Below are 57,671 nucleotides of genomic sequence, written 5' to 3' on the forward strand. Positions count from 1 at the left end.
TAGAGCCCTCCTGCCACTTTGAGGACGACGAGCGCTTGCGCATATTGCGTTAGCACAGCTGAGACGCCGGTGGCTGCCAATATCCCCCAGAAGAACGAGCCACTGATAACACCTGCCGCGAGCGACAAAGCCGACCGTCGGCCTTGGTTCATGGCAACGCCCATGATCCGCATATTGCTAGGGCCAGGACTCGCGGCTCCGATGATGTATGCGGTGAAGACAATCAGTAGGTTGTGGATATCGATCACGCTCATTTTCTCCCTTGTGAATCTGCGCCAGGCTGCTAGCTCCGAGGAGCCACGCCACAGCTCAGGACGTGACCGAGGGCAACTGAAGTCCCGCAAGCCACTGAGTATTAGAGTTCTCGTGTGGGGCGGTGTAGCTCCGTTACCGACATGGTGAACACCACTTTGGACTTCCCATTATTCGAATAACTATGGGGTACATCTGTCTTGGCTACTGCTGCGCTGCCCTTAGTAATGATCAGTTCAGTTTCGCCTACCTCAAGATGAAGCGTCCCTGACTCGACATAGAACAGTTCAGTTGTGCCTTGAGGGTGTCCTGGGGAAGCGAACGTTTCACCGGGGTACAGCTCCCATCGCCACAGCTCTAGCATGTTTGGGCCCCTAGTTCCTGCGAGGAGGCGGGCGGATCCCCCGGATGGCCCTGTCCAGAGCGTAGGAATGTCGTGGCTCTTGATCAGGTGAGCCAATGGTGTGTCGGCCACATTCACCACGTCAGCCACTGACAGCCCAAGCGCAGCCGCGATTTTGCACAAGATAGCGATGCTCGGATTGGCGGTGCACTTCTCTATTTCAACCACCATCCCCTTGCTCACGCCGGAACGCCGAGATAACTCGTCCAACGTGATCTTTTGCTTCTGCCGTTCTTGTTTGAGCCTGCGCGAAACCGCCTCACTGACCGTCTGAACGTCAGCGCCTGGTTCGGTCGATATATTGACTTTATTGGTCATTGGTAGCTAGCATGATTTTCAATTTAAGGGCTTAGGGGATTCTCTGATGCTGTCCGTACTGCCGTCAATTAGCGAAGACGTAGCCAATCTGGCGCCCGGCTTCAGAGCGTTAAGCATTGTGGTTGAAGCTGCTCCAATAACCAATCGTGACGTCGCCTCAAAGGCCCTGACTCAGGCATGTAAATCAGTCCAATCGGGCGATGTAGGCTGGGCAGAAGCTCACCTCACAGCTTGGGCAGATGTCTTCCGTAAATTCGGCGCTAAGCCACAACGTACTCCGTGCTCTGCCGAGGCCCTGCGCAAGCGCGTATTGCGCGACGGTAGTCTAGCCAGCATTGATCCCGTAGTGGATCTCTACAACGCCATCAGTATCGAATATGCAATCCCTGTTGGAGGGGAGAATGCAGAGGCCTATGTGGGCTCTCCGCGTCTAGTAGCTGCTGACGGTACTGAAGTGTTCGACACCATGAAAGAAGGCGTACCGGCACAGGAATTTGCCGACCCTGGCGAAATCGTTTGGCGGGATGATCAGGGCATCACTTGTCGTCGGTGGAATTGGCGTCAGGGTGTTCGTACTAGGCTCAATGCTGACGCAAAGCACATGTGGTTCATCCTGGAAAGCCTGCCGGCGATGCCGCTAGAGGCCCTGACAGAAGCTGGAGATAAGCTGATTGAGGGACTGGAGCTAATGATGCCCGGCGCCCGAATTGAGAGCACTCTGATCGAGGCTAAGGCCTCTTAAATCCCGGACGGAGAGATGAATCATGTTCAACGGACTTAGCGCATTCCCTTTAACCCCGATGCATGAATCGGGGGTAGACGAGCAAGCCTTCGCCCATCTCGTGGAAAACCTTGTTGCTGCAGGGGTGTCTTCGATAGGCGCGTTAGGGTCAACAGGCAGTTACGCATACCTGTCCCGAACAGAACGTCAGCGTGTTGCTCAACTCGCAGTCGAGATTGCAGGTGATATTCCCGTCATGGTGAGTATCGGGGCCCTGCGTACGCGTGACGTGCTATTGCTGGCGGAGGATGCGCAGAAATCAGGCGTTAAAGCATTGTTGCTTCCGCCGGTTTCCTATCAAAAGCTGACGGACGACGACGTTTACTCGCTCTATGAGACCGTCAGCTCCAACATCTCTGTTCCTTTGTGCGTTTACGACAATCCAGGTACGACTCACTTTGAGTTCAACGATGAGCTTCATGGACGAATTGCCCATCTACCAAACGTCCGTTCTATAAAGATTCCAGGTGTCCCTCACGCTCCTGACGAGGCCAAGGCTCGGGTTGATCGTCTTCGAGCAGTCATTCCAGGTCACGTGACCATTGGTGTGAGTGGGGATGCATTCGCCGCCACTGGCCTGAATGCGGGATGTGAGGTCTGGTATTCCGTCATAGCTGGCCTTTTCCCCATCACTGCAAAAGCTATCACTGACGCTGCCCTTGCTGGGGATGCCGCAGAAGCAAGCCGTCTTTCTGAGCGGCTGCAACCTTTATGGTCGTTGTTCCGTGAATTCGGTGGTAGCTACCGGGTTATTGCAACGGCGGCTGAGCTCCGTCAGTTCACCACCATGCCGAGTCTGCCCCTACCTCTTAGAACTATCAGTGGCGAAGGACGGAAGAAAATTGCCAAGGTAATTGACGAACTTGGATTGACCTGAAAAATCTTGCCGGCGGGTTCGGGCACTGCCGCAACGATGGAACCCATATTAGAGCGAGCAAGCGCAACGAGGTGGATGAGGGAATGTAGAGGTCAACTAATCCCGGGGCTCGACGGTCGGTATTTATTCGGTTTTTTCGCTGAGAAACACTCGATCCATCGGCGCATTATCCCAACAGTTTCTGCGAGGGCTCACGCTTTGGCGCATCCGGTGACTCCAGAGCCATTGGCGATTGCCGATGGCCCAAAAAACGGCGGACAGAATCAGACGCGGGCAAAAAATGGTTGAGATTTCTTGCGTGTGTTATCGCTCTCGTCGAAAACGATTTGCTGCGACATGTGGGAATTCTATTGCACTGTTTTGCGGCTGCCGGCGTCGTCATCCCCATCTGGCCCCGAGCAACTTTATGCCCTCAGCTTCAACTTTGCTGTGAAAGCCCCAGTTCGTCTAGCAGCCATTTTTTAAAGGTCTCGACTGCTGGATGACGTGTGCGGCGCTTGGGGAAAATCAAATAATGGCCCACATATTGGATGTCGTGCGTGGATTCCCTCAATGGGGCGACTAACGTGCCTGAGCGTAATTCGTTCTGCGCCAAGAGCGTTGACTCGAGAACAACTCCCATCCCGTTCACGGCTGCCGCAATAGCCATATTGCTACGGTCAAAACGCAGTGCATAGTTGTGCGGGGCGACCAGCCGGTTGGCTTCAAACCAGCCCTTCCATTGAAGCATCTGGATATCGCACTGAATGAGGCGGTGCCCATATAAGTCCTGGGCGCTGGTCAGTCGTTCGGCTAGAGCAGGGCTGCAAAGCGGTGTCAGATGCTCTACGGCAAGAGGCACTTTCTCGTTCAGCGTAGAGCGCGGCTCGCCGTACACCACATCCAGATCGAAGTCATCGTTTTCAAACTGAGCGTAATCCGTACTGGCGGAGAATCTCAGGTCTACGTCCGGGTGCTGTTCCACAAATCGCGCAAGCCTGGGCATTAACCATTGTGTGCCAAAACTGGGTGCGGTGTGCAGGCGCAGCGGGCGAGGTTCCTCGCTCTTGATGAGTGCCAATCCTTGATGCATTTCCTCAAGACCGCGTTGGATGTATTCCATTAAGGCGCGTCCTTTTACGGTCAGATTCACCTCCCTCGTCGTGCGCTCGAACAATGGAATTTCGATGAGATCTTCCAGCTTCCTGATCGAGTGGCTAACGGCACTTGCCGACAACCCCAACTCTTTCGCCGCTTGAACAAAGGAGCCGCTCCTGCCGGCTGCTTCGAAGACGCGCAGCGATGCAAGTGGAATTCGTCTTAGCTGGACGATTAGTGAATTTGGCTCATTCATGACTGCAAAAATATCCTTTGTCCGGTCGGAGATCAGGGTGATAGCTTTTGGTCAAGTGGAACTGATGAATTTATGACACTAATCAGTGGCCAATTTCAACAAGCACGCAGGAACGATAATGACAATAATTCCTCAAGACGCCGAAGCGGTTTCCCCGCTCCAGCGCGTTGCATATCACGCATGGCGGATCCGCCGCTTTGCTCTGCGCATGGGTGAAGTCCAAGGGCAGGGCTATGTGGGCCAAGCATTAGGATGGGCCGATGTGCTGGCTGTTGCTTATTGCCATGCCATGAAGATTCGTCCGGCTGATCCGCATTGGGAAGGCCGCGACCGCTTCCTGCTCTCTCACGGCCATTACGCGATCGCTTTGTATGCCGCATTGCTCGAAGCCGAAATCATTCCCGAAAGTGAGCTGGAAACCTACGGTTCGGACGACAGCCGTCTCCCCATGTCCGGCATGGCCACCTATACCCCTGGCATGGAAATGTCCGGTGGTTCCTTGGGCCAGGGTTTGCCAATCGGGGTCGGCATGGCTTTGGGCCTGCGCCTGAAAAACAACCCAGCGTGGGTTTTCAATTCAATGTCCGATGGCGAGTTGGATGAGGGCTCCACCTGGGAAGCCGCGCTGTCGGCGTCTCACCACAAGCTCAGCAACTTGATCGCGTTGGTTGATCTCAACAAGCAGCAGGCAGACGGTAACTCTCACGAGATTCTTGAATTCGAACCACTGGTCGACAAGTGGCAGGCATTTGGCTGGCACGTCCAGCGTGTCGATGGCAATGACCTCGCTGCGGTCGTCACCGCGTTCGACAATGCCATGTCTCTGACAGAACTCAAGCCACGGGTGATCCTGTTCGACACACTAATGGGCAAGAGCGTTGATTTCCTCGAAACCCGCGAGAAGAACCACTTTATCCGCGTTGACCAAGACGAGTGGCAAGCCGCGCTGAGCGTGCTTGATGCCAACTATGAGAAGGGGGGCTTCTAAAATGGGCGCCGACGCTAACAAAAAACCACGCCTGACCACCTCTGCCATGATCGCCTCCATCGCCAGTGAGGGGCAGCGCACCGAAGCAGCTCCGTTTGGGCATGCCCTGGTCGCCGCTGCGCAGCAGGACTCCCGTATCGTTGGCATGACGGCTGACCTGTCCAAGTACACTGACCTGCATATCTTTGCTCGGGATTTCCCTGAGCGTCACTTCCAGATGGGTATGGCTGAACAGCTGCTCATGGCTGCGGCTGGCGGTATGGCCAAGGAAGGTCTTGTGCCTTTCGCGACGACCTACGCTGTGTTCGCCACTCGACGGGCTTATGACTTTATTCACCAAGTCATCGCAGAAGAAAACCTCAACGTGAAGATCTGCGCTGCACTGCCAGGCCTGACCACCGGTTACGGGCCAAGCCATCAGGCGACAGATGATCTTGCCCTGATGCGTGCCGTTCCGGGTCTAACTGTGATTGATCCCTGCGATGCGCTGGATACCGCTCAAGCGGTGGCTGAGATTGCAGCCTACAACGGGCCGGTTTATATGCGCCTGCTGCGGGGTAAGGTACCACTGGTGCTTGATCAGTATGACTATCGATTTGAGCTCGGCAAGGCGAAGCTGCTTAGGGGCGGGAAGGACGTCCTGATTATCTCCAGCGGCATCATGACGATGCGCGCCTTGGAGGTCGCTGAACTTCTGGGAGATGGCAGCGCCGACGTCGCAGTGCTTCATGTGCCGACTATCAAACCTTTGGACGAGGCGACGATCATTGAAGAGTGCCGTCGCAGCGGAAGGCTCGTCATCGTGGCCGAGAATCACAGCACTGTAGGTGGGCTAGGCGAGGCGGTTGCTTTGGCCTTGTTGAAGGCGCGAGTGCATCCGGAGTTCAGGCAGATCGCTCTGCCGGACGCTTTCCTAGATGCCGGAGCGCTGCCCACACTGCATGATCGATACGGTATTTCGACAGCAACCATGGCCGCGAATATTCGTGTCTGGCTCGGCTGAGGAGCATAACCATGAAAGTCGCATTTATAGGTTTGGGTGCCATCGGCTTGCCAATGGCCGGTCAAATCAAGAAGGCCGGGCATACCGTAGCGGGTGTGGAACTGAGTGAAGCCGGGCAAGTGGCTGCTGAGGCGCAAGGCATACAGGCTACGGCAGATTGGCGGGTAGCGGTCGATGCGGATGCGGTGGTGGTCATGGTCGCCACGCCATCGCAGCTGGCCGCGCTGGTACAGCAGTTTGATGAGGTCAGGCAAAGGCAACACTGGATCATCATGAGTACCGTGGGCCCTGCTGCAGTCCGGGAGCAAGCAAGGAAGCTCGAAGCGAAGGGCGCAGTGGTCGTGGATGCACCTGTCACGGGTGGAGTTGCTCGCGCGCAAACAGGCAGCCTGCTCATTTTTGCGTCCGGATCGGAGCGGGCGATTGCCTATGTTCAACCGGTTCTAAGTGCTATGGGTCAGGTGAAAGCTGCTGGCGTGAAAATCGGGGACGGGCAGGCCATTAAAGTGGTGAACCAACACCTTTGCTCAGTGCACCTGGTAGCTGCTGCCGAAGCGCTTAGTCTTGCGCGCTCGCTTCAGCTAGATCAAGCGCATGTACTGGATCTGGTTCAACACGGAGCTGGTGGTTCTTGGATGCTATCAGATCGTGGGCCGCGCATGCTCGAGGGCACCGACACCCGCGTGACCAGCATGGTAGACATCTTCGTCAAGGATAGCGGTTTGGTTGCCGAGGCGGCTAAAGCTTGCAGTGCGGAAGTCCCACTTCTCGACATCGCCCACACGCGTTTTTTGCAAGCTTCTGAGACAGGTCTGGGGCGGCGGGATGACAGCCGAGTGATCGAAACCTGGGAGCATCAAACTGCCTGAAAAGACGATTAACGAAGGGTAGTCCTAGCGGCTACCTACTTACAAAAACAATAAATGTTCGGAGTCTGCCATGAGCAATACTCATACGGCGTCATCTCAGCCTAAAAACAAGGCGGGTAAGGTCTCATTTGCCTCGATGATCGGATCGGCAGTTGAGAGTTATGACTTCTTTATCTACGGCACTGCTGCAGCGGGTTGGTTCGGCCAAGTTTTCTTCCATACCACCGAGCCTATTGTAGGCATTCTCGCCGCGTTCGCGACGATGGCGGTCGGATTTTTCATGCGCCCGCTTGGAGGCTATTTAGCCGGTCACTACGGAGACCGCCTGGGCCGCAAGACTGTTCTACTTTGGTCGCTGCTGGCGATGGGCGGGGCAACGGTACTCATTGGCGCCTTGCCGACTTACGAGCAGGTCGGTGTAATTGCTCCCATTCTTCTGATCCTTCTACGAATGATTCAAGGCATTGGATTTGGTGCCGAATGGGGCGGTGCCGTCCTTATGGCATGTGAACATGCCCCAGCGCACCATAGAGGGTTTTTCGGTGCGGTGCCGCAAATTGGCATCCCTTTGGGTCTGTTGATGGCAAACGGAGCTTTCCTTGTGTCCACAGCCCTGTTTGAGGGTGACTGGGTCTGGCGCGCTCCTTTCCTGGTCTCGGTGGTGATGGTTGGCGTGGGGATGTACATCCGTCTTGGCGTGAGTGAGTCCCCAGATTTCGAAAAGGCCAAAGCTGATAACACCTTGGTGAAACAACCGGCATTGCAGGTAATTCGCGAAGACTGGCGCAAAGTTCTGCAAATTGCCGGCGCTCGACTGGCGGAAACAGGTGGGTATTATATTGCTACGAGCTTTATGCTTTCTTACGTCCTTTTGGCGAACGTTGCCCCGAAAGAAAACGTACTGTGGGGCACTATGATCGGCTCTGCATTGGGATTGGTAAGTCATCTGCTTTATGGGGCGTGGAGTGACCGAATTGGGCGTAAACCCGTATTCCTCCTAGGTACTATCTTCACGATAGCGTTTGGAATACCGATGTTCATGATGATCAACAGTGGTGTTGTCGTCATGATTGTTGCTGCGGTGGCTATCGCACTGCTCCTCAGTCACGATCCGATTTTTGCAGTCGAAGCGAGTTGGTTCACCGAGCAATTCCCCCCAGAAGTGCGCTCCTCCGGTATCTCGCTGGGTTATAACTGCGCATCTCTCATCGCAGGCACGCTCCCTTTCATCGCCACTGCATTGTTCTCTCAGGTCGGTTGGATTGGCCCTGCGCTTCTTTTCAGTCTGCTTGGCGTAATCTCAACAATGTGTGCGCTCAAGATGCGTGAGACAGCCCCAGTTAAAGTGGAGGCCTTGGGCGAGTCGCCCCCTGTGGGCAAGGGTAATGTCCTCGCAACGGCAGCAGTGCGTCACTGATTGACATGCCGGTCAACGGAAGGCCGGCAGTCACTTTGGTTCTCTGGCCGCGCGACGGTTGAGCCCTGGGTTACCAAGTGATTATCGGTTTGAGTACAAAAAAGGGCCTTCCCAGGGCCCTTTTTTGTGCGCCCCTGTTTCTTCAAGCGATGCTTTCCAGTTGTTCTCGAATAGCGATTTGTACAACCGAAGGTAGCGTTCAGAAAATACAGATGCGAATACGTATCGAATGCTGATGACGTGGTATACCATGCGCCGCAATTTATTGGCACGTATGCCGTTCCATTTGGCTATTTTCTCAAGGTTTCCAAAATGCGTCGTACTCTGGTTTCTATCTGTATGCTTCAGGCGATTTCCGCATCCTCTTGGGCGGAGCAAGCCATAATCGATAAAGCCAGTCTGGAGTTACAAGCGACAGACATCGTTGGCACAGCTGACTTTGAAACGGCCTTGGGGCCGGTTGATGGATATCGTGCGACGCGCTCGGCCAGCGCAACGCGTACAGATACCTCAATCCACGAAACACCACAATCCATCACTGTGGTGCCCAAGGATGTTGTGGAGGACATCAGTGCCACCCGATTGCAGGACGCGCTCGATTACGCCGGCGGGGTGGGGCGGGCCAATAACTTTGGCGGCCAGGGCCTGACTACGTTCACGGTTCGTGGATTTACTACCGGCGAGTTTTACCGCAACGGATTTCCAATCAACCGTGGTTATCCGAACATGCCGGATGCAAACACTATCGAGCGGCTCGAAGTGCTGCGCGGGCCGGCGACCATGCTCTATGGCCGAGGCGATCCCGGCGGCACGTTCAACGTCATCTCCAAACAACCTCTGGCCGTTCCTACGGTAACGTTGGGTAGCCAACTCGATGACCAAGGGATGCAACGCGGCACCCTGGATGCTTCTGGCCCGCTCGACGAAGAGGGGCGCCTGGCCTATCGCCTGAACGTAGTGGGTGAGGGCGGTGATACCTTTCGCGATCATGTCGAAACCGAACGCTACGGCGTAACGCCGGTACTTGCCTGGCAGGCCACCCATGACACCAAGGTGATTTTCGAAGGCGATTTCATGCGCAATAACCACCCGCTTGATCGCGGCGTGACGCGCTATTCGAATCAGATTGGCACTGCGTCCCGCGATACCTTCTTCGGCGAAAAAGACGTTGGCAATCTGCACAACGACAACAACATGGCGCAGCTGCGATTCGAACACCTGCTGAGCGATAACTGGACATTGGGCGGCGGTTTCCAATGGCTCGATGGCACCCTTGCAGGCAATGCCGTCGAGGCCAATGGTGTCGCGGCTGACGGGCGCACCCTGGGTCGTAACTTCAACTACCGCAAGCTGGAGTGGACGGATAAGGACACCCAGCTCAACCTGACCGGACATTTCACCGCAGGCGGTTTTGATCACACCCTGTTGACCGGCGTCGAGTACGAGGATTACGACTACAAGTCGATCATTCAGCGCTCCAGCGGCGCGGTGAGTGCCTACCCGATCGATATCTTCGACCCGGTGTACGGTCAGCCGCGTCCAGCCTTGACCCGCACCCCGACCAACGACAACGAAAACCTACGCCGCTTTCGTCCAGGATCAAGTGGCCTTGACCGAGCGTTTGAAGCTCTTGGCCGGAGCACGTTTCGAACGCTTCAAGCATGACTACGAAACCTTTGTGCCAGGCGGTAGAAGCTGGGAGGCCAGCGACAATGCCGTGACCCCGCGTGTAGGGTTGACCTATGACCTGACTGACACCGTGGCGCTCTACGCCAATACGGCTCGCTCGTTCAAACCCAATACAGGTGCCAGTCGCCAAGGCGGAGGCTTTGACCCGGAAAAGGGTAAATCGTATGAACTCGGCGTCAAGTGGGATGCACTAGACAATCAGTTGAGTGTCGAGGCGGCGATCTACCAAATTGAAAAGCGCAATGTGCTCACCACCGATCCAGTGGACTCGTCCTTCAGCGTGGCTGCCGGCGAGGTGCGCAGCCGAGGTTTCGACCTGAACGTCGCCGGCAACCTGACCCCGCAATGGCGGGTGATTGGCGGCTACGCCTATGTCGACGCCGAGGTGACCAAGGACAACGTCATCCAGTCAGGCACACGACTGATGAACATTCCACAGAACAGTTTCAGCCTGCTCAACGTCTATGAGTTCCAGGATGGCGCATTCAAGGGGCTGGGGCTTGGCACAGGGCTCAAGTACGTCGATGAGCGTGCAGGGCAAACGGCCAACACGGCGTTTTCGATGGGCAGCTACACCGTTGTCGATCTACTGAGCTACTACAAGGTCAACGACAAAGTCAGGCTCAATCTAGATGTGAAAAATCTAACTGACGAAGACTATGAGGAAGGGGCATTTGGCAACGTTTACGCCTATCCAGGGGCGCCGAGAACCGTGCAGGTCGGTATTTCATATACGTTGTAATTCGCTTCGGTGGGGAGTATTTCATGTTGTGAAAGCTCGACACGGCTCCGCAACCATTGTGTCTTGGCTGACCAAGTGACTTTGGTTTGAGTACAAGAAAGGGCCCATCGAGTGCCCTTTTGTTACGCGCTATGAAGCTTTCCCACGTCTAGCCCATGCCCAAAGCCCGCAAAAGCGAGCCTTAGTTTCCAAGCCAGACTTACGATTGGCGTGCAGTCAACGCCGAGTAGCTGTTCATCAAGTTGCGATAGTTCGGAATGCGCTGGGATAAGAGGTTACCTAGACCTTCGATGTCGTTCCGCCAGTCACGCTGTAGCTCACAGGCCACCGAAAACCAGTTCATCATTAGAGCTCCGGCCTGTGTCAAGCGGTTTCAAGCTGCCTGCTGCACAGTGGTGTTAAACGTGCCGGAAGAGTCGGTCACCACGAACACTTCCCGCCAAGAGCACGTAAATCATTACCTAATCGTTAACATCGGTGGGTGCTGTCAGCTGCTGTGAACATAGATCCAAACTGGGAACGTTGCCAGCGACGCTTAAAAAGAGCGCTTGATGTTAAAGTGCGAGATTTCTAACGACGGGTGAAAAAATGAAGTGGGTATGGATCGCGTTTTTCGTTTTTGGATGCACCGTGTCTGGCTTTCTAGGGCTCACGGCAGGAATAAACCTAAACCCATCTTCAACTGTCAAATTCGTTCCAGATTGGGGAAGCGTTGGTGATTGGGTATCTGGTATCGGAGCTCTTTTCGCCGTTCTTGTGACGCTTTGGCTTGCAGATAAACAACGTAGAGAAGACGTCGAAAGCGTCAAAGTTGACGTACGCGCTGCGATTCTCGATAACGGTATGGGCGGTTGGTTTATGGCCGTTACTTTAATTTCGGACGGTAACCGCAATGCCAAAGTTACCTCTCTGTCAGTGCATTCACCTCATGCCAGTAAATATTTGGCGGTAACAAACTATGGATTCGGGTCGGACATGTTGCCTGCCTCATTGTCTTACGGCGATAGCATTTCATTACACCTTCCTCATGGCTTCGAGCGACAAATCAAAAGCTTCGTCCATGAGCATTGCGGCGGCAGGGTAGGAGGATTGAAGGTTGTCGCACGCACCTCTCTTCACGAATTCAGTGGTGTAGTCCATCCAAATTTGCTGTCGCTAAACGATTGATTTGCGTATTCGACCAGCTTTTTCACCATCTCCCCTGAATAGAATTGTTATTTTTAACCGTAAATATATGATTATTACGATTTTCTAACTCTCAGCATGCGAGATAATCTGCTATTGCTTCAGGCAAATCACTAAGCTTGGCTTGGTAAAGTATCAAACATTTGCTCGTAAAGCTGTTCGTAATCATCAAACCTATGCACAGTTTGGATCGTCATTGTTTTGTTTTGAAGTAATAAGCACTGTACCTCTCCACCAATACAGGCGCGCTCAGGCAAAGAGAGCGCACTGTCCTCCGTGCGTTGGAGCCCCATATGCGGTACTGTGTCACGTGCTCCCACCGGCTTCGGTTGTTCAACGTTCAATATCGAGCAAACCGCGTCTGCCTCCGTCCTAACCTTGAAGACACTATGCTTGCTAACTGAGCCTCCCTCTAAAGGATCGACGACCCTGTATCGCTTGCTACCATCCTCCAGTGTGGTGGTCTCAATCACTCTGAATCTTGTTTGCATGGTTACATTGGTGAGCGCTACAGCTATCACGATGACGGGAAGTTATTAAATATTATGGCGTCGACATGATTACTGCTAAAGCATGATTCAATGATTTCGGTAACTTTTTTGGTGTTCATTGCGAGTGAGAGTCTATAGCTGCGGACGAAGAAAAACATTTTTTCGCTGCCTCATCTAAGTGGTAATCAATCGCCGGGTTTTGATCTTGTTCGCCCAAGGAGTATGGCAAAACGACGATTTACATGGCCAAAATTTGAAAGTTCTGGAGCGCGGCCAGGCGATTGGGTAGAATGGAGTAACAGAAGAATAAACCTCCAAGAGGTTAAAATGAGAAGCTTTCCGTTACCTCCGTTGAATAGCCTTATCGCGTTTGAGTCTGCTGCGCGCAACCTCAGCTTTACCCAAGCGTCAATTGAGTTGAATGTTACTCAGGGGGCCGTGAGCAAACAGATTAAGTTGCTGGAAGAGTATCTTGGCAAAGAACTCTTACATAGAAGTACAAAAAAAATGGAGTTGACCCTAGCTGGTTTGGAGTACTACGACGTAGTTAGGAAGTCACTTTTAATTTTGGCGGAAGGCACAGAAAAAATTCGCGGGGTGCATGGGAGCCAAGAGCTTACGGTCGCAGCCACCACGGCGATGGCATCTCTATGGCTCATGCCGAAGGTCTCCACGTTTCAGGCCTTAAATGAAGACGTCGAGCTCAGAATCGTTGCCTCAGATAATTTAAGAGAGACGGCTCAATACGATATTGTTTTGAACTATCTGCGTGACCCACCGCGTGGTTGCAAGGCCACAGCATTGTTTGACGAAGAGATTTTTCCTGTATGCAGTCCTGAATATCTACGCAAAAACCCTAACCTTACTACCCCTGAAAGCTTATCTGAATGCACCTGGCTTTATCTTGAAGAGATGCAAAAGGATTGGCTCGGTTGGCCAGAGTGGTTTGATGGGTTGGGAATACCTGCCCCAGTGCCGAAGCGCAAACTAAAAATCAATAGCTACTCCATGCTGCTGCAATCCTGTCTGGACGGGCAGGGTGTTGCACTTGGATGGTCATATCTCGTCGATGATTATCTGCGGAATGGAATGCTGATAAAGCCAATGGAACGCGTGCTGAAAACTGGTTCAAAATTCTGGCTCATCGAGTCCGAAAGCTACACCCGCAACCAGAAAGGCGTTGATAAATTTCGCAATTGGTTGATCGACAAAATCCCGCACATGTAAATTCTAAAGGCGCCATCTAGGCGCCTCTTGATTAACTTAATAGATAATTGGCGGCCTAGATTCTATGACGAGCATGATACAACCATGCTTCGAATAAAGCTGGTGTTCGGAGTCTTTTTTGTAGATTACACAATCACCCTTCTCATAAATACTTCCCGTAGAATCCTTGACCTGCCCTTGCAGGATCATTATCAGCTCTACGTCAGTATGACGATGTAAAACTGATTGGCAATTAGTGCCCATTTTCATCCAGTAACTACACCAGGTATCGTTACTTTCCAACATGAAGTAAGTAATGCCAGATAGTAATTTACCATTAATGACTAAGTCAGCCCATACGACTTCATTTAGCTTGAATTTGTCTGAGCTCGCAGTTGGCATCATGAATTTGAGTCGCTCTTCTAGCTGGCCGGAAAATATGCGCAAGCCCCGATGGCTGATGATTCCCCCTGACGGTGGAGCGTGTAGCCAGGTTTTCGATATGAGGGCGGTGAGTGACATATCACCGCCCTCAGGAGCAGGTCAGTCCAGCGCGCCAGCTTGCTGCAGGCTCAGAGACCGCGTTTCTGGTGCCATAATCCAGCTGGCGACCAAGCCCACTATGGTTATAGCAGCTGCTGCGTACATGGTGTCCGCGATACCGTACTCAGCAAGGGCCACCGGCACAGCATACGTACCTGCTGCTGCACCGATGCGTGATATGGATGTCCCCAAGCCCATAGCTTGAGCCCTGATTTCGGTCGGGAACAGTTCATTGGGATAAACCATCGTGAGAACTTGGGCGCCGCCAATAAACACGGCATAAGCGCCAAACAGGCCCAGAATCACCATCGGCGAACCTTCGTGAAAAATCCCTAGTCCAAACAACGCAAGTCCGGAGAACAGGAAACTGCCGATCAGCAAATTACGGCGACCAAGGCTGTTGATTACGCGGGTAGCGACCATGCAACCGACGACAAAAAGTGCCGTGATTGTCACAGAGCCTATCGATGCCCAATCGTCTTTGATGTTGAGTGCTTGGAGCACCTTCGGAGCGAATGCATAGACTGCGAAGATGGGAACAATTGAGCACGTCCAGAAGATCGACACGAATAGCATGCGACGACCGTAGCCAGCACGAACCAAGCTCCAAAAGGAAACCTTGAGCGACTGAGGTTCTTCAGGCAGGTTTTTCAATGAAAACTCATTGCCGTACACCTTTTTGATTACCTGCTCGGCTTCGTAATGTCGGCCTTTGCTTATGAGCCACCGTGCAGATTCAGGGGTACCAATGCGTAGCAAAAGAAGCGCTATGCTGAAGACGGTCGTACTGGCAAGCACCAGGCGCCATGCATCCTGGCCCCCTGTTCGCAGGATCAGCTCACCAACAACATACGCCACCGCCGCGCCGATAAACCAGACGATAACGAACCATCCCAACTTTGGGCCTCGTTCTTTTTTGGGAAGGAACTCGACGAGCATCGAGGTTGAGACAGGGTATTCGATACCCACTGCTATCCCGATGATGAGTCTCAAGAGGAAAAGCGTTTGTGCGTCTTGTACCCAGTACTGGGCCAGCGAACCGACCGTGAACAACACAGGCCCGACATAGTAGATCGCACGTCGGCCATACCGATTGGTGAGCCAGCCGCCGAACAGGCCACCTACGAAAATACCAATGAGCGCAGAGGCCGCGATCATTCCTTCCCAGAAACTATCAAAACCTAGCGCGGCTGATGCGGGCATCAGGGCAATACCGATGAGGCTGAGAACGTATCCATCCACGAAAGAGCCACCAGCAGATCGCCAGGTAAGCAACCGGTGAAATCGGCTCCAGGGTAGGTCTTCGATATTGCGTAATTGATTCGTCATGTTATCTCCTAGTACGGCTGAATTTTTATTGTTGGTCACTAGAGTTTAAAAGTCTCGTAATGCGACCGTAATCAGTCCAAGGATTAGTGTTGTAAGCAACTATCCGAATGCTTTCGCGAATATTCCCTTATATTTCATGCGTACGCGTGCGAGAGCGATTCCACGGACTTTAAACACTTACGAAAGAGTGGGTGTAAGAAAGTTCATGGGGCGGGCCTGCCTGCTAAAAAATCGCGATCAGGAAGTTCATAAGGCGCATGACTACCGCTGTACGAAAGTGCAAGGCGGGTTCGTCTTTGCTGCGCCATAAGTAAGTCGATTGTGGTCGTACATGACGGCGGGGCTCCTTCGAGCCCTGAAGCAGATTTGTCGACAAAGCTAGACCCCACGAGTGGTGTGGCGATGTTTGTCGGAGCCGCGAGTATCGGGACAGCAGAGTAGCGACGGAATTTCGAAAACATTCGCAATTCTCCGTTTGTTTTTTAAGTGTTGTTGGAGAGATAGAGCGAGTTGAGGATGCTAGTTGTGAAGCGCAGAGGCAACGTAGTAATACTCATGCAATTGTGATCCACAGGAATAAATGAAGTTCCCTGTTGGATTTTCATCTGACTCACATTTATTCCAGATGGTAATAAGTGGTGGAGAATAATTCGTTTGTCTGAGATGAGGAGTGATTTTTAAATGTCGCCATCGACCACCAAGGCGTTGGAGAAAATAACAATGACAACCAAAAACCTGATTCCTGTCCAAAATCTTACAAATGTGCTGAACCCAATTGAGCACGCTCATGGTTTGACCAACGAGTTCTATACAGAGCAAAGGTTCTTTGAGCTGGATCGCGACGAGTTGATGGGCAAGGGTTGGACTTGCATCGGTTTCGCGACTGACCTGCCACAGAAATCCTATGTGAAGCCCGTTGATTTCATGGGGCTTCCGTTGCTGATGATGCGCAACAGAGAGGGAGAGCTCAAAGTATTCCACAACGTCTGTAGCCATCGTGGGGTGAAGCTAGTGCAGGAAGCCGGCGCTATCCAAGGTGTTATTCGTTGCCCTTACCACTCCTGGACTTATGACCTCAATGGTGCCCTTAGAGGCACGCCGCACGTTGGTGGCATCGATGTTCACAAGGATGATCGATTCAACTGCGAGAAGCATGGTCTGAAGCCTTTGCGTAGCGCTGTTTTCATGGATATGGTTCTGGTGAATCTGTCCGGAGACGCGACTCCACTCGAAGAAGTCCTGGTTCCGCTGAAAGAGCGCTGGACTCAGTTTCTCGGGACTGATGGCCTTTCGCTGATCAGGAAGGAGGCCGATGGAGGGTCGATGGCCCTTGAAGTCGAGTGCAATTGGAAACTGGCGGTTGAGAACTTCTGCGAGGCATATCACCTGCCGTGGGTTCACCCAAGCCTGAACACCTATTCTCGGCTGGAAGACCATTACAACATCCTCTTCGACCAGTTCGCAGGCCAGGGTAGCTACGCCTACAACCTGTCAACCGTGGCGGGCACAACCCTGCCAATTTTCCCGAGTTGGCCAACTGACCGGATGAAAAACGCTGAGTACGTTGCGTTTTTCCCGAACACGCTGATCGGCATCCAAGCTGACCATGTCTTCGCAATGATGCTTCAACCCATTTCCCCAAGTCGCACCATCGAACACCTGCGCGTGTACTACATCGGCGACGAGGCGCTAGGTGAAAAGTATGAAGCATCGCGCAACGCCATCATGGAATCCTGGAAAGTCGTGTTTGCTGAGGACATCGCCTCAGTAGAAGGCATGCAGAAAGGCCGTAGTTCACCAGGCTACAAAGGTGGTGTGTTCTCACCTGAAATGGACTTGCCGACACACTACTTCCACCGCTGGGCTGCTGAAAAGCTCCTCCAGACAGAACAGGCCTGAGGCGGGAGTTAGCGATCATGAAAAAAAGACACTGGCTGAATTTTATTGATGGCAATTGGTGCGACAGCGATGCCAGCTTCGAGTTGTTGAATCCCGCTACGAATCAAAGCATCGGGACAATCGCAAAAGCTTCAATTACCGATGCAGCAGCAGCTCTGGCGGCAGCGCGTCGCTGCGCCGACTCCAGACTCCTGTCGTCCGTACGACCCGCCGAACGGGTCAAGTGGATGACCCGGATTGCCCAGGAAATTCGCACACTTGCTGACGAAGGAGCGCATATCCTGTGCGCTGAGAACGGCAAAACCGTTCCCGAAGCCCTAGACGAATTTCTTGAGGCCGCCAGATATTTTGAGTATTACGGTGGTATGGCGGACAAGATCGAAGGCGTATCCATTCCGCTGGGTAACGGATACATGGACTTCACCGTGTACGATCCAATGGGCGTGTCACTGCAAATTGTCCCATGGAACTTCCCGGTCTCTATATGTGCCAGAGCTCTCGCGCCGGCACTGGCTGCGGGTAACGCGGTCGTTGTGAAATCACCAGAACTCTCGCCGCTGGGAATCTGCGTACTCTTCGAGGCCATTGAGCGTGCAGGTCTTCCTGACGGCGCGGTGAACTTGCTTTGTGGCAGCGGTCGCGAAATCGGGTCTTACCTCGCTGCTCGGCGAGAAGTGGATCAGATTGTTTTCACCGGCTCTGTTCCTACCGGACAGACCATCCTGAAACTTGCTGCAGAGAATGCGACTCCCTGCGTGATGGAGCTCGGTGGGAAGTCCGCCGCCCTCGTTTTCCCGGACGCCGACCTTGACCAACTTATGGCCAGTGTACGCATGGGGATCTTCTTCAACGCGGGCCAAGTGTGCTCGGCGATGTCACGACTGGTTGTTCATCGCTCGATCTACGAGACCGTCGTCTCTCGCGTTAAAGATCTGGCGCTGGGGCTGTCTGTTGGGAACGGCGCAGACGGTAACGATCTCACTCCGGTGATCACCGCGAGGCAGTTGGATCAGATTCAACAAATGTGCCAGCGCGCTCAGCAGGAAGGGGCAGTACTGGTGACGGGTGGCGAAGCCTTAAGCGACAGCCAGGGCAATTTCCTGCTGCCTACTATTTTCAAAGATGTTTCCCCTGAGATGAACATTGCCCAGGAAGAAGTCTTTGGGCCCGTTTTAGTCATCATCCCCTTCGACGACGAGTCTGAAGCCATCACCATCGCGAACAGCACTGCCTTCGGTTTGGTGGCGGGAGTCTTCACTCAGGATTTGAACAAGGCGATGCGGTGTGCGCGTCTTCTGCGTTCAGGCCAGGTGTTTGTCAACGAGTGGTATGCCGGCGGTATCGAGGTGCCTTTCGGTGGCGTGGGACTGTCCGGGTATGGACGTGAACGAGGCCAGGAAGCGCTGTATAGCTATGTTCGAACCAAGAACGTGGCCATCAAGGTCGCAGGTGAGTAAGACGCTATGAAAAAGTGGCTCTGTATTATCTGCGGCTGGATCTATGATGAGGCGCTGGGCTGGCCTGATGACGGGATCGCTCCAGGCACGCGCTGGGAAGACATTCCTGATGATTGGATATGTCCAGAGTGCAAAGTTGGTAAGGCCGATTTTGAGATGCTTGAAATCTCCGACTCGGAACTTGCTGCGATTGTGCCACCCATTGCGGCCATCGCTCCTGCACCAATTCAAGCAGTCGTTGCTCAAACTCCTATACCTGTTGTTTCGACTTCGGTTGCAGAATCTATCGTGATTATTGGTAGCGGTCACGCCGGCTATGGACTTGCTCAAGCTATCCGGAAAGCTGATCCGAATGTAGAAATCTGTGTCCTGACCAGTGAGCCCGGCCATAGGTATTACAAACCGGCCTTATCCATCGCTTTGGCACAGGATAAAGGCGCAGCACGGTTGATTGACGAGGCGCCTTTCCAAATTGAGTCGCGCCTGTCGATCAGGGTCTACCCTCATTGTCTTGTTGAGCGAATCGATTCGAAACAAAAGCGTATCCACACCAACTTCGGTGAGATTGGTTTTGGCAAACTCGTGATTGCGAGTGGTGCCAGCCCCATTCGCATTCCGCTGGACGGTAGCCTTGATGCGATGCTCAGCGTGAACACTCTGACTGATTATGAGTTGTTCAGGAAAAAGCTTCCAAGCGCCAGGAACATCGCCATCCTCGGAGAAGGCTTGATAGGTTGCGAGTTTGCAAACGACTTGGCATCTGTTGGATATCAGGTACATGTCATTGGATTGGGTGCGTGGCCTATGGGCCGGCTTCTCCCAGAACCAGCCGGAGTTCATCTGCAGGAAAAGCTGTCGGAGCTCGGGGTGAAGTGGAGCCTAAAGACAACCATCTCTAGCATCCAGAAGCGAGAGAACGACTTCAACATTCAGCTTGCGAATGGCGAATCTTTGATCGCTGACTTCGTGCTGTCCGCTGTCGGTTTACTTCCGAATGTCGAATTCGTACGTGAAAGCGGCATTGAGTGTGGTCGTGGCGTCAAGGTGGATGCTCAACTCCAGACCTCGGAAAAAGACATCTACGCCATCGGTGACTGCATTGAAATCAATGGGCAACTGCTTCCATACCTCGCGCCAATTAACGAGGGCATAAAAGCTCTTGCGCGCACACTCCTGGGTGAGCCGACAGCCGTCAACTACCCACTCATGCCTATTACCGTTAAGACACCGTCTGCTCCACTATCTCTTCTTCCGCCACCTGCCGGCAGCACGGGTGACTGGTATGTCGACTCCCTTCATGACGGCCTAGTGGCCAGCCATAAGGATCAGACGGGCCGAGTTACCGGGTTTGTGTTGCTTGGACGTCAAGCCCAGAAGAGCAGGACAGACTTGCTCGCAAAATGCCAATCATTGCCTATCGGGTGAGCATAATAAAATGAATAATCGAGCTATTAATTTACCCAACGATGACCACGACTGTGGTTGGTATGACATTCTTCCGGAGCCTACTCCTGCCAAAGTCTTGAAAGGTGAGCAGCGCGCCGAATATGTCGTGATCGGCGCCGGTTTTGCCGGTCTTGCTGCTGCGCGACGACTGGCAGAGTTGAAGCCAGAGGCAACGATTTTCCTGGTGGACGCTCAGCGGGTTGGATATGGGGCATCAGGCCGTAACTCCGGCTTCGTCATAGACCTTCCGCACAAGATGGCGCTGGAACATCCGGATCCGAATTTCAAACAGGCTCTGTTGCGGCTTAATCGCTCCGCGATTTCCAAGCTGGAAGGCCTGATCAAAACTCACGACATTGACTGCCAATGGTCTCACGCCGGTAAATACCAGGGCGCTGTGGGAGAGCGTGGGGTCGCGTACCTCGAAAATTTTGTCTCGCTCATGCGAAATCTGGGTGAGCCTTTCGAGATGGTGGAGCGAGATCGTCTGCAAAAAGTTCTAGGTACCTCGCATTACACCCAGGCTGTCTTCACTCCCGGCTGCTACCTCATGCAACCAGCTGCACTCGTGCGCGGATTGGGCGACTCACTGCCAAGTAACGTTCAACTGTTCGAAAACTCCCCTGTCAGCGGTCTGCGTAAAGGCAGCAACGGAAACTGGGTTATCGAGCTGGCGGGCGCATCAGTACAGACGAAAAATCTGCTCCTGACGACAAGCATCTTCACTCAAGAGTTTGGTTACCTCAAAAACCGCCTCCTGCCTGTGATGACTTTCGCGAGCTGGACTCGCCCTCTCACACAGGCGGAAATGGACGCCACAGGCATTACCGAAGATTGGGGGCTCACTCCGGCAGATCATGCCGGCACCACAGTACGCATGACCAAGGATCGTCGCCTGATCATTCGCAACTCGTATCAGCACGTTCCTAAGTACGGGCAGAGCGTGAACGGTGATCTGAGAGACAAGGTGCGCGACAAACACCGAGTTTCCATGCTGCTTCGCTACCCTCATCTGGCGAACGTTCCATTCACTCACACTTGGGGTGGGTCGTACGCCATCTCCCGGAACTTCACCAACTTTTTCGGGAAGCTGGATGAAGGAGTGTATGCGTCCGCATGTGACAACGGTGTTGGTGCTGCCTGGGGTACCATCGGCGGCACGTTACTGGCCGATAGCGTGGTCGGATCGGAATCCTCGCTCTTGAACGATATTCGTCATGTGAGCGGCATGCCCTCTCTGAACCCTCCCGAGCCGTTTCTGGGTATGGGTGTCCGCACGCGAATCCGTTGGGCAGCATGGAACAGCCGGAGCGAGCTATGACGTCCACAACAGGCAGAACCCCTGTCTATGTCGTTGACCACAGGGATCTTGAATTCATCCATCGTGGTGGCCCACCCGGCAGTGCAAGTGTCGTCCGAGCGCTCTCTGACGATATCTCTCCGAACCTGGGTGTGGGATTTGGCAAGTGGGAAGGTGCCGAGGTTTCCTGGACTGTTCTTTATGACGAGGTGATTTTTGTCTTCGAAGGGTGTTTCACATTGAAAGCAAACGGTCAGGCCTACGAAGTACATCCGGGCCAGCTTCTTTGGATCCCTGAAAATACCGTTCTTGAATACTCTGGCCATGCAACCTTTGGTTACGTTGTTTATCCGGGTGATTGGAAACGACGAAATTCGCTTTAACTAACCGCACACCATCAATGGCGCCCATCCATAGCCTGGACATTTACTCCGAGCTGATGCGGGTATGGAACGCCATGAATTTACCGATTAAATGTGCCTCGACTGTAATCTTCAGTCGCCTGGCCAGGAGTGCTTATGTCCACTAGCGCATTCAAAAACAAAGATGAAATTCGGACACTTTTTTCGGCTGCAATGTCTGAGATGTATAAGAGCGAAGTCCCTCAATATGGGACGCTTCTGGATTTGGTGGCCTACATCAACAAAAGCAGCATGGAACGAGATCCGCAGCTCGAGCAGAACCTCAGCCTGGGCGGGGAACTGGATCGCCTGTCCATGGAACGTCATGGTGCCATTCGTGTAGGCACACCGGGTGAACTGGCTACATTGCGTCGTCTGTTTGCAGTCATGGGAATGGAGCCTGTCGGCTACTACGATCTCGCTCCCGCTGGCGTCCCGGTACATGCCACCGCGTTTAGGGCTGTTGAAGAAAAGTCGCTCAACAAAAGTCCGTTCCGGGTTTTCACATCGCTCCTACGGTTAGAGCTCATCGATGATGCAGACCTCAGAGACGTCGCCCAAGCCGCACTTCAAGCCAGGAATATTTTCACTCCCAAAGCAATCGAGCTGATCCAACTCCATGAGTCCAATGGTGGACTCACTGTCGAACAGGCAGAGGAATTCGTCGCAGAAGCACTTGAGACCTTCAGATGGCATAGTTCGGCCACTGTCAGCCTAGAAACCTTCAACAAACTTCAGCAACAACATCGCCTCATTGCTGATGTGGTCGCATTCAAGGGCCCGCATATCAACCATCTGACACCTCGAACTCTCGATATTGATGCGGTTCAGGCCAGCATGCCGTCCAAGGGCATCGTCCCTAAAGCTGTGATTGAAGGGCCTCCGAAGCGCAAGATCGATATTCTCCTTCGGCAAACCAGCTTCAAAGCTCTCAATGAGCACATCGCTTTCCCGGGGGACGGTGGAAAAGTAAACGGCAGTCACTCGGCTCGGTTTGGCGAGATTGAGCAGCGAGGCGCAGCACTTACCATTAAGGGCCGTGAACTCTACGACAGGCTCTTGCTTGCTGCCAAAGCCGAATTGGGAGTGCCTCCATCCGAAGCCAACGCACACCAATACGCTGAGATTCTCCAGCGTGTGTTTCTGGATTTTCCGGACGATATCAAATCGCTGCACGATAATGAATTGGTGTTCGTTAGGTATTACCCGGAGCTCGATAAGGTTGCGAATTTCCAGGATTCTGATCTGACAGCATGGCCTCTGAAAGACTTGATATCGGAGGGACTGATCAAGTATAGGCCTGTGGTATATGAGGACTTCCTTCCGGTCAGCGCTGCCGGAATTTTCCAATCCAACTTGGGTGACGAAGCTTCAGATACAGGTCTCTCTGGGTCATCCCGAAATGAGTTTGAGGCCGCACTGGGCAGTGGGGTTCGTGATGAATTCTCGTTGTATCAAGATATCCAGGCTCGGTCGTTGGATTCATCTCTGAAAGCTCTCAGGATTGTGTAACGCTTTTCCTGCAACAACTAACATTTTGCGCACATATTCGTATGTGCGCATTTTTTTTGCGCCGAAGCAGTGGAATCTCGCCACGCTCAAGCCCTTCTTTCGAAAGTTCGGGACTTATGCTCAAGGCGACAACTCGCGTGAGCCTCAAGGCCCGATGCATATTAAACAGGTCACAGAGCGCTATGATGCGAATTGAAGGAGAGCTTGCCGCCACGGCGTGTGGATTAGTGGCGATTATTTTGTGGAGCACCGCCGCCGGCTTGATTCGGAGTGTCAGTGAACTCATCGGCCCGCTGGGTGGCGCCGCGATGATTTATACGTTGGGCGCAATTCTGCTTGTCTTCCTGCTGGGGAAACCTCGCCTTCGGTCGACATCAAAACTCTACCTCTTCTTGGGCAGTGCGCTATTTGTCGCTTCCGAGGTGTGTCTTTCACTTGCTCTGGGATTTGCTAGCAACCGTAATCAGGCAATCGAGCTTGGCGTGGTGAACTACCTATGGCCATGCCTCACCGTTGTTCTAGCGATCATCATGAATGGCCAAAAGGCGCGGTGGATCATCATCCCAGGTACTGCTCTCGCTCTCTTTGGCATTTTGTGGGTAGTGAGTGGTGATGGTTTGTCACTGCCGGGAATTATCGAAAACGTGCAGTCAAACCCGCTCAGTTACAGCCTTGCACTCGGCTGCGGGATCACGTTTGCCTTGTATTGCAACGTTACTCGGCGGTATGCGGACGGGCAAAATCTGGTGGGGTTGTTCTTCGTCTTGACCGCAATTGTGCTTTGGCTGAAATATCTGTTCAGCAGCGAGATGATTCCAGCAATCAGCTTGGGTGGCGGCCTAGAGCTTGTAGCCGCTGCTGTCGCAATGGCCGGCGGCTACGCGCTCTGGAACATTGGCATCTTGCGCGGAAATCTCACCTTGTTGGCCACCGCTTCCTACCTCGCCCCCGTGCTGACGTCGGCATTTGCTGCAGTATGGTTGGGGGTTGTGCTGAACATTCAGTTTTGGCAGGGGGCAGTGTTAGTTACAGCAGGATCGCTAATCTGTTGGCAAGCTACTCGACGGCGAGGTGATTCAGTATGAGCGCCGGGTGTTTGGAGCTACATATGACGGTCGCATCCTGAATAATGCCAGCGTTTAGGTTCCTGAGACCAGCCTCGCCACAGCAATGCTCGAAATACCACTAAGCATTGCTGTGGTGTTTGTTCCATGGATTTTTAATCCGGGAACGGAAGGGACAGCAGCCAAGCACTGAAGGTCTTAAGCGCTGGCAGATGTTGATAGCGTGTGGCATACGCAAGGTAGTAATTGCGACCGCTTTCCATCGGGTCGAACAGTGCTATCAGCGCTCCGGATTTGAGTTCGTCCTGCACCAGAATGTCGGGAACCAGCCCGATACCAATGCCCGCTGATACGGCCTGAATGAGGTGGGCAGTGAGCTCGAAACTTGGGCCGGTACGCATACTTCTATGGCCAAGGTTGTAGCGGTCAAACCAATCAGACCACGCATTGGGTCGAGAGACGACATTCAACAAAACTTGATCAGCGACGTCCGCTGGTGACATAGCGCGAAATTCCGCTACCGCGGTTGGGCTCGCTATAACGACCAGTTTTTCTTTGAGTAATAGATGCGAAATGTAGCCTGGCCAGTCTCCTTTGCCAGCGCAGATGATTGCCTGCATGTCGCTTGCGCTGGACTGGATGTCGGCGTGAATGATCCTTGAATGGATGTGCACCAGATTCCCAGGGTGGAGTGCATAAAACTCATGCATTTTGGGGAGGAGCCACTTTGATCCCAATGTCGGAAGTACAGCGAGGTTTAGTGGGCCACCCTCAGCCTTGTAAGCAATTGTCTGCAGCGTTGCACTTCGAATTCGACCCAGTGCAGCGGCAAGCTCATGTTGGTACAGGGCACCGGCTGCGGTTAGCTCGATCTTTCGTCCATCACGGCGAAAGAGTTCGATCCCAAGCTGGGCTTCCAGGGATTGCACCTGCCGGCTGACGGCGCTTTGAGTCAATGCCAGTTCGTCTGCAGCTTTGGTAAAGCTGCAATGTCGAGCGGCTGCTTCGAAGGCAATCAGCAAGGACATGGAGGGCGTCAGTCTTCTTGGATTCATTCATAAAGCTCATGCAAATTCTGCAGGTTTTACGTTTGTACGAGACATCGTGTCCCGACAAAATCGAAGGTAAACCCCTTATGGTTTGCTAACACCTTGGTGCTGAGCATACATAACGAGAATGTTTAGATTAGCTGCATTACCCGTAGGAACTCCACCATGATTGCTCGGCTATCTCCCCCTGATGTCCAAAACGTATCCTACGAAGGATTTTTAAGTCGGCTTCTGGAAGAGGGCTTTCAGGGAGAAATCGCACGTAGCTACGGCGATAGGACGGTGTTGGCAACCGACAACTCAATCTATCAGCGCTTACCACAAGCGGCGGTGTTTCCACGGCATGCTCGGGATGTCGAAACCTTGGCGCGCCTGGTGGCCCGTACCGAATTTAGATCTGTTGTGCTCACACCCCGTGGAGGTGGAACCGGTACCAACGGCCAATCACTAACAGAGGGGGTTGTTGTCGATCTGTCTCGCCATATGAACAGTATTCTTGAAATCAATGTCGAGGAGCGTTGGGTTCGAGTGCAGAGCGGTGTGGTTAAGGATCAGCTCAACGCTGCATTGAAACCACATGGATTATTTTTCGCGCCTGAACTATCCACATCAAACCGCGCCACCATCGGCGGAATGATTAACACCGACGCGAGTGGTCAGGGAAGCTGTACGTATGGCAAAACCCGTGACCATGTCTTGGAGCTTTCTACCGTTTTACTGGGTGGCGATCGGCTCAACAGTTCAGTTTTGGAACGCGACTGTTGGTGGGCGGAAACAGGTCGCACAGATCGGATAGGAGAGGTCTACCGATGTGCCACAGACATCGCGCTTAATCATGCTGATCTGATCCAGAGTACGTTTCCGAAACTCAATCGTTGCTTGACTGGCTATGACTTGGCTCACCTGCAAGAGCCAAATGATCGATTCAATCTCAACAGCGTTTTGTGTGGCTCCGAAGGCTCCCTTGGCTTCATCGTTGAAGCCAAGCTCAACGTGTTACCGATCCCCAAGTATTCGATCCTGGTGAACGTGCGTTATGCAGGGTTCATGGATGCTCTGAGGGACGCCAAGGCGTTAATGCTGTTGAAGCCTTTGTCTATCGAGACAGTCGATTCCAAAGTGCTTATGCTTGCCATGAAGGACATAGTCTGGCACGGCGTCGCAGAATATTTTCCGGAAGACCCAGACGCACCGACACTCGGAATCAATCTTGTTGAGTTTAGCGGCGACGATGAAGAGGCAGTTCAGCAGAGTGTTCATGAGTTTGTTTTGCATCTGCAGCGCGACACAAGCGTCATGCGATTGGGTCACACGCTTGCAATAGGTGCTGACGCCCTCAAACGCGTCTATGCGATGCGAAAGCGAGCAGTTGGGCTGCTCGGCAACGTCAAAGGAGAGGCCCGGCCACAACCCTTTGTCGAAGACACTGCCGTTCCGCCTGAGAGATTGGCTGACTTCATCCTGGAGTTTCGAGCGCTTCTGGACAGCTATGACTTGGAGTACGGAATGTTCGGGCACGTCGATGCGGGAGTCCTCCATGTGCGCCCGATCCTGGACATGAAAAACCCTCTTCAGGCTGCTCTAATTCAGCCGATATCGGATGCCGTCGCCGCGTTGACGCAAAAGCATGGCGGCTTGTTGTGGGGTGAGCATGGCAAGGGGTTGAGATCCCAGTATGTGCCGGATTACTTCGGTGAACTTTATCCGGCGTTGCAGGCGCTCAAGGCTGCTTTCGATCCGTACAACCAACTCAACCCCGGCAAAATCGCCACGCCGAAGACTGTGCCTAACGCTCGATTGACGCGCGTTGACGAGGTCAAATTGCGGGGCGAGCTTGATCGGACAATTGATGAGCGGGTGTGGAAAAGCTACGACACAGCCCTTCACTGCAACGGCAATGGAGCGTGCTACAACTTCGATCCTGATGACGCCATGTGCCCTTCCTGGAAAGGCACTCGTAATCGAGTCCATTCCCCTAAAGGGCGCGCCTCGCTCATCCGGGAGTGGCTGAGATTACAGGGCCAACAAGACATCGATGTATTGGCCATCAGCGATCGGCTGCGCTCGACTACCAACGTATTCAGTATTGCTAAACGAACAGCGAATACAGTCGCGCAAAAGCTGGGGCAACAGGACTTTTCCCATGAGGTTTATGAGGCCATGACGGGGTGCCTCGCCTGTAAGTCCTGTGCGGGTCAGTGCCCGGTGAAAGTCAATGTGCCGGAGTTCCGATCCCGATTCCTGGAACTGTACCACAGCCGGTATCTGCGCCCCTTGAAGGACTACCTCATCGGCTCGCTTGAGTACACCATTCCCTACATTGCGCGCGTACCGCGTTTATACAATTTCATTATGGGCGCCCGTCCAGTTCGCGTCCTTCTTGAGCACGTCGCCGGAATGGTCGATAGCCCATTGCTAAGCTTGATGGACTTTAACGACGTATGCCGTCGCTGGAACGTTCAGATGGCGACGCCCGAGAGTATTGCTGCATTGGGGGTGGAGGAGCGTAAGCGCAGTGTGATTCTCGTACAGGATACCTTTACGCGTTACTTCGAAACCCATGTGCTTGCCGACTGGATTGAGCTGATCTCAAGGCTCGGGTTCCAGGTATACATCGCACCGTTCTCTCCAAACGGCAAACCCCTGCAGGTTCAGGGTTTCCTAAAGGCATTTGAAAAAGCCGCGCATTTCAACGCAAAATCGCTGAGTAAGTTTCACCAATACCAGGTTCCGTTGGTTGGCTTGGATCCCGCTATGACCTTGGTGTATCGACAAGAGTACGCCAAGACGCTTGGCAGCGATCAGACCCCGACCGTCTTGTTGCCGCAGGAGTGGCTTGCGGATGCGCTCCCGTCATCGAATGCGATCAGGGAGATAGACACCTACTACTTCCTTCCTCACTGTACCGAGAAAACTAATGAGCCTGGGAGCATCGGCCTTTGGCAGCAAATTTATGCGCGGATGGGGTTGAAGTTGCAGGTTCAAGCGAGTGGTTGCTGCGGGATGTCTGGCACCTATGGACATGAGACACAAAACGCGAAGACTTCAGACGTTATCTACAGCCAGTCTTGGGGGCCGCTGGTGGAGAAATTCAACCGTTCAGGTCGCTTGTTGGCGGACGGGTACTCATGTCGAAGCCAAGTTAAACGCAAGGATGGGGCGACGATCCTGCATCCGCTACAGGCTTTGCTCGCAGTCGTCAGGGTGTCGCCGGGTAATCATTAGGTCGCGGATCTACCCCGTTGCATGGGAAGGTTATTGAACTGGCCTAATGATTTTGGAGCCTTTGTTCAGGCCTATAGAGCGAAGAAGGGGGCGTGTGATGAGGGAGCGTTGCACGTTCTAGGGCCGTCGTTATTTCGGGCCCTTGAGGCCCGGCTCGACCTGGACTACTGCCCGATGTCTGACCGTGCAGCTCGGCTTTCATGCAGGAGCTCAACCGCTAGGTAGCCCTCATGGCTACTGCTACTGCGAACGCTAAAGTGTCCGTTGTGATGAGCCTGCAAGCCGTTCCCGCCTGTAGATTCTCCGTAGCCCGTTTTACAGATCCGGGTAATCATCAAGCTTAAGGCTCGGAGCGTCTTCGTTCTCCGGTTCGCGCTTAGGCGTATGTATCACTCCAGCTTCGGCATCTACGCGCATCTGCTCGAGCTCTTTGTGAAAAGCCTTGTCCTGAACCGTGGGTTTGCTGGTGTACGGTTTTCGGTCAGGTACAGGCTGGGCTGCATAAGTCGTTACCGCGTCTGGATCGTGCTGCAGCTTTTCTTGAACTTGCGATTCCAGCATTGCACGGAGCGCATCTTTGTCGGGACGGTTCAGCAATTTGTTACTCCTATTCGGGAGCCAGGCACTAGCCATTCGATTGGTACATTGAGCAGTTGGTGAGGGCAGGGCCGTTTATATTTGTGGTTGCATCGCAGATCGACAGTTACCCGGATTGCAGATTAACAATTCTGATAAGCCTACCAAGGCTTGGCGGCAACCGTCTGTGATGAAAATGGTGTCATACCTACAGTCTTGCATGCAGCTTTCGAGATGACTGAAGTGGCCAAACATTCACCTGCCGTTTTGCATGGAGGCTCAGAGCCCAGCGAGCAGTCGTTCGAGCTGTTCCCGCTCCCAGGCACTAAGTAGTTCGACAGGATCAGTTCCTTCGCGCTGCCAGAGTTCAAGTGTACCGACTCGGCCATCAGGCGACCTGCAGTACTCGCAGTAGTCCAGGGTGTCACAGTCATTGAAGAGGGTGAGTCTCCAGCCATCAATCTCCACGGACATGAGGCCGTGATAAATCTCGCTCCAGGACTGTGTGGAGCTTCGCATCATGATGCGTTTGCCGAGCACGACATCCGTCAGTACCTGGCAGACCTCTCGGGCGGTGAGAGAGGAGGTTGTGTTCAAATCATTCTGCGCTCGAGTCATCGCTTGCCCTTAGCTAAGCTGCGGTATGAAGTAAACGTCAACTGAGAGATCGCACCTTAGGTGCCTTAAGGCCCGGCTCATTAATTAGCCAAGCATTTCCTTTACGATGGAAGCCACATTGCTCGCATCGTCTATCCCTCGGTGATAGGTACCCTGCAAAGCCTCGTCAGTTGAAGGTTTATAAAAATCCTCACACCGGTGAACTCGTCGAAACCAAAGGCGGCAATCACAAGACGCTGAAAGAGTGGAAAGCGCAGTACGGCTCCGCGACCGTTGAGTCCTGGCTGACCAAGTGATCTTGGTTTGAGTACAAAAGGGCCCTGTGAAGGCCCTTTTTTATCGACTATTACCTCTAGTCAGGTTCGAGCATTAATGGTTCGAGCGAATAGCACCGCCGTCGATCAACAGGTTTTACCCAGTCAGATAGCCTGCATGGCTACTACATAAAAAGGCACAAAGTGCACGAAGCTCTTCAGGAGAACCGAAGCGTTTCGCAGGAATTTCAAGGCGGCATTCTTCGAGAAATGCTTCACTGCCTTGAGTCGATTCTTGGCCAGCAGCGACCAGCGTAGCGCGTAGCCTGCCAAGGCAGGAGGGCCCATATAGCGCGTTGCAAAGGCAAATCCCGAAGTGTTAGCGGATGTCAGTACTTCGACTTGAAGCGGGGAGCCATGCTCAGTAAGACATTGTCTTTGTCTACCAGATGATGTTTTAGAGACATGGCAATGTGCCCTAATACGAGCGCTACGGAAGTCCAGGCGCAAGCCACATGTACCCACTTGGCCAAGTCATACGCATCTGGATTGGCAGCCAGCAACGGCGGCAGTTGAACCATGCCGAGTACCATGATGGGTTTGTCTGCGACCGAGCTCCAGATCCAGCCTGAAATTGGCAGTGCTGCAAGCGCCAGGGCATATAAAACCAGATGTCCAAGGTGAGCTGCTTGTTTCATCCTACTCGTCATTTGCGCTGGCATTGCCGGCGGAGTATGAGTAACTCTCCAGGCCACTCTGAGTACCAATAGAATCAACAAGGCGCTAGCGAACGCCTTGTGCCAGTAAGTCAATCCATGCGTTGGATTGAGGGTGTCGCGAAAGTACACCGCAAGAGCCCCTACGATCCAAACAGCAATCCAGATACTCGCCATGAGCCAATGCAGTAGCTTCGCAGTGCTTGTATATGCAGAAGTTTTTGAGCTCACGTGAAACTCCCATGCAGACTGAGCTGGTCAGAGTGGCATAACGTCTGGCTAGGATAAATGCTGTCCGAGTTGACTGTCTGTAGACCTGAGCTCTACGATCTTCATCAAGATAAGTGTGCTCAATGAGAGTCACTGGACAACCGACATATATCGATGCTCCTAACTTTATCTAGTCGGTATCAAAGATAAAAACGACTCAAGAGGCCTCAGAGTTGAGTACAGTTCTACAGCAGGCTGCAGAAACAAGCTCGCCCAATTTTGACGGTGGGGCGAGCTCTCCGCATTGAGGTTTACGCAGTTTGGAGCACAGAGGGCGCACCGTCACGACGATCCATCGCACCAGAGGCCAGAGCCAGAAGCAGAGCTATAACGGATAGCAGCGCGCCCGCCCAATTTGGCGCTGCATAACCAAGGCCTGCGGAAATAACAAAGCCACCTACCCACGCACCGATGGCGTTGCCAAGATTAAATAGCCCGATGTTCACCGCCGAAGCGAGGGTAGGTGCGCCTGCCGCTCGTGCTTTGTCCATCACCAGCTTTTGAATCGGCGATACGGTGGCAAAGCCAAATCCCGCCATGAGCAGGATGCAGGCCACCGACATAATCTGGCTGTGAGCGGTCTGACTGAAAATCAGCAAAACGATCGCTTGAGCCCCCAGCGTCAGGTACATCAGCGGCATGAGAGCCTTATCAGCGTAGCGGCCACCCAGGATGTTGCCTAGGAACAGGCCGAGACCGAAAACAACCATCAGCCACGTCACGCTGGCAGGATCGAACTTGGCGATCTCCACCATCATCGGAGCGATATAAGTGATCGAGGTGAAGAAGGCTGCCGGGCCAAAAACGGTGATACCCATCGCCAGTAATACGCGTACATTCGCAAATGCTGCGAATTCTTTCTTGATCTGAGGGCGTTCGTGGTTTGCGATCTTGGGTACCAGCATCATGACACCAATGAACCCCAGCACACCCACAGCAGTGATAGCGTAGAAGGTGTCACGCCAGCTCATGACTTGGCTCAGCCACGTGCCGACTGGAACGCCAACCAAGTTGGCGACGGTCAGTCCTGAGAACATGAAAGAGATAGCCTGAACACGCTTGTTTGGCGCAACAAGGTCTGCGGCGAGGATTGCACCAATGCCGAAGAATGCGCCGTGAGTCAAAGATGTCACCAAGCGACCCAGCAGCGCGATGTTGAAATCGCTTGCGGTTGCCGTAACAAGGTTGCCGATGACAAACAGGCTCATAAGGAGCATCAGCATGCCTTTACGAGGGATGCGGGTGCCCAAAATGATCAAGAGCGGCGCGCCTACGAACACGCCTAAGGCGTAGACAGTTGCCAGGTTGCCGGCTTGGGGAATAGAAATGTTGAAGTCTGCGGCCACTTGGGGCAGAAGCCCCGCGATGACAAACTCTGTTGTGCCGATCCCGAATGCACTGAGGGCCAGCGCCCATAAAGCTGAAGGCATGGTCTTCATCCTCTGTATTTTAGTAGACGTAGGCACGCCTCAAGGCGTGCCGAATAGGAGGAGGGCGATGGGATGCTCGCCACTTCTTATTGCGGCGATGACTCGCCGAAGATGGGTAATTCAGGATGTAACTTTGTCAGTATCTCTGAGGTCGATAAAGTAGCAATTAGTAACAACAGAGTTGAGTTATTCTCTACCTACTGCGATCAGTCGACTGCATTAGCAAAGTGCTTTGGGCGCAGAGTTAGAAAGTGAGCGGCGTCGATCCGCTCAAAGAAGATTCAATTCAACAGATCAGCAAGAGATTGCGCGGCAATTTGATAGGACTTCCGTCGTGCAGCAGGGTCGTAAATTCTCGCGTCGATCATGAGTTCGTCAGCACCGGTGAAATCGATGAACTGCTGCAGCGTTAAGCGCACATCCTCCTGTGTACCGATTGCCATGAAGGCTAGTTCGCGCTCAAGACTTTCTCGAAGGCTCGGTGGGATACTCTGCATATAACCCTCGACTGGCTCCGGTAAGAGAGTGATCTTTCCGGTGTGAACACCGGCGACCCACTTACGATGAGAACTCGCGATGAATTCTGCTTCAGCGCGGGTATCTGCAGCGAAGACGTTGATCCCAGCCATCACGTAAGGCTTGTCCAGGTAGTGGGATGGCTGGAATTGAGAGCGATACACCTGCAGGGCTTCCTTGATCAACCTGGGAGCAAAGTGGGAGGCGAAGGCATATGGCAACCCCAGGTGTGCGGCTAGGCTTGCCCCATAGGTACTCGAACCAAGAATCCAGACAGGAATATTTTGCCCGGCACCAGGGACAGCGCGTACAGGCTGGCGTCCGTTGTCTTCGAAGTAGTCAAGAATCTCGACCACGTCACGTGGGAATTGGTCGGCGCTGGTTTCAGTGGAACGCCGCAAGGCTCGCATGGTCACGCCATCTGCGCCTGGCGCCCTACCGAGCCCGAGGTCGATGCGACCAGGATAAAGTGTTTCCAAGGTACCGAACTGTTCAGCCACTGTGAGCGGCGAATGGTTCGGCAGCATGATTCCCCCAGAACCGATGCGGATCGAGGTAGTGTTTGCGGCGAGATGGCTCATTAGCAGTGTGGTTGCCGAGGAACCGATGCCTGGCATGTTGTGGTGTTCGGCGAGCCAGTACCGCCGGTATCCGCATGCTTCGGCATGCTGAGCGAGCTTTACTGAGTTCTCATAGGTCTGAGCTAGAGTGCTGCCGACGTTAATGGGTATGAGGTCGAGGATAGACAGTGCAGTCATGAGGTCACGCTCTTAAGAAACACGGTACCCAGTGTTGCAGTTGAAAGAGTGTTTATAAACGCTGTACACCTCGTTTCAGAGTTGAGTAAAGCGCTACATTACTTTTCTGGATCATTAGTAAACCCCGGCCACCTTACCTGATGGCAAGGTGACTAGGGTTGAGGGCATTTAGTGGGTCTTTTCTAACGGCAACGCATAGGCAATGACGTAGTCGCCACGGTCAGGCGAGTTTCGTGCTCCGCCTGCAGTGAGCAGCACGTATTGGCGATGCGTCTTTGGTGAGATATAGGTCATCGGAGTCGCTTGGCCGCCAACGGGTAGACGGCCTTTCCAGATCTCCTTACCCGTGTCTGCATCAATCGCTCGCAAGTAGTAATCAGAAGTGCCCGCATAGAAGATCAGACCGGATTGGGTCGTCACCGAGCCGCTGAGGGTATCCTCACCGTCTGTTAGGCCTTTCGCTGCGAAACCATTTTGCTCAGTGTTACAAGCTGAGTGGCGATGAAGTCTCGGGTCGCGGGATCGGTGATCTGGTCATTTGCCTGATCAACCTTGCTGGGAAGTTGACCGACCATGACTTCTGGTTTGTTGAGAACCAGGGCATCGAAAAACACCAGGATCTGACGTAGGTGGTACTGCGCCCTTGCCCCGCCAATCAATCCAGGCGAACCCGTCTGGAGAGCGACAGGCTTACCAGCAAATGGTGTATCGGGAAGTCGCGAAATCCAATCCAAGGCGTTCTTCAGCACGCCGGGCACTGAGTAGTTGTACTCAGGCGTCACAATGATGACGGCATCCGCTTGTTTGATGAGCTTGCCCATCTTCACTACTGGGTCGGGAAAACCATTAGCCTGAATGTCTGCATCGTAGTGTGGAATGTCACCAACAGATTCGAGTATTTCGATCGAAACGCCATCAGGTGACAGGAACTGAAGCGAGCGTGCCAGTGTGGCGTGAAACGAGGCTTTCCTCAGACTACCGAGGAGTACAACAAATCGCAGTGGTTGCATATTGAAGTCCTAATAGGTGGGTTACAGAAGGAGTCAGCCGATTTGTTGGCCTGCTGAGCATGACTGAGCGGTTGTCGATCACGAAAGTGTGGGCCAGACGCCGTTAGTAAAAGGCACGCTCGACTCCAGTATGGTGACTCAGATCGACGCCAAAACTCATTGGGCGGCCACCGCAACTCCGTAGGTGTCTTCGAAGAAGCGGTAGCGCGTGATCAGCTCGTTGATGACTTCAAATTCGATCGCGAACTCGCTGATGATAGTTTTGCCAGTACGAATGACTTGGCACTGCAGTGATCCCAGCGCGACACCGCGTTCGTAATCGGCCATCAGCGACTTGATGTTAAATTCTTGGGGCTGCAGATAGGTTCCAAAGTCGCGATAAAACGCAGCCACCGCAGCACGGCCTCTGCGCTGGCCAACCCAAGGGGCGATGTCAGAAGCACCTGGAATGCTCCAGTCCACATCGTGGCTAAAGCACTCAGCAATGGCCTCCGGGCTTTGTCCGGACGAGATCTTTGCGAAAAGGGTGCGGATCACTTCGAGGGTTTTTTCAGTGCTCACGATTTCGCGGCTCCGATTGAGAAAAAAGGGTTCTTTCAGCTCCGCGTGGGGAGCTGAAAGCAGGTGCGACGACTGAGTTACTTGCCGAATTGGCTGATGGTCGTTTCGTAGGCGCGATTTGCCATCAGTTCCAGAGGGAGTTTGCGGTGGGTGTCGGACAACACCTCTAGACCCCACGGGCCTTCGTAGCCAGCAGCCTGAACAGCCTTGATGAATGCCGGGATGTCGAAGGTACCGTCGCCTGGCAGGACGCGTTTGTGAATGGTGTCCATCCACAGTGGTTCGATGGCGTATTTGTGAGCGTCGTTGAGCTCGATCGACTTGATGAAGCGAGCCGGGATCTTGGTGATATCGTTAAAGTCGATGCCACCGCGCTGGAGGTGCCAAATATCGAGCAATAGACCGCCGTTTGGCTGGTTGGCGCCTTCCACGACGGCCAAAGCGGTTTCGATAGTTCGCACGTTGCTGAAAGGCATAATTTCCAGAACGACGTTGGCACCGACCTCTGCAGCCTGTTGGCTCAGCAGGGTGAACTCCTTGACCATCAAGTCTATGTCCGCAGTGTCCTCACCGATGCCAGGGCCGATCTTGATGGAGCGAGCGCCCAAAGCTTTGGCTGCTTCGAGTAGCTCCTGGCGAACCTTATCCGACTGACGGCGACGTTCGCCGGTGTGATACCAGTCAACCAGGAATTCCAACTCGACATGCTTGATACCGTTCTTTTCGAGAATGGCTTTCATGGCGGGATATCCAATCTTGTCGACAGTATCCATCATGCCGTTGTGAACCAAGCCGATGCCTTTAAAGCCCGCGTTGCCCGCAGCTTCCATCCGATCCTCGAACGAGTACGGGCTGACTTCGGTGGGGCCCATCGGATAGATGTCACCTGCAATAGTCCAATACGCAGCAAGCAGTTCAATATTTTGAGTCTTCATTTCTCTGTCCTCATTAGGATTGGAATCAACGTGAGAACAGACTAAGGTAGAGCTTTGTTGCGATAAACCTCATTATGCTCCTTTCATAGTGGAGTAAAGGTAGACAATGGCACAGGTTGAACAGGCCTTAAGTGGCGTGCTGATCTTCGTTACTGCGGCGCGGGCTGGAAGCTTTACCGTCGCTGCCGACCGGCTTGGCATCACCAAGTCAGCGGTGGGGAAAAGCATCGCGAAGCTCGAAGAACGGCTCGGATGCAAACTTTTTCATCGAACGACACGCAGCTCGGGCCTAACCGTAGATGGCGAGGCCTACTTCGCAAGCTGCTCGGCTGCAGTAGATGACATCCTCGCTGCAGAGGCATCATTGACCAGCCACCAACAAACGCCCAGTGGACGCCTGAGAGTTGACCTACCTGCCGCCTATGGCAGAAGCGTTGTGCTGCCGGTGCTACTGGAAATCCTGGATGCGAATCCCGATCTCAAGTTGACGGTTACATTCACCGATGCCGTCATTGACCTGATTGAAGAGGGGATTGATCTTAGTATCCGCTTCGGGACATTGAGGGATTCCAGCGGCCTTGTAGCTCGTCGACTTACCGTGCAGAAGCAGATCATATGTGCCGCACCCAAATATCTCGCGAAGCACGGCTGCCCTGAATCTCTAGAGGAGCTGCAGAACCACAGTTGCATCGTGAACTACCGACGTGGGCAGCGGATGAGTTGGAGCGTCCTGGATGTGGACGGAGAACTCACACGCATCACTCCACCCGGTACTCATGAGGTTGGAGATGGCGATGCCATCGTTTCCATGACAGTGGCCGGGCAGGGCATTTGCCAGATGCCGAGCTCTTTAGTTCGAGATCATCTTGAGGCGGGGCGGCTCGTCCAGGTTCTTGAAAAATACAATCCAGGTGACGTGGAGATCCATGCGGTATGGCCACAGACTCGCCATTTGTTACCGAAGGTTCGACGTGTCGTGGACGAGCTGGTAGTAAGGGCTGAGCGCGGGGCGTTGGATTGAGGGAGATCTGACAAGTATGGTGACTGACTTAAACTGACGAGCACGCCAGCAGGTGAACCCCGCTGGCGTTTTCCAATTATTAGATCGAGGCGCCTTCTTCGCCAGTGCGGAAATCAAAGCTGGTGGTCAGCCCGCCATCGGCAATGATGTCCGATCCAATAAGAGCACCAGCACCATTCGACAGCAGGAACAGCCCAGCCCTTGCTACATCACGGGCAGAGGTGATGCGACCCACAGGCTGACGCTTCGCACGGGTTTTGTGGAACAGGTCAGGATCCGCTGCCGACTCTAGGTGACGTTGGAACAATCCGGCCATCATGGCACCAGGGCTCAGTACGTTCACACGGATGCCTTGTCTTGCGTGATCCAAAGCAGCAGTCCGAGCGAGTTGGCGCACTGCTGCTTTAGAAGCGTTATAGAGCGCCAGTTGTTGTTCGGCGAAACTCGCGTTTACGCTAGCAACAGCGACGATGGAGCCACCCCCAGTTTCTACCATCAATGGGATCAGCGCCTTCATTGCCAAGGCAGTACCCACCACGTTGACGTCGAAGGTGCGTAGGATCTGCGCTTTGGTATTTTCTGTCACCAACCCAACGTCCAGAATTGCCGCTGAGGTGACCAGTCCGTAGGAGTGATAACCGCTGTCTTTAAGGCGATTGACCACGGCTTGCCAAGTTGTTTCTTCCGTGACATCCCCAGACACGTGATGATAGCCGTGAGCCTCCTTTAGCTGAGCTGCGGCATCTGTAAGATCGACGCCCACGGTATATACACCGTTGTCTACGAGCAGTTGGCAGATTTCCAGACCCAGACCTGAAGCTGCACCCGAAACGGCGACAGCGTGCGGCAACTCGAACGAAATTTGTGCAGGCATTTTTAACTCCTTTTAGACTTTATTGGGTTCAGCGGCCAACTGCGGCGTTGCACTCACTAACATTGGCTTTGGTGATAATTTGCTGGGGCAGGTAACGTACGTTCTCGGGTTTCTTGCCATTCAGCAGATCGACAACCGCCTGAGCAGCGTACTCGCCGTCCTGGACGGGTGACTGTAGAACCGTGGCGTATTGGGTGCCGGACTCGATAGCTGTCACGCCTTCAATGCTGCAGTTGCTGCCCACGAGTACGAGTTTTGAAGGATCTATGCCGGCACGTTGAGCGGCGACTATTACCCCCGCCATCATGTTGTCTGCCTGTGCATAGACGCCTTTTACCTTTGTGCCAAACTGAGTGAAAAGGGCGGACGCTGCTTCGGATGCTTTGGTCTGATCCCAATTCCCTGGTTGCGCTCCTTTGATCTGGATACCAGGTGCGTCGGCGGCAAGACCCTGCTTAAAGCCTTCCTCCCGGCCAATTTGTGGAGGCGTACCAGGTACTCCGACAACAAGGAAAACATCACCTGCCTCACCGTAGCCCTTTTCGTTGAACCCTTGCTCCATGGCTTTGGCAGCAGAGCCTCCTGAAGCTTTGTCATTCGGGCCCGTGTAGACATCCCAGAACTTGGAGTACTTCATATCCGGTAGCGAATTGGTCACCACCAGAGGGATGCCAGCCGATTTGATCTTGCGTAGAGAAGGGACAATTGCACTGGCATCCGCAGGCCAAAGTACGATGGCATCGGGACGTTCAGCGATGGCTTGATCAACCTGGCTGGCCTGTTCAGCTGGATCGAAGTTGGTAATTTTTACCTTTAGGGATATTCCCTCTTCCTGAGCCTTTTGGCGGAACGACTGCAGGTGTCGCGAGCAGTACTCGCACTCTTCGCTAACTGTCAGCAAGATAACTTTAGCGTCCTTGGCTGCCGCGTTTGCGGAAAAGCTTGTTGTCACACTAAGCGTCGCTGTGGCCATCATCCATGCAGAAAAGATGGCAACCTTGTTCAAGCCTGTCAGGTGCTTTTGAGCGAATGGAATCTCAGGTTTCATATTAAAGCCTCTCTGATTTTGGTTTTTGTATGGGCTAGGGAACGGGTCACGCCTGTCGAGTTAGGCCTTTCGAACGAACGATCTGAAGCAGTGCACCTGACTTGCCGTCGATGACGACAACGACCAGTAATAACAAGCCATTGGTCAGTAAGATCGCTGCTGAGCTTGCACCGAGCAGGCTAAGGCCATTGTTGAGAATGGTGAGGATCAGGACACCGAAGAACACGCCGCTAGGTTTGCCAATGCCACCCGCGAGCGCGACACCACCGATAATGGCCGCTGACACAGCTTGGAGAAGAAGATTGCTGCCCATGGTGGCGGATGCTGTCGCCAAACTGATCGACAGCAGAACCCCAGCGAGGCCTGCACATAGCGACGACAATACGAAGGCAAACAGGTGGACTCTTCCAATGGATACTCCACATGCCCGCGCGGCGTGTGTGCTGCTGCCGGTGGCCACCATGTCCCGACCAAGACGGGTGAATTTGAGAATTCCAGCCATGACTATGAATGCAAGGATGGTTAACAGGCTTCGTGCAGAGAAAATGCCGAGGATCGCATCGTCCCAGAACGCCCCTGCATCGAAGTTGTCTGTGCTGATGATTTTTCCACCAGCCAGCCAGTAGGCGAAGCCGCTCAGTGCGATCATCGTTCCCACCGTGACGACGAGTGATGACAGTCGTAGCCATACAAATACGAGCGCGTTTAGTGTGCCGACCACAAAGGCAAAAGCCATCGCAACGAGCGCACCTGTCACTAAGTCATCACCGCCTACTTTCAGCGTGATCAACCCTGCAACGGCGACCATCGATCCCACACTCAAGTCGAACTCTCCAACGAGCATGGTCATCGACAAGCCAAGGGTAATGAGACCTAGAAGGGCGAAGGACTGGAGATTGGCATACGTGTTCTGAGGGCTCGCGAAGTTGTCGAGTCCTACAGCGAAAACAGCGAACAGCGCGACCGCCAGAACAAGTGGCAGATTTGCTGCCATAGAAGTGATTTGGGTTTTCATCAGCGCACCTTCCCTCGGGCAATCAAGGCAGCCACGATGACGGCCAGAACAACGACGGCACCCTTGACCATGAGTTGGATTTCAAAGGACAAACCGTGGACGAGCAGTAGATTTCCAATTAGGGCGAGAAAGATCGCGCCGTAAACCGCATCGATGATTTTTCCCTGTCCGCCTCGGATCGAGATGCCGGCTACGAGCACCGCCGCGATTGCGTCGAAATCTAAGCCCGCCGCCATCTTCAGGTTTCCTTGGCTGGCTTGAGAGGCAAAGAGCCCTCCGGCTAATGCTGCTGAGAAGCCAGCGACCACAAACGCAATCACTAATGTCCGAGGGACACGGATTCCGGAGTAGGCAGCAGTTATGGGGTTTAAACCAATGAGTCGCAACTCACGACCGAAGCGCGTTCTTTCGACCCAGTAGTTCGCAGCTATCGCAAAAGCCAGGAAGATGACCAGCTGGTTAGGCACTAGCGAGGCGAACTTTCCGATGCCAAGCCAAGAAGCATCGCCCTTGCCAATAACCGTCATGCCCCCCGAGATATATGAACCGATGCCCATCACGATAGAGGCCACAGCGATCGTCGCAATGATCGGGTTAACACGTGCGGCACCGACGACCAGCCCCTGGATAGAGCCGATTAGAATGCCGAGCACGCTGACGGACAGAAGGGCTACCGGAAGGCCGAAGTGAAGAGTGCTCGCGAACACGATCGTCGAGAGCGCAGCTGTCGCCGCCATCGAAAGCATGAACAGGTTGCCGCTCAAGGTGATGAACGCCATGCCGACAGCAGCGATACCTATCGCAGAGACCGAATACATAATGGCGCTAAGGTTGGCAGGGGTAAGGAAATTCTCGACCGAAAAATAGCCCCATATGATCAGAAGCAACGACACCGCCTTGATGCCATTAACCTGAATCCTGTCCCCTTGGACAGACTGCTTTATTAGATCCCCTATGACTGAGGTCATTTTTTGCGTCCTCGATGGCGTGGTCGACGCAAGATGTGAGGCGTCACGTGCTTGTCTCATGCGATTTTCTCCTCGCCATGCCCGTGAAGGATGTCCATCAGGATTGTGGTCATTGAGCAATGTTCGATCATCCGGTCATTGACCATTTCCCCTCTGAAGACGGTTATGACCCGGTCTGCCAGTTCCAGGACTTCTTCGAAGTCGGTAGAGAAGAAAACTACTGTGAGTCCGGTAGCTGCCATCGAGCGAAGTTGGGCGTAGATTTCGGCTCTTGCACCGATGTCCACGCCACGAGTTGGCTCATTCAAAATGAGGATTTTTGGTGAGATTGCGGCGGCTTTGGCCATGGCAACCTTTTGTTGGTTGCCTCCGCTCAAGCTCGATACCTTGCTGTTTATGCGTTTAGTGTCGATCGTGAAGCGCTTCATCAGCTCATGGGCCGCATTGCGTTCAAGGGCATTTTCAAGCCGACCAAAGCGCGTCAATTGATTGAGGATCGAAGCAGTCGAGTTTTGTCCGATACTGGCCTCAAGAAAGACACCTTTGCCGGCGCGGTCTTCCGGCACATAAGCGATGCCCTGGGAGATAGCCTTTCGAGGGGACTGTATGTCGACCTGCTGACTATCGATCGACAGTTTGCCAGTGTGCGATCGGACTCCGGCAATCGCCTCTACCAAACGATCAGCACCCGATCCCAGTTGACCTACTACGCCGAGAATCTCGCCAGCTGGAACTGTCAGGTTAAGTGGCTGGCAGGCGTTTGGTACGCCGAAGCCGTCGAGATTGAGTCTCGCGACGTGCGCGTGCGGATTGATCGCTCCAAGCGTCGTGCGGCGCTCGACCTCATGCCCTACCATCGCAAACACCAGCGAGTCTGTAGTCATCTCAGAAGTGGGAGCAGTGAGGATCCGCTCACCGCTACGGAAGACTGTGATTCGATCAGTCAGATCGAAGACTTCATTCAGACGATGGCTGATGAATACCACCGTAGTCCCCTGATCACGAAGCCAGCGGACAGCCGTGAACACACGGGTAATTTCGCTTTCTGCCAAAGTCGCAGTGGGCTCATCGAGGATCAGGACTTTAGCGCCATGGAGCACGCAACGAGCGATCTCCACCAGTTGCCGCTCCGCGAGGGAGAGTTCGGAGGCCGATTGATTCAGCGAGATATGAGATAAGCCAATGGAGTCGAGCTGACGTCGAACGTCAGTTTTGAAGCGGCGCCTTAGGTAGATATGGCCTACTCGAGTATTGCCCATGAGCACATTGTCCAGCACGGATAGCGCTGGAATGATGGACAGCTCTTGGTGGACGATGGATATACATGAAGGGTCGGTGCGTCGCCCAAGCCGGAGGGCCGCTCCGTCGAACAGTATCTGCCCTGCCGTTGGATCCACCAAACCGCCGAGAATCTTCACTAGCGTGCTTTTTCCGGCTCCATTTTCGCCGCAAAGACCGTGTATCTCTCCAGCATCCAGTTCAAAGTCAACAGACTTCAAGGCTGTAATGCCGCCATAGGTTTTATGTAGTCCAATTACCTGGACAATTTTCTGAAACTGCATGGCTGAGCCCTGTCATTGTTATGATTGTGAACAGTTTTCTATTAGCAGTGAGACTAAGCGCTGAGCGCTGGATATATATTTAAGTAGTACTTATCTGTTCCTCGATTTAGCACCTTTAAGTTCATCAAAACACAGTCTTCACAGGAGAAAAATGCACGGTGTGGAATTCATTTTTTCTTCTGTGAAGAAATCAAATGAGTGTCCCGGCGACAGCTGGCAGGGCTTTATCTTGCTAGGTCGAGAACCTGTAGAGGCATATTGCGGTTTTAAATCGTTTGGCTGTGTTGCCCAAGAAAAATCCGGGCAACCAGCGATAAATTTCAGCTCAGAGGAATTTCTTGTCCACGAAGCTCAGAAGATTTGAAGAGAGCCTCTAGAATCACGTTGATGTTATGTGCCTGGCTTGCCGGAACTTGAGAAGGCAGACCTTCTCGCAAGGATTTGACGAAAGCGGCTGCTTCTCGGTCAAAATAAACTGGGTTGCCAATCTCAGCAATTTCTGGCGAATAAACTGTTTTGCGCACCGCCCAGACCTCTGGAAAGCTTGTTTCATTCCAGTGTGTCCAACCCTGTGCGTGTCCGATTTTTCCGTCATGGTAGAGCTTGTAAGATGCAGGCATAGGCGTTGAATGCATCACGCCATGAGTGCCGTAAGCGGTGATATCCCAGCTTTCTGTCCAAGGCATGGGATCCCAGGACATGAAGTCGATTGTCACGACCTTATCGTCATAGTTCAGTACTGCTGCGGCCGCGTCTTCACGTGCCGAGTCGCTCATTTGTCCTTGGAATTTAGAGATTCGAGCATTGACCGACTTGGGCATACCGAAATGCAGGAGAATGCGGTCGATCGTATGGCATCCGATTACGTAAAAGGCGCCACCAAGATCACCTGATTGCTTCATGTGGTTCGTATCGGCCTCGTCATGTGAGCATCCGGCATGAGCTCGTACCTGAAGTACCTTGCCGATCTCTCCGCTCTGGAGAACCTGCTGCATTCTCTCCACCGAAGGTGAGAATCTCCAGCAATATCCAACCTGGAACAGGTTGCCAGTGCGCACCACTACTTCAACAATGCGGGATGTGTCTTCTGATCGTCGACCAGCTGGCTTTTCGCAGAGTACGGCTTTCCCTGCTTCGAGTGCCTCAATCGCCCAGTCAGCCATCAGATAGCTTTTCGGATGCACCAAGACGATGTGTACATTTGGATCGCTTAGGATTTCCGCCTTGCTGCGCGCTTGTAACCCGAGTGCGTCCACGAACGGTTCTAACAAGGGGCTGTCATCGTACGCCCCAAGAAACTCCACGTTTGGCATACGCTGAAAAGCCTTCACTCGGCCGGAAGTGTGCGGATGAGTGATGCCTAAGCAAGCTACTCCTAGCTTGGAATCTTCGTTGAATTTTTGTGGCATGTAGGATTCCTCGATGTGTGCATTTCGCTCCGTCCTTTAAGTGACGGAGCATTTTCATTCCATTGAGTCTCGCCTGTGAGATCAGATCACTGAGCGGATGCTGCCGCCATCGACTCCCCAGACACTAGATGTCACGAAAGAGGCGAGGTCGGATGCCATGAAGACAATGACATTTGCAACTTCCTCGGGTGTGCCTAAGCGATCGAGCGGGAGTTGACGCAGGGAAAGCTCGTGCTGGACAGCCGCCTGGGGTTCCATGCCATGAACTTTTCCCATCGTTTCGGCAAAACCGCCTGATTTAGTCCAGAACGGAGTCCAGATCGGGCCTGGCGCTACTGCATTTACGCGAATATGCGGGCCTTCGCTGCGAGCTAGACCTTTTGTGACGGCCAATACCGCTGCTTTCGACGCGGCATAATCCAGTGGGCAAGGCTCAGGCTGCCTTGCTAGGTCGGACGCGTTATTAATTATCACGCCACTTTTTTGAGTCCGCATAATCGGCAGGACTTTGCGGCATGCCCGGACATAACTCATGAAGTTGAGTTGCATGGTTGCTTCCCAGTCTTCGTCCGTAAGGTCATCGAACATTCGCACCGCGCCAGAGCCGACGTTGTTCACGAGAACATCGACTTTGCCGTTATAGGCCGCGAGGACGCGGTCGATTCCGTCGTTCACACCAGTCAAGGTGCTCAGGTCGGCTTTAGCAACCGCTACCGTGGCTCCCAACGCTTCACCTTCAGATTTCAGTTCTGAGAGGGCCTCAGCATCCCAATCTAGCAATGCCAGATGGCTACCTTCAGCGGCAAACGCAAGTGCAGTTGATCGGCCAATGCCTTTAGCTGCGCCGGTAATCAGAACGACTTTGCCAGCAAGGTTTGTTTTCATAATTGGATACCTTCTTCCGAGTCGATGGGGGAGATCAAACGTCTTTCAGGAGTGTGACTATCGGTCTCGCTATGGGAGCTTTACGACATTGCTCCGTACGTGTAAGTAGGGGACGATACGATCGTGGTGTCTAGAGGCAAAGCCCTACTCATTGCCGCTTTGTGGCCGCATCTTGTCTATGGCTTCGGCGGGGCATACACCACAAGTGCGCAGCACTGTTGCGAGAGATGATGGTGATGAAAAACTCGTGGGGGCGTGCTGTTTGTTCACGTTACTGTTCCTCATTCTTTTTATTTTAAATGGAGAAACTAAGGGGGAATGTTTTCAAATGTCTGAAAGCACTAGTGCCTAGATGAAGTAGTCAACTTGATGCCTCGCGATACGAAGATTACCGAGCTCTTCTCGTACTCGCAGATGCGCGGGGTGACTTGCATATCCCTCCAGTGCTTCCACTGAATCAAACTCGGAGTATAGAACCACATCACATGCATAATCGATCTTGCTGAAATCGACTCCGATTTCCAAGCTTCGCAAGCCGGGAATCTCTGTTCTAATTCCTTCGAATGCCGATTTCAGTTTTTCGATATTGCTGGAACGCTCTACTTCACTTTCACCGCGCAGATTCCACATGACGATGTGTTTGACCGGTTGCATATTCCTCTCCGAGGTAAATTGGTAAACAGATGAAAAGGGCTACAATGCCATGCAGACCTTATATTCAACTGAGCGCCGCGCGGCTATGCGTGGTGCAGAATAAAGTCGAATTCCAGGGTGTAGTACTGTGAGTCGATTTGGTTGCCGTAAGGGTCTAGTCCGCTTTCGTGGGAAACCCATTCGGCAATAAGCGAAGAGCGAACGCCGAACACAGCATCCGAGTCCAGATAGTCGCCTCCTTCACGAAATACATGAGTGACGAGTCGCTGGAAGCCTGGAGCTGTGATCATGAAATGCAGATGGGCCGGACGCCATGGATGACGATTTAAGGTTTCCAGCATTTTGCCGACTGGGCCATCGTGTGGGATTGGATAACAATCCGGTACGATCGTCCTGAACTGATAGTGGCCTTCCGCGTTTGCTTGGAGTATTGCCCGGCCATGGTGGGCTTCTAAGCCTGGCTTCTGTACATCATAGAAACCGGCATCGTCAGCCTGCCACACCTCAATTTTGGCATGGGGAATTGGGGCTCCGTCAGCGGATTGCACCTTCCCTTTGACGAACCACGGAGTGCCTGGCAGGCCGCTGCTTATATTTGCTCCCAAATCAAACTGAGGGGCGTCAGCTACGTGAAATGGCCCAAATACAGTAGCTTCAGTACACCCGGCAGGTTTCTTGTGGTTCTGCGCAGTGACTAAGGTAGACAGGCCCAAAGTGTCAGAAAGCAGGATGAACTCTTGACGGGTCGGGGTGCAGATTTGACCGACAGCAGTGAGAAATTCGATGCCTTTTTCCCACTCTTGCTCGGTCAACTGAGTCTCGCGGGCAAATGCGTGAAGATGTTGTACGAGAGACGTCATGATCTCATGAAGCCGACGATCTTCCGTACCCGCGTTACGGGCCAGTACGGCCTGCGTGATTGTCTGCTCATCTAAGTTTCGCATGGTTGCACCCTGGGTTCTTATTTGTGGTGGGAAATTGGGTAAACACCCTGATTTCTCCTTCGGAAAGCTGCTCGGCTCCATGTAGGCCAAAAGCCTATTCCCGAATCTATGCAGCTACGCTAAAGTGCTGATAGATGGAATAAAATACTAAAAATGAAAATCTTTCTTTCACCAGTGAAAAAGTCGTCCAAATTCTGGGAAATGCGCTGATGGATCGATTCACCGAACTTGAACTATTCGTCAACACCGCGGAACTGGGAACGCTGAGCAAAGCCGCAGAGAAGCTCGACATCTCGAATGCAGCCGCAAGCAGACACCTTGCTGCCTTGGAAAACAGGTTGAAGGTTCGTTTGATAGAACGAAATACACGGCGCTTGTCGCTTACAAATGCGGGCCATGATTTCTACGCACGATGCAAAAGCGTCCTTGCCGAACTCAGTGAGGCAGAGGCGACGGTGAGCGCCGCGCTGATCGAGCCGACAGGTACTCTGACGATTACTGCAACGATCTCTTTTGCCATGCTGCACATTGCACCGCTTGTTCCTGAGTTTCAGCGCCTGTATCCCAGAATTAAGGTAAAGATCGTTGGGGCGAACCGCTATTACGACATTATTGATAGCGAAATCGACTTGGCGATCCGTACACGTGAGTTCGAGGCGGACTCCAGCATCACTATTCGTAAACTGGCAGAAACAAGGAGGGTACTGGCTGCATCACCAAAATACCTCCAACGCAAAGGAGTTCCCGCGTCGGTTGAAGACCTCGCAGATCACGATTTGTTGATTTACAGCCTCGCGAATCATCCGGAAATGATGGAGTTCACTAAGGGTTCTGAGCGACGGAGTGTCAAAATACAACCCGCCCTGGAAACTAATGACGGACAGATTGTGCGTGCAGCTGCTCTGGCTGGGGCAGGGATTCTGGTGCAGCCCAAATACATTATCTATGACGACCTGGTCGCGGGCAGATTAGTACCAGTTTTAGACGATTGGGATCTTCCCCGGCTGATTATCAACTTGGCGTTTCAGGATCGGCGTCACATGCCGGCCAAGACGAGACTCTTCATTGATTTTCTGTTGGATCAATTCAAGCGTAAAGAGTACGAGCGCTACTGGACTCGATAAAAAACCTCGGCCACCGTTATGAGTGAGCCGAGGAAAAAACCTGTATTAGATGACGTCGATCGCCGTTTTAGTTGGGCCTTTTGCCCTCGTAAGCGTTTTGAAGCAGCTGACGAATACCATCGCGTTCGATGGGGCGTGGGTTCCAGTATGGATTAGACAGTGCGATGTCGGTCGCACGGTCAAGGTCAGCTTCTGTCAGGCCCAGTTCACGTAGCGTCATCGGAGCGCCAAGCTTCTCAGCCAGGTCGTACAATGCACCACCAGCGGAGTTATGTTTTACGCCGAGCGCCCGAATAATTCGAGCGGCTGCATCCGGTGCTGCGCTGGCGTTGTAGGCAATTGCATGGGGTAGCACGACAGTGTGAGTTTGAGCGTGAGGCAGGTTAAAGCTGCCACCCAGCGTATGGCACAACTTATGATGCAGTGCCATTCCGACGTTCCCTAGCACTGTGCTGCATAGCCAAGCACCGTATAGGCAATCACTACGGGCTCCGAGATCATCGGGCGTCCTGATTATTTGATCCAGGCCTTCAGCCATCGCACGAATACCTTCTTCCGCGATAAGAGACATGACGGGATTGCCATCCTGGGCGTACAAGCCCTCCGCCGCATGGGCAATAGCATTCATGCCACTCATCACCGACATTCCAACAGGCAGGGTTGCCGAAAGCTCGGGGTCGTAAATGACTGTCTTGGGAAGGACGCGTGGATCCTTGCCTGTTTTTTTGATGCCGTTTTCGGTGAGCCCATAGACTGGTGTCATTTCTGATCCAGCATATGTTGTAGGGATCGCTAGAATCGGCAACCCAGACTCAAGCGCGATGGCCTTCCCGAGACCTGTGGTCGATCCGCCACCGATGGCAACTGCGCAATCAGCTCCCAACTCCTTAGCAATTTCCCTGGCTTCGCGCGCCGTCTCAATCGGTACATGCATTACTGCTTTGTCGAAGATACCTGCAGCGCGAGTGCCAAGGATTTCCGCGATTCGCTCAGCCTGATCACGTTGTTCCGGCGTGGAAAGAATAAGTGCGCGACGTGACTCCAGCCGATCAATCTCGGCTTCAAGTTGTTGGAGGGATCCTTTGCCAAAAATCACTCTGGCGGGCAGGCCGGTATAGGTGAAATTCTTCATGATGTTGATTTGATTCCTATGGATGGGGGAAGGCGCAGAAGAAGCGTTCTAGCATGTTGCCTATCGCTTCGTTCTCGCTGCTGAAAGCAGGGATTAGCTCGGAATTGGGGTCGGCTGATAGGCAATCAGCTTCCACTCGCCGTCGCGTTGCTCCCAAACTGCGAGAGCCTTATTGCGAAGCGTTTTTTGGATACCACCAGCGGTGATTTCGCCATTCATTTCGCCGAACACAAGAGCGATATCACCGACTACTTTGATGGCTTGAATCGGGTGGTCTATCGAGTGGTAGATGTAGAAACCGCCCAGGCATTTGTCGAGGTAGCTTTGAAGCGTATCGACGACCCCGCTGGTATGGGCATAGCTAAGGTCGGGATGTGCGAGCGCGCGGAATGCCTCGAAATCGCCCGCCAAGATGGCGTTGTAGCGCTTGTCTTCGAGTGCGCGAATCAGATCTTCAGTTTCATTATGGTTGTTCATGCTCGGCCTCTTTCGTATGGCGGGGCATAGGGCGGAAATCGAAAATGCCCCGCTGGGCGTTACCTTCAGACTTCCAGAAAGCCTGCAGCTCACGCTTCAGTTCAAGCCTATAATTTCACTCTCGGCTATAAAACATCGTTTATGGAATTCTTTTTTTCGCTGGAGAAATAGTAGAGCCGGATTTTGTGTGGATTTAGTCAGCGGAGGAGGCGTAACGAACCCTCAAACGTTAGGGCTGGCGGTGCTCGGGGGGATTGCATCTCAATCTTGGAATGCCGGAGAAGGAATGCTCAGGCTCTCAGCGCACTCCGTAAAATTTCAGTTTTCCACTAGGCGAAAAAGAGATTTCTCTTTCTGGCCTTTTATACCTGAAATCGCATATCTAAGATCGATCTCAATGACAGCCATCTCGGCTGCACCATAACAAGAACGGAGAGTTAGCTATGCACTTTCTCCTTGCGATGTCCGCGATCTGCCTTGATGCCGTTGGAAGCTTTCTGACCCGCTCCTGCAGTAATCCACTTTTAGCAGTCGCGCCCAACAATCCGCTGACCGCATTGGTGCGAACTTCCTTTCGGGGTTTCGATTGCACTCGTTTGGCAGCGGCCGTTCAAATTATCTTCTCGTTCACCCCGACATTCTTCCATCAGCCCTTGAGCTGGCGGGCTGCAACTGCAGTGCTGCCATTTTTGAGGACGCTGAATCGTGGAGTAGTGGAGGGCAGGTGAATTCTCGATCGCCAAGCGATTTCTGTCGGTATTGGATTCACCCTTTGGTAGTGCGGCTACCTAAAACACTTTAACTGCGTATCAGGAGATTTAAATGAGCAATCAAAATGTAGAACTGCTGGCGGCGTACTTCACGCTCTCGGGCGATGTGTACCCGTTCGGCCCTACTGAGATCAGCCCGTTCGCATTCCGCGACCGTGTAGAGGCCGCTGCAGAGGCTGGTTACACCGGCATTGGCCTCATCCATGTGGATTTGATGTCCACCGTAGATCGGATTGGTTTTGGTGAGATGCGCCACATCCTCGAAGCAAACGGCATCAAGCATGTCGAATTCGAATTTCTGACCGACTGGTACAAAGATGGTGAGCGACGTCGTGCGTCCAACAAGATGCGTGCTGAGCTGTTCAATGCTGCCCAAGAGTTGGGTGCGCGCGCTGTTAAAACCGCACCTGGTCTAAACGAAGAACATGCTGATATTCCTCTGATGGTTGAGCACTTCGCCCTGCTCAGTGAGGAGGCAAAGTCCCACGGTACTAACATCGTGCTCGAAATCATGCCGTTCAGTAACGTGCGTACCATCGACACCGCATTGGCCCTAGTGCAAGGCGCAAACCACGATAACGGCAAGCTGTTGTTGGACATCTGGCACCTCGCTCGCGGCGGTGTCGACTTCAAAGAAATTGCCCGTATCCCAGGTAAGTTCATTGGCTCGATCGAGCTGGACGATGCCGATAAATACGCCGTAGAGGATCTGTGGCAAGACACCATCCATCGTCGCCGTCTGCCGGGTGAGGGTGTGCTGGATGTTCCTGGATTCATCAAGGCGGTTCAAGCGACAGGTTACAACGGCCCATGGGGCGTGGAAGTACTCTCGGAGGTGGTGCGCAAGCTCCCTCTGCAAGAAATGGCTCAGCGCACTTACGAGACCACGATCTCTCAATTCAAGTAAGTCGAGCAGGATTGGCGGGGGGGCAATGCTCTCCCGCACCCACCTAAAAATAACAGGCAGCCTAGCTGTCGAGGGAAGAATTATCATGTTGCGCATTGCCGTATTAGGTGCCGGACGTATCGGAAAAATTCACGCCGCTAACGTCGCTACAAATCCTCGCACGAAATTGGTCGTGGTAGCTGATCCGTGGAAAGACGGCGTTGACGCGCTGGCCAAGCAACTGGGTTGTGAAGCGGCTTACGACTATGCCTCCGCAGTTGATCGCGATGACGTAGATGCCGTGTTTATTGGTACGCCTACAGAATTTCATATCGAGTTGATGCTCCGCGCTGTAAAGCTCGGCAAGCCAGTGATCTGCGAAAAGCCGATCGACATGGATTACGAACGCGCGAAGGCTGCTGTCGAAGAGCTCGAACGCCTCAATGGTCGTGTGATGCTGGCGTTCAATCGTCGATTCGACCCCGACTACCTGCGTCTTCGTCGTGCAATCGACGATGGTGAAATCGGGGTGGTTCGACAAGTCATCATCACCAGTCGTGACCCGGCGCTGGCTGCGAGGGCATACCTGGAATCGTCCGGAGGAATATTCCGTGACATGACCATTCACGACTTCGACATGGCTCGGAGCCTGCTTGGCGAGGAGCCAGTTGAGGTTTTTGCGGTCGGAAGCCGACTGGTTGATCCGACGCTGGAATCCATCCCGGACTATGACAGTGTAATGGTGCTTATGCGCACCGCATCCGGCCGCCAATGTCATATCAACTGCTGCCGTGAGGCCGTATATGGTTTCGATCAGCGCCTGGAAATTTCCGGTTCCAAGGGCATGTTGCTGAACGAAAACCATCGTTCGAACAACGTTCGTCGTTATGGCGCCGAGGCTACTGACGTGGCCGACCCACTGCTCAATTTCTTCCTAGAACGTCACGCCGACTCCTACAAGATCGAGCTCGACAGCTTCCTGGATGCCCTCGAAACCAACAGCCCAATGCTGGCAACACCACGTGACGGGCTCCTGGCTCTTCGCTTGGCGAACTGCGCTACAGAGTCGGCTGAAACCGGCAAGGTAGTACGAGTAGGAAATTACTAATCCGCGTACGTGAGCCTCCAAACTTGTGCGGAGGCATTACGTCGCAGCAGAACCCGAACAAAGCATGAAATTGAAGTAGCAAAACGTAGTTGCAAGGGGCGTGATTTTTTGCCCCTAGCCAAGTGTTCACATCACTTGGCGCGCACTGATGACGGTTAACAAAACATATAAAGGTACCGGTCATGAATACAGATACGAAGGCCTTAACCGGGCTCTCCAACAATCGCGAAAAGCTATCCTCAACCCGGTTAGCCTTTATTTTCGTGACGAGCTTGTTTTTCATGTGGGGGCTCTCACATGGACTTCTCGATGTGCTGAATAAACATTTCCAAGACACTTTGCACGTTTCACGGGCACAGTCTGGATTGGTTCAAACAGCGTACTTCGGGGCGTACTTCATCATCGCCTTGCCAGTAGGCCTGTTCATGGAGCGTTTTGGCTACAAAGCGGGTATTTTGGCAGGGCTCGCGCTGTTTGCCCTAGGAGCACTGCTGTTCATTCCGGCTTCGATGGCCGGAACATTTACGCCATTTCTGGTTGCGCTGTTTGTTCTGGCCTGTGGTCTGGGCTGCCTGGAGACTGCCGCCAACCTTTACGCGGCTGCACTTGGCGCTCCCGAAAAATCGGAGCAACGTCTGACATTCGCCCAGTCTTTCAACGGACTGGGGGCGTTCATCGGGCCGGTCATTGGTGGCGCAGTCTTCTTCGCCCCACCCATTGAATTTAACGGTAGCCGCATTGACTTGGTCTCAGTGACGTATGTCTCACTGGCGGTCATAGTGATGTTGATGTTCGTCGCCTTTGCACGAATTCACCTTCCAGAAATTCGCAACGAAAAGGCAGCCGATGTTCAGAATCAGAATGGAGACGAAGTAAGCCTCTGGAGGAAACGTAACTTCACTGGGGCGCTGCTCGCTCAGTTCTGCAACGTTGGTGCGTACGTCGGTATCGGGGCGTTTTTTATCAATTACACGATTGATCACTGGCACGGGATATCTGCTCAGAAAGCATCGTTCCTGCTTTCACTTGGGATGCTTGCCTACATGGTCGGTCGATTCGCCGGAACATGGGTGATGCGTTACGTCCCTGCACGCTCATTACTCATCCTCAACAGCTTGGTCAGCATGGTGCTATGCATCGTTGCGATCGCTGGGTTTGAACGGATCTCTATCTTCGCAATAATCGCCATCTATCTATTCATGTCGGTGATGTACCCCACAATTTTCGCTATGGGTATACGAGGACTGGGAGCGCATACCAAGAAAGCCGGTTCGTTCCTGGTGATGACTCTGGTTGGAGGTGCGTTCGTTCCATTCATGATGGGGGCATTCGCCGATCATTTTGGGATTGCTACCGCCTTCTATGTACCGCTGGTGTGTTTCGCCGTCATTGCATGGTATGGGCAGAGCCAGACACCCGTCACGGCGACCGACAAAGCTCACTAACTCATATTCCGAACAACGACGTGTAGTAGGCCCTGCATTGCGAGGCCTGCTGCAACGGATTCGGCTTGCCCGAAATTCTTGCAAGCTGGTGATTGGCAAGTTTCAGATTAGGAAAATCAACATGAAACGACTACACGGCAAAGTTGCGTTGGTGACTGGAGGTGGAATGGGTATCGGACGTGCAATCGCCGAGCTTTTCGCCGATGAAGGAGCCACCGTTATCGTTGGCGATGTGCACCAACCTGAGCCATACAATAATGCAAGTGTCGTTGCCAAGCACTTGGATGTGTCAAAGCTGGAGGACTGGGAACGTCTCGTCGAAGAGGTAGTTCGTGAGCACGGTAAGGTTGATGTGCTCGTGAACAACGCGGGCTTGGTAGGATCCTACCTTCCCATCGATGAGATCACCCTCGATGACTGGAATCGGGTCATCGATATCAATCAAAACGGTGTGTTCTATGGGATGAGAACCGTCATCCCAGTCATGAAGCGTCAGTACGCAGGCTCCATCGTTAACGTGTCTTCAATCTGGGGCATCGTCGGCGCCAGTGGTGTGTCGGCGTACCAGGCTAGCAAAGCTGCAGTGCGCATGATGAGCAAGAACGCAGCTCTGTCTTATGTGGCCAACGGTATCCGCGTCAACTCGTTGCATCCGGGGTTGGTCGAAACACCGATGATTGCTCGCCAAGCGGCTGATACCACAGCAGCCGTCGTCGCAGCGACGCCGATGGGGCGTGCGGCGGATCCCAAAGAAATTGCCTACGCAGCATTGTTCCTCTCCAGTGATGAAGCGAGCTTCATCACTGGGGCAGAGCTCGTGGTTGATGGAGGTTACACAACGCCCTGAGCGTTCTATTGACGTGCGCGTACTGCGACAGGGGCAACTCCGTGCCGCAATTTTGATACCCATCTGAGGAGAACAAAAATAATGAAAACGCAGAAAGGTGGTTTGTTGTGCAGCGCTGTTTTGGCAGCAGGTTTGACGTTACAGCTTACGCCTGCAATGGCGGCTGGGGAGAAGATCGTCGTCAACTTCCAAACGTTATCCATTCCTTACTTCATCTACATGCACGAGCAGGCTGCGCAGGAAGCCAAGACGCTCAATGTTGAACTGCTTGTGCAGGATGCCCAATCTTCCTCGACGAAGCAGTCTTCGGATGTCGAGAACGCACTGACTCAAGGTGTCGATGCAATGGTTGTCGCACCCAATGATGTGACCGCCTTGGCTCCGGCTTTGAACGAAGTGCTATCTGAAAAAGTACCCTTGGTGACAGTCGACCGTCGCGTCGAAGGTACCGATGTCCCAGTGCCCTATGTGACTGCTGACAGCGTAGCGGGTGGCCGACTTATGGCCGAGTGGGTCACGACCAACATGAAAGATGGTGCGCGCGTGGCATTCATTGCCGGTACAGCTGGTTCATCAACAGCCATTGACCGTGCGAAAGGTGTCCATGAAGGACTCAAAGCTGGCGGAAGCAAATTCAAACTAGTTGCTGAGCAGTCTGGGGAGTGGGAGCGCGCCAAGGCTATGTCGGTGGCTGAAAACATCCTGACATCGCTGAGTGCAAACCCTCCAGATGCAATCATCTGTGCGAGCGGCGACATGGCACTCGGGGCTGCGGAAGCCGTGCGGGCCATAGGGTTGAAAGGCAAGATCAAAGTCATCGGGTTTGACGCGTACCCAGAGGTGCTGCGTGCCATCCGAGACGGAGATATCGCCGGCATCGTGGAGCAAAGCCCGAGCAAACAAATCAGGACGGCCCTTCGCATGGCGGTGATGAAAGTACGCGGCGAAGCAGAGCTCGATACGGTCATCGTTCAGCCATTCATGGTCACCCAGGAAAACCTGAGTCAGGCAGAACAATACAGCGCCATTCAATAACTGGCGGTTCTTCGTCCGGTAAATCCGACTGTTTGATGCACCTATGCAATTAAGGAAATCGAGAATGAAAACGAACAATAAACGTCGAGTGCTGACTGCTGCATTGGCCACAGCTTTTTTGATGTCGAACGCACCCGTTTTCGCCGCTGGCGAGAAGATTGCGGTGAGCTTCCAAACCCTATCAATTCCCTTCTTCATCTTCATGCATGAGCAGGCAGTGCAGGAAGCTAAAGCACTGGATATCAACCTGCTTGTCCAGGATGCCCAGGCTTCATCTTCCAAACAAAGTTCCGATATCGAGAACTCGCTCACACAAGGTGCTAAGGCAGTTGTATTGACTCCGAACGATGTCTCCGCGCTCGCACCGGTTATCAATGATGTGCTGGATGAGAAGGTTCCGGTAATCGCAGTTGACCGCCGTGTGGAGGGCACTTCCTCAGCTGTGCCATTCGTAACGGCAGACAACGTGGCGGGTGGGCGCATCATGGGTGAGTGGGTTGTGAAGAACATGCCCAAGGGGGCCAATGTGGTACTGATCACCGGTCAGATTGGCTCCACCACCGCAATGGATCGAGCGAAAGGGGTGCATCAAGCACTGACTGCGGCCGGTAGCAACTTCAAACTCGTGGCCGAGCAATCCGGTGAGGCTGATCGTGCCAAGGCAATGTCGGTGGTCGAGAACATTCTGACCGCTTCGGCGGGCACTCCGCCTGATGTGATCATCTGCTCCACCGGCGATATGACGCTTGGAGCAGTCGAAGCCGTTCGAGGAATGGGACTAAGCAACAAGATCAAAATCATTGGCTACGACGCTTACCCTGAAGTTCTGAAAAGCATCAAGGCAGGTGAGATTACCGGCATCGTTGAACAGAGCCCAAGCAAGCAGATCCGCACCGCCTTACGCCTGGTTGTGGACAATATCCGCAATGGCACCAAGATCGAATCAGTGACCGTTCAGCCGTTCATGGTCACCCAGCAAAACCTGGATCAAGCGGAGCAATTCAGCGCTATCAAGTAATCGACTACCCATCTTTGTAATTGACGCGGGAGAGAGCACCGCTATCTCCCTATTTAACGGATCTAGGACTGGAAGGCATCGGAATGAACGATACGCTGCTGCAAGTTCGCAATATCAAGAAGACCTTTCCAGGGGTTGTTGCACTCAATGGCGTAAAGCTCGAAGTCGGTAAAGGTGAAGTACACGCTTTGCTCGGTGAAAACGGGGCGGGCAAGTCGACCATCCTGAAGATTCTGGCCGGTGCCCAGCCTGCGGATGCTGGTCAAGGTTCACTTGAATTCAATGGCCATGTGCTGCAGGAGCATGACACTCCCATGCGCCGCCAAGAGCTTGGCATCATTACTATCTATCAGGAGTTCAATCTCATCGCCGACATGTCTGTCGCTGAGAACATGTACCTCGGACGTGAGCCGTTACGACATGGGTTTGTTGACTGGAAGCTGATGTTTAGTGATGCCCAGCATGTCCTGGACGACCTCGGTTTGACCATTACACCAAGGACGATGGTTCGCAAGCTCAGTGTGGCTGAACAGCAGATGGTAGAGATTGCCAAGGCGCTCACCATGAATGCGAAGCTCATCATCATGGATGAACCTACCGCTGCGCTCAGTGGCCGCGAAGTAGACAAGTTGCACGGAATCGTCGCGGGTCTGAAGGCCAAAGGCATCAGCATCATCTACGTGTCGCATAAGCTCAATGAAGTGAAGGCTTGCTGTGATCGTTACACCATCTTTCGTGATGGCGCCTACATCACCTCTGGGGACGTCGCAGACGTCAGCGTCGATGACATCGTTCGTCTGATGGTCGGCCGGGACGTCGAGTTTGTGCGCAAACCGCTCACCGGCTCTCCAGGCGAAGTGATGCTGAAAGTGCAGAGTGTTTCCAGAATCTCCGGTGGCGGCGGCCAAAGTCTTCATGCAACGCCACTACGCGATATGTCCATCGATGTGCGGGCTGGGGAAATTGTTGGTTTCGCTGGGCTGGTAGGAGCAGGCCGTACAGAACTGGCTCGTGTGATCTTCGGCG

The 57,671-nt window shown here is 53.3% G+C and carries 51 protein-coding genes and 4 pseudogenes (2 of these 55 cut by a window edge); 27 read left to right on the forward strand and 28 right to left on the reverse strand.

From position 1 onward, the window contains the following. Positions 1-254, reverse strand: partial view of a LysE family translocator gene (locus tag PSJE_RS00225; protein WP_090455916.1) — the start only. 385 nt of this gene lie to the left of the window's left edge; the window shows 254 of its 639 coding nt (coding positions 1-254); its start codon is at positions 252-254; the stop codon falls past the left edge of the window. Between the two features lie 101 nt (positions 255-355). Beyond that, on the reverse strand, positions 356-973 hold the full coding sequence (locus tag PSJE_RS00230) for a helix-turn-helix domain-containing protein (protein WP_090455915.1): 618 nt from the start codon (positions 971-973) through the stop codon (positions 356-358). A gap of 46 nt (positions 974-1,019) precedes the next feature. On the opposite strand from PSJE_RS00230, the gene PSJE_RS00235 reads away from it, so the two are divergent. Beyond that, the gene (locus PSJE_RS00235) at positions 1,020-1,715 is read left to right on the forward strand and encodes a B3/B4 domain-containing protein (RefSeq protein WP_090455913.1); all 696 of its coding nucleotides are present in this window, start codon (positions 1,020-1,022) and stop codon (positions 1,713-1,715) included. A 22-nt stretch (positions 1,716-1,737) separates the two neighbouring features. Continuing rightward, positions 1,738-2,631, forward strand: coding sequence for a dihydrodipicolinate synthase family protein (locus PSJE_RS00240; protein ID WP_090455911.1), 894 nt, complete (start codon positions 1,738-1,740; stop codon positions 2,629-2,631). A 418-nt stretch (positions 2,632-3,049) separates the two neighbouring features. Here PSJE_RS00240 and PSJE_RS00245 read toward each other — a convergent pair whose 3' ends face one another. Then, entirely contained in the window at positions 3,050-3,964 is a 915-nt protein-coding gene (locus PSJE_RS00245; RefSeq protein WP_235863948.1) for a LysR substrate-binding domain-containing protein, read from the reverse strand. Between the two features lie 118 nt (positions 3,965-4,082). On the opposite strand from PSJE_RS00245, the gene PSJE_RS00250 reads away from it, so the two are divergent. The 5 genes and pseudogenes from PSJE_RS00250 to PSJE_RS00270 all read left to right on the forward strand — a co-directional run bounded on the left by PSJE_RS00250 (position 4,083) and on the right by PSJE_RS00270 (position 10,672). Then, positions 4,083-4,952, forward strand: coding sequence for a transketolase (locus tag PSJE_RS00250; protein ID WP_090455909.1), 870 nt, complete (start codon positions 4,083-4,085; stop codon positions 4,950-4,952). A gap of 1 nt (position 4,953) precedes the next feature. Further along, the gene (locus PSJE_RS00255; RefSeq protein WP_090455907.1) at positions 4,954-5,955 is read left to right on the forward strand and encodes a transketolase family protein; all 1,002 of its coding nucleotides are present in this window, start codon (positions 4,954-4,956) and stop codon (positions 5,953-5,955) included. Between the two features lie 11 nt (positions 5,956-5,966). Next, complete coding sequence (locus PSJE_RS00260) at positions 5,967-6,824, forward strand: NAD(P)-dependent oxidoreductase (protein ID WP_090455905.1); 858 nt, start codon at positions 5,967-5,969, stop codon at positions 6,822-6,824. A 70-nt stretch (positions 6,825-6,894) separates the two neighbouring features. Beyond that, positions 6,895-8,241 (forward strand): MFS transporter, encoded by a 1,347-nt coding sequence (locus tag PSJE_RS00265; protein ID WP_090455903.1) that lies wholly within the window; start codon positions 6,895-6,897, stop codon positions 8,239-8,241. A gap of 312 nt (positions 8,242-8,553) precedes the next feature. Continuing rightward, positions 8,554-10,672: pseudogene (locus PSJE_RS00270) on the forward strand (TonB-dependent siderophore receptor). Between the two features lie 199 nt (positions 10,673-10,871). On the opposite strand, the pseudogene PSJE_RS00275 reads toward PSJE_RS00270, so the two are convergent. Next, positions 10,872-11,108: pseudogene (locus tag PSJE_RS00275) on the reverse strand (hydrolase); the annotation flags it as partial. Between the two features lie 152 nt (positions 11,109-11,260). Between PSJE_RS00275 and PSJE_RS30135 the strand changes: the two are divergent. After that, positions 11,261-11,839, forward strand: a complete 579-nt coding sequence (locus PSJE_RS30135; RefSeq protein WP_139212710.1) for a hypothetical protein — start codon at positions 11,261-11,263, stop codon at positions 11,837-11,839. Between the two features lie 836 nt (positions 11,840-12,675). Then, complete coding sequence (locus tag PSJE_RS00285; RefSeq protein ID WP_090455899.1) at positions 12,676-13,575, forward strand: LysR substrate-binding domain-containing protein; 900 nt, start codon at positions 12,676-12,678, stop codon at positions 13,573-13,575. Positions 13,576-13,611: 36 nt separating this feature from the next. On the opposite strand, the gene PSJE_RS32095 is transcribed toward PSJE_RS00285, so the two are convergent. Then, entirely contained in the window at positions 13,612-14,076 is a 465-nt protein-coding gene (locus PSJE_RS32095; RefSeq protein ID WP_090455897.1) for a cupin domain-containing protein, read from the reverse strand. A gap of 21 nt (positions 14,077-14,097) precedes the next feature. Continuing rightward, entirely contained in the window at positions 14,098-15,426 is a 1,329-nt protein-coding gene (locus PSJE_RS00295; RefSeq protein ID WP_090455895.1) for an MFS transporter, read from the reverse strand. Between the two features lie 720 nt (positions 15,427-16,146). Here PSJE_RS00295 and PSJE_RS00300 point away from each other — a divergent pair. From PSJE_RS00300 to yddG, 7 genes are all read left to right on the forward strand, one after another. Further along, on the forward strand, positions 16,147-17,325 hold the full coding sequence (locus tag PSJE_RS00300) for an aromatic ring-hydroxylating oxygenase subunit alpha (protein WP_090457915.1): 1,179 nt from the start codon (positions 16,147-16,149) through the stop codon (positions 17,323-17,325). Positions 17,326-17,342: 17 nt separating this feature from the next. Next, positions 17,343-18,782 (forward strand): aldehyde dehydrogenase family protein, encoded by a 1,440-nt coding sequence (locus PSJE_RS00305; RefSeq protein WP_090455893.1) that lies wholly within the window; start codon positions 17,343-17,345, stop codon positions 18,780-18,782. A 6-nt stretch (positions 18,783-18,788) separates the two neighbouring features. Beyond that, positions 18,789-20,207 (forward strand): FAD-dependent oxidoreductase, encoded by a 1,419-nt coding sequence (locus PSJE_RS00310; protein WP_090455891.1) that lies wholly within the window; start codon positions 18,789-18,791, stop codon positions 20,205-20,207. Positions 20,208-20,217: 10 nt separating this feature from the next. Continuing rightward, positions 20,218-21,549, forward strand: a complete 1,332-nt coding sequence (locus PSJE_RS00315) for an NAD(P)/FAD-dependent oxidoreductase (RefSeq protein ID WP_090455890.1) — start codon at positions 20,218-20,220, stop codon at positions 21,547-21,549. Then, a complete protein-coding gene (locus tag PSJE_RS00320) occupies positions 21,546-21,911 on the forward strand; it encodes an ethanolamine utilization protein EutQ (RefSeq protein ID WP_090455889.1) in 366 nt (121 codons plus the stop codon). The genes PSJE_RS00315 and PSJE_RS00320 overlap by 4 nt, the downstream gene beginning before the upstream one ends. A gap of 135 nt (positions 21,912-22,046) precedes the next feature. After that, complete coding sequence (gene hglS, locus PSJE_RS00325) at positions 22,047-23,441, forward strand: 2-oxoadipate dioxygenase/decarboxylase HglS (protein ID WP_090455887.1); 1,395 nt, start codon at positions 22,047-22,049, stop codon at positions 23,439-23,441. Positions 23,442-23,623: 182 nt separating this feature from the next. After that, entirely contained in the window at positions 23,624-24,526 is a 903-nt protein-coding gene (yddG, locus tag PSJE_RS00330) for an aromatic amino acid DMT transporter YddG (RefSeq protein ID WP_280523316.1), read from the forward strand. Between the two features lie 134 nt (positions 24,527-24,660). On the opposite strand, the gene PSJE_RS00335 is transcribed toward yddG, so the two are convergent. Beyond that, the gene (locus PSJE_RS00335; RefSeq protein ID WP_090455884.1) at positions 24,661-25,560 is read right to left on the reverse strand and encodes a LysR substrate-binding domain-containing protein; all 900 of its coding nucleotides are present in this window, start codon (positions 25,558-25,560) and stop codon (positions 24,661-24,663) included. Between the two features lie 159 nt (positions 25,561-25,719). On the opposite strand from PSJE_RS00335, the gene ydiJ reads away from it, so the two are divergent. After that, positions 25,720-28,779 carry a D-2-hydroxyglutarate dehydrogenase YdiJ gene (ydiJ, locus tag PSJE_RS00340; protein ID WP_090455882.1) on the forward strand — a complete coding sequence of 1,020 codons (3,060 nt, stop codon included), beginning with the start codon at positions 25,720-25,722 and terminating at the stop codon, positions 28,777-28,779. Between the two features lie 315 nt (positions 28,780-29,094). Here the strand turns inward: ydiJ and PSJE_RS00345 are convergent, their stop codons facing one another. Together PSJE_RS00345 and PSJE_RS31475 are read right to left on the reverse strand one after the other, a co-directional pair. Further along, positions 29,095-29,376 carry a hypothetical protein gene (locus PSJE_RS00345; RefSeq protein ID WP_090457914.1) on the reverse strand — a complete coding sequence of 94 codons (282 nt, stop codon included), beginning with the start codon at positions 29,374-29,376 and terminating at the stop codon, positions 29,095-29,097. 258 nt (positions 29,377-29,634) lie between these two features. Beyond that, the gene (locus tag PSJE_RS31475) at positions 29,635-29,952 is read right to left on the reverse strand and encodes a DUF7693 family protein (protein ID WP_090457912.1); all 318 of its coding nucleotides are present in this window, start codon (positions 29,950-29,952) and stop codon (positions 29,635-29,637) included. Between the two features lie 191 nt (positions 29,953-30,143). Here PSJE_RS31475 and PSJE_RS00355 point away from each other — a divergent pair. Further along, positions 30,144-30,269 (forward strand): annotated as a pseudogene (locus PSJE_RS00355) (DNA binding protein); the annotation flags it as partial. 115 nt (positions 30,270-30,384) lie between these two features. Here the strand turns inward: PSJE_RS00355 and PSJE_RS00360 are convergent. From PSJE_RS00360 to PSJE_RS00395, 8 genes and pseudogenes are all read right to left on the reverse strand, one after another. Next, on the reverse strand, positions 30,385-30,597 hold the full coding sequence (locus tag PSJE_RS00360) for an SDR family oxidoreductase (protein WP_425320317.1): 213 nt from the start codon (positions 30,595-30,597) through the stop codon (positions 30,385-30,387). A gap of 19 nt (positions 30,598-30,616) precedes the next feature. After that, positions 30,617-31,174 (reverse strand): cytochrome b, encoded by a 558-nt coding sequence (locus tag PSJE_RS00365; RefSeq protein ID WP_268876107.1) that lies wholly within the window; start codon positions 31,172-31,174, stop codon positions 30,617-30,619. Between the two features lie 290 nt (positions 31,175-31,464). Beyond that, complete coding sequence (locus tag PSJE_RS00370; RefSeq protein ID WP_090457910.1) at positions 31,465-32,643, reverse strand: MFS transporter; 1,179 nt, start codon at positions 32,641-32,643, stop codon at positions 31,465-31,467. Between the two features lie 281 nt (positions 32,644-32,924). Further along, a complete protein-coding gene (locus PSJE_RS00375) occupies positions 32,925-33,917 on the reverse strand; it encodes an LLM class flavin-dependent oxidoreductase (RefSeq protein ID WP_090455878.1) in 993 nt (330 codons plus the stop codon). 168 nt (positions 33,918-34,085) lie between these two features. Further along, positions 34,086-34,361 (reverse strand): annotated as a pseudogene (locus PSJE_RS00380) (membrane-bound PQQ-dependent dehydrogenase, glucose/quinate/shikimate family); the annotation flags it as partial. A 5-nt stretch (positions 34,362-34,366) separates the two neighbouring features. Further along, a complete protein-coding gene (locus PSJE_RS00385; protein ID WP_090455874.1) occupies positions 34,367-34,927 on the reverse strand; it encodes an NADPH-dependent FMN reductase in 561 nt (186 codons plus the stop codon). Between the two features lie 156 nt (positions 34,928-35,083). After that, positions 35,084-35,488 (reverse strand): nuclear transport factor 2 family protein, encoded by a 405-nt coding sequence (locus PSJE_RS00390; RefSeq protein ID WP_159439188.1) that lies wholly within the window; start codon positions 35,486-35,488, stop codon positions 35,084-35,086. Positions 35,489-35,565: 77 nt separating this feature from the next. Beyond that, positions 35,566-36,423, reverse strand: coding sequence for a sugar phosphate isomerase/epimerase family protein (locus tag PSJE_RS00395; RefSeq protein ID WP_090455872.1), 858 nt, complete (start codon positions 36,421-36,423; stop codon positions 35,566-35,568). A gap of 106 nt (positions 36,424-36,529) precedes the next feature. Between PSJE_RS00395 and PSJE_RS00400 the strand changes: the two genes are divergently transcribed. Then, the gene (locus PSJE_RS00400; RefSeq protein WP_090455871.1) at positions 36,530-37,444 is read left to right on the forward strand and encodes a LysR family transcriptional regulator; all 915 of its coding nucleotides are present in this window, start codon (positions 36,530-36,532) and stop codon (positions 37,442-37,444) included. 79 nt (positions 37,445-37,523) lie between these two features. On the opposite strand, the gene PSJE_RS00405 is transcribed toward PSJE_RS00400, so the two are convergent. From PSJE_RS00405 to PSJE_RS00445, 9 genes are all read right to left on the reverse strand, one after another. Further along, a complete protein-coding gene (locus PSJE_RS00405) occupies positions 37,524-38,318 on the reverse strand; it encodes an SDR family NAD(P)-dependent oxidoreductase (RefSeq protein ID WP_090455869.1) in 795 nt (264 codons plus the stop codon). Positions 38,319-38,346: 28 nt separating this feature from the next. Beyond that, positions 38,347-39,366 carry a sugar ABC transporter substrate-binding protein gene (locus PSJE_RS00410; RefSeq protein ID WP_208601464.1) on the reverse strand — a complete coding sequence of 340 codons (1,020 nt, stop codon included), beginning with the start codon at positions 39,364-39,366 and terminating at the stop codon, positions 38,347-38,349. A gap of 46 nt (positions 39,367-39,412) precedes the next feature. Next, complete coding sequence (locus PSJE_RS00415) at positions 39,413-40,381, reverse strand: ABC transporter permease (protein ID WP_090455867.1); 969 nt, start codon at positions 40,379-40,381, stop codon at positions 39,413-39,415. Then, positions 40,381-41,349 carry an ABC transporter permease gene (locus PSJE_RS00420; RefSeq protein WP_159439187.1) on the reverse strand — a complete coding sequence of 323 codons (969 nt, stop codon included), beginning with the start codon at positions 41,347-41,349 and terminating at the stop codon, positions 40,381-40,383. The genes PSJE_RS00415 and PSJE_RS00420 overlap by 1 nt, the downstream gene beginning before the upstream one ends. 56 nt (positions 41,350-41,405) lie before the next feature. Beyond that, positions 41,406-42,911 carry a sugar ABC transporter ATP-binding protein gene (locus PSJE_RS00425; RefSeq protein ID WP_090455863.1) on the reverse strand — a complete coding sequence of 502 codons (1,506 nt, stop codon included), beginning with the start codon at positions 42,909-42,911 and terminating at the stop codon, positions 41,406-41,408. A 320-nt stretch (positions 42,912-43,231) separates the two neighbouring features. Further along, the gene (locus PSJE_RS00430) at positions 43,232-44,320 is read right to left on the reverse strand and encodes a Gfo/Idh/MocA family protein (protein WP_090455861.1); all 1,089 of its coding nucleotides are present in this window, start codon (positions 44,318-44,320) and stop codon (positions 43,232-43,234) included. Between the two features lie 81 nt (positions 44,321-44,401). Then, complete coding sequence (locus PSJE_RS00435) at positions 44,402-45,205, reverse strand: SDR family NAD(P)-dependent oxidoreductase (RefSeq protein ID WP_090455859.1); 804 nt, start codon at positions 45,203-45,205, stop codon at positions 44,402-44,404. A 348-nt stretch (positions 45,206-45,553) separates the two neighbouring features. Next, positions 45,554-45,859 carry a Dabb family protein gene (locus tag PSJE_RS00440; RefSeq protein ID WP_090455857.1) on the reverse strand — a complete coding sequence of 102 codons (306 nt, stop codon included), beginning with the start codon at positions 45,857-45,859 and terminating at the stop codon, positions 45,554-45,556. 83 nt (positions 45,860-45,942) lie between these two features. Next, the gene (locus PSJE_RS00445; RefSeq protein ID WP_090455855.1) at positions 45,943-46,803 is read right to left on the reverse strand and encodes an intradiol ring-cleavage dioxygenase; all 861 of its coding nucleotides are present in this window, start codon (positions 46,801-46,803) and stop codon (positions 45,943-45,945) included. 209 nt (positions 46,804-47,012) lie between these two features. On the opposite strand from PSJE_RS00445, the gene PSJE_RS00450 reads away from it, so the two are divergent. Continuing rightward, positions 47,013-47,927, forward strand: a complete 915-nt coding sequence (locus PSJE_RS00450; RefSeq protein ID WP_090455853.1) for a LysR family transcriptional regulator — start codon at positions 47,013-47,015, stop codon at positions 47,925-47,927. Between the two features lie 67 nt (positions 47,928-47,994). On the opposite strand, the gene PSJE_RS00455 is transcribed toward PSJE_RS00450, so the two are convergent. Both PSJE_RS00455 and PSJE_RS00460 read right to left on the reverse strand, forming a co-directional pair. Then, positions 47,995-49,059: a maleylacetate reductase gene (locus PSJE_RS00455; protein WP_090455851.1), complete on the reverse strand. Its 1,065-nt coding sequence runs from the start codon at positions 49,057-49,059 to the stop codon at positions 47,995-47,997. A 93-nt stretch (positions 49,060-49,152) separates the two neighbouring features. After that, on the reverse strand, positions 49,153-49,536 hold the full coding sequence (locus PSJE_RS00460) for a nuclear transport factor 2 family protein (protein ID WP_090455849.1): 384 nt from the start codon (positions 49,534-49,536) through the stop codon (positions 49,153-49,155). A gap of 822 nt (positions 49,537-50,358) precedes the next feature. Here PSJE_RS00460 and PSJE_RS00465 point away from each other — a divergent pair. The 7 genes from PSJE_RS00465 to PSJE_RS00495 form a co-directional block, all read left to right on the forward strand. Next, positions 50,359-51,213: a sugar phosphate isomerase/epimerase family protein gene (locus PSJE_RS00465; protein ID WP_090455848.1), complete on the forward strand. Its 855-nt coding sequence runs from the start codon at positions 50,359-50,361 to the stop codon at positions 51,211-51,213. Positions 51,214-51,298: 85 nt separating this feature from the next. Next, a complete protein-coding gene (gene iolG / locus PSJE_RS00470) occupies positions 51,299-52,300 on the forward strand; it encodes an inositol 2-dehydrogenase (RefSeq protein WP_090455847.1) in 1,002 nt (333 codons plus the stop codon). A gap of 182 nt (positions 52,301-52,482) precedes the next feature. After that, positions 52,483-53,745 carry a sugar MFS transporter gene (locus PSJE_RS00475; RefSeq protein ID WP_090455844.1) on the forward strand — a complete coding sequence of 421 codons (1,263 nt, stop codon included), beginning with the start codon at positions 52,483-52,485 and terminating at the stop codon, positions 53,743-53,745. 121 nt (positions 53,746-53,866) lie between these two features. After that, positions 53,867-54,592 carry an SDR family NAD(P)-dependent oxidoreductase gene (locus PSJE_RS00480; protein WP_090455842.1) on the forward strand — a complete coding sequence of 242 codons (726 nt, stop codon included), beginning with the start codon at positions 53,867-53,869 and terminating at the stop codon, positions 54,590-54,592. An 81-nt stretch (positions 54,593-54,673) separates the two neighbouring features. Further along, the gene (locus PSJE_RS00485; protein WP_090455840.1) at positions 54,674-55,627 is read left to right on the forward strand and encodes a sugar ABC transporter substrate-binding protein; all 954 of its coding nucleotides are present in this window, start codon (positions 54,674-54,676) and stop codon (positions 55,625-55,627) included. A gap of 64 nt (positions 55,628-55,691) precedes the next feature. Next, positions 55,692-56,645, forward strand: coding sequence for a substrate-binding domain-containing protein (locus tag PSJE_RS00490; protein WP_159439186.1), 954 nt, complete (start codon positions 55,692-55,694; stop codon positions 56,643-56,645). 83 nt (positions 56,646-56,728) lie between these two features. Further along, positions 56,729-57,671, forward strand: partial view of a sugar ABC transporter ATP-binding protein gene (locus PSJE_RS00495; RefSeq protein WP_090455837.1) — the 5' portion only. Its footprint extends 620 nt past the window's final position; the window shows 943 of its 1,563 coding nt (coding positions 1-943); its start codon is at positions 56,729-56,731; the stop codon falls past the right edge of the window.

It is taken from the genome of Pseudomonas jessenii, from assembly GCF_002236115.1.
Classification (GTDB): domain Bacteria; phylum Pseudomonadota; class Gammaproteobacteria; order Pseudomonadales; family Pseudomonadaceae; genus Aquipseudomonas; species Aquipseudomonas jessenii.

What these genes read in the sequence shown, in the direction of transcription:
- yddG (WP_280523316.1), top strand. Translation starts at nt 23,624, where the DNA reads ATGATGCGAATTGAAGGAGAGCTTGCCGCCACGGCGTGTGGATTAGTG.
- PSJE_RS00240 (WP_090455911.1), top strand. Translation starts at nt 1,738, where the DNA reads ATGTTCAACGGACTTAGCGCATTCCCTTTAACCCCGATGCATGAATCG.
- PSJE_RS00385 (WP_090455874.1), bottom strand. Translation starts at nt 34,927, where the DNA reads ATGCAACCACTGCGATTTGTTGTACTCCTCGGTAGTCTGAGGAAAGCC.
- PSJE_RS00315 (WP_090455890.1), top strand. Translation starts at nt 20,218, where the DNA reads ATGAATAATCGAGCTATTAATTTACCCAACGATGACCACGACTGTGGT.
- PSJE_RS00465 (WP_090455848.1), top strand. Translation starts at nt 50,359, where the DNA reads ATGAGCAATCAAAATGTAGAACTGCTGGCGGCGTACTTCACGCTCTCG.
- PSJE_RS00235 (WP_090455913.1), top strand. Translation starts at nt 1,020, where the DNA reads ATGCTGTCCGTACTGCCGTCAATTAGCGAAGACGTAGCCAATCTGGCG.
- PSJE_RS00335 (WP_090455884.1), bottom strand. Translation starts at nt 25,560, where the DNA reads ATGAATCCAAGAAGACTGACGCCCTCCATGTCCTTGCTGATTGCCTTC.
- PSJE_RS00255 (WP_090455907.1), top strand. Translation starts at nt 4,954, where the DNA reads ATGGGCGCCGACGCTAACAAAAAACCACGCCTGACCACCTCTGCCATG.
- PSJE_RS00320 (WP_090455889.1), top strand. Translation starts at nt 21,546, where the DNA reads ATGACGTCCACAACAGGCAGAACCCCTGTCTATGTCGTTGACCACAGG.
- PSJE_RS00300 (WP_090457915.1), top strand. Translation starts at nt 16,147, where the DNA reads ATGACAACCAAAAACCTGATTCCTGTCCAAAATCTTACAAATGTGCTG.
- PSJE_RS00440 (WP_090455857.1), bottom strand. Translation starts at nt 45,859, where the DNA reads ATGCAACCGGTCAAACACATCGTCATGTGGAATCTGCGCGGTGAAAGT.
- PSJE_RS00480 (WP_090455842.1), top strand. Translation starts at nt 53,867, where the DNA reads ATGAAACGACTACACGGCAAAGTTGCGTTGGTGACTGGAGGTGGAATG.
- PSJE_RS00430 (WP_090455861.1), bottom strand. Translation starts at nt 44,320, where the DNA reads ATGCCACAAAAATTCAACGAAGATTCCAAGCTAGGAGTAGCTTGCTTA.
- PSJE_RS00405 (WP_090455869.1), bottom strand. Translation starts at nt 38,318, where the DNA reads ATGCCTGCACAAATTTCGTTCGAGTTGCCGCACGCTGTCGCCGTTTCG.
- PSJE_RS30135 (WP_139212710.1), top strand. Translation starts at nt 11,261, where the DNA reads ATGAAGTGGGTATGGATCGCGTTTTTCGTTTTTGGATGCACCGTGTCT.
- PSJE_RS00395 (WP_090455872.1), bottom strand. Translation starts at nt 36,423, where the DNA reads ATGAAGACTCAAAATATTGAACTGCTTGCTGCGTATTGGACTATTGCA.
- PSJE_RS00370 (WP_090457910.1), bottom strand. Translation starts at nt 32,643, where the DNA reads ATGCCTTCAGCTTTATGGGCGCTGGCCCTCAGTGCATTCGGGATCGGC.
- PSJE_RS00425 (WP_090455863.1), bottom strand. Translation starts at nt 42,911, where the DNA reads ATGCAGTTTCAGAAAATTGTCCAGGTAATTGGACTACATAAAACCTAT.
- iolG (WP_090455847.1), top strand. Translation starts at nt 51,299, where the DNA reads ATGTTGCGCATTGCCGTATTAGGTGCCGGACGTATCGGAAAAATTCAC.
- ydiJ (WP_090455882.1), top strand. Translation starts at nt 25,720, where the DNA reads ATGATTGCTCGGCTATCTCCCCCTGATGTCCAAAACGTATCCTACGAA.
- PSJE_RS00490 (WP_159439186.1), top strand. Translation starts at nt 55,692, where the DNA reads ATGAAAACGAACAATAAACGTCGAGTGCTGACTGCTGCATTGGCCACA.
- PSJE_RS00420 (WP_159439187.1), bottom strand. Translation starts at nt 41,349, where the DNA reads ATGACCTCAGTCATAGGGGATCTAATAAAGCAGTCTGTCCAAGGGGAC.
- PSJE_RS00245 (WP_235863948.1), bottom strand. Translation starts at nt 3,964, where the DNA reads ATGAATGAGCCAAATTCACTAATCGTCCAGCTAAGACGAATTCCACTT.
- PSJE_RS00485 (WP_090455840.1), top strand. Translation starts at nt 54,674, where the DNA reads ATGAAAACGCAGAAAGGTGGTTTGTTGTGCAGCGCTGTTTTGGCAGCA.
- PSJE_RS00260 (WP_090455905.1), top strand. Translation starts at nt 5,967, where the DNA reads ATGAAAGTCGCATTTATAGGTTTGGGTGCCATCGGCTTGCCAATGGCC.
- PSJE_RS00285 (WP_090455899.1), top strand. Translation starts at nt 12,676, where the DNA reads ATGAGAAGCTTTCCGTTACCTCCGTTGAATAGCCTTATCGCGTTTGAG.
- PSJE_RS00375 (WP_090455878.1), bottom strand. Translation starts at nt 33,917, where the DNA reads ATGACTGCACTGTCTATCCTCGACCTCATACCCATTAACGTCGGCAGC.
- PSJE_RS00250 (WP_090455909.1), top strand. Translation starts at nt 4,083, where the DNA reads ATGACAATAATTCCTCAAGACGCCGAAGCGGTTTCCCCGCTCCAGCGC.
- PSJE_RS00310 (WP_090455891.1), top strand. Translation starts at nt 18,789, where the DNA reads ATGAAAAAGTGGCTCTGTATTATCTGCGGCTGGATCTATGATGAGGCG.
- PSJE_RS00455 (WP_090455851.1), bottom strand. Translation starts at nt 49,059, where the DNA reads ATGAAGAATTTCACCTATACCGGCCTGCCCGCCAGAGTGATTTTTGGC.
- PSJE_RS00445 (WP_090455855.1), bottom strand. Translation starts at nt 46,803, where the DNA reads ATGCGAAACTTAGATGAGCAGACAATCACGCAGGCCGTACTGGCCCGT.
- PSJE_RS32095 (WP_090455897.1), bottom strand. Translation starts at nt 14,076, where the DNA reads ATGTCACTCACCGCCCTCATATCGAAAACCTGGCTACACGCTCCACCG.
- PSJE_RS00410 (WP_208601464.1), bottom strand. Translation starts at nt 39,366, where the DNA reads ATGAAACCTGAGATTCCATTCGCTCAAAAGCACCTGACAGGCTTGAAC.
- PSJE_RS00450 (WP_090455853.1), top strand. Translation starts at nt 47,013, where the DNA reads ATGGATCGATTCACCGAACTTGAACTATTCGTCAACACCGCGGAACTG.
- PSJE_RS00230 (WP_090455915.1), bottom strand. Translation starts at nt 973, where the DNA reads ATGACCAATAAAGTCAATATATCGACCGAACCAGGCGCTGACGTTCAG.
- hglS (WP_090455887.1), top strand. Translation starts at nt 22,047, where the DNA reads ATGTCCACTAGCGCATTCAAAAACAAAGATGAAATTCGGACACTTTTT.
- PSJE_RS00265 (WP_090455903.1), top strand. Translation starts at nt 6,895, where the DNA reads ATGAGCAATACTCATACGGCGTCATCTCAGCCTAAAAACAAGGCGGGT.
- PSJE_RS00475 (WP_090455844.1), top strand. Translation starts at nt 52,483, where the DNA reads ATGAATACAGATACGAAGGCCTTAACCGGGCTCTCCAACAATCGCGAA.
- PSJE_RS00415 (WP_090455867.1), bottom strand. Translation starts at nt 40,381, where the DNA reads ATGAAAACCCAAATCACTTCTATGGCAGCAAATCTGCCACTTGTTCTG.
- PSJE_RS00305 (WP_090455893.1), top strand. Translation starts at nt 17,343, where the DNA reads ATGAAAAAAAGACACTGGCTGAATTTTATTGATGGCAATTGGTGCGAC.
- PSJE_RS00400 (WP_090455871.1), top strand. Translation starts at nt 36,530, where the DNA reads ATGGCACAGGTTGAACAGGCCTTAAGTGGCGTGCTGATCTTCGTTACT.
- PSJE_RS00295 (WP_090455895.1), bottom strand. Translation starts at nt 15,426, where the DNA reads ATGACGAATCAATTACGCAATATCGAAGACCTACCCTGGAGCCGATTT.
- PSJE_RS00435 (WP_090455859.1), bottom strand. Translation starts at nt 45,205, where the DNA reads ATGAAAACAAACCTTGCTGGCAAAGTCGTTCTGATTACCGGCGCAGCT.
- PSJE_RS00460 (WP_090455849.1), bottom strand. Translation starts at nt 49,536, where the DNA reads ATGAACAACCATAATGAAACTGAAGATCTGATTCGCGCACTCGAAGAC.